Source organism: Parafilimonas terrae, assembly GCF_900115755.1.
Lineage (GTDB): Bacteria > Bacteroidota > Bacteroidia > Chitinophagales > Chitinophagaceae > Parafilimonas > Parafilimonas terrae.
Map to the genome: position 1 here is coordinate 288,357 of NZ_FOXQ01000004.1, position 57,671 is coordinate 346,027.

At 39.9% G+C, this 57,671-nt stretch carries 50 protein-coding genes and 1 other RNA gene (2 of these 51 cut by a window edge); 35 read left to right on the forward strand and 16 right to left on the reverse strand.

Going from position 1 to position 57,671, the window contains the following annotated elements:
• Window positions 1–70: the final stretch of a ribonuclease H-like YkuK family protein gene (locus BM015_RS09195; RefSeq protein WP_090657554.1), read on the forward strand. Its footprint begins 404 nt before the window's first position; the window shows 70 of its 474 coding nt (coding positions 405–474); its start codon lies beyond the left edge, outside the window; its stop codon occupies window positions 68–70.
• Window positions 71–273: 203 nt separating this feature from the next.
• Here BM015_RS09195 and BM015_RS09200 read toward each other — a convergent pair whose 3' ends face one another.
• On the reverse strand, window positions 274–1,701 hold the full coding sequence (locus BM015_RS09200) for an Ig-like domain-containing domain (RefSeq protein ID WP_090657557.1): 1,428 nt from the start codon (window positions 1,699–1,701) through the stop codon (window positions 274–276).
• A 181-nt stretch (window positions 1,702–1,882) separates the two neighbouring features.
• Here BM015_RS09200 and BM015_RS09205 point away from each other — a divergent pair, with 181 nt between their 5' ends.
• Window positions 1,883–5,107, forward strand: a complete 3,225-nt coding sequence (locus BM015_RS09205; RefSeq protein ID WP_090657559.1) for a UvrD-helicase domain-containing protein — start codon at window positions 1,883–1,885, stop codon at window positions 5,105–5,107.
• A 10-nt stretch (window positions 5,108–5,117) separates the two neighbouring features.
• Here BM015_RS09205 and BM015_RS09210 read toward each other — a convergent pair whose 3' ends face one another.
• Both BM015_RS09210 and BM015_RS09215 read right to left on the reverse strand, forming a co-directional pair.
• Window positions 5,118–5,417, reverse strand: coding sequence for a type II toxin-antitoxin system RelE/ParE family toxin (locus BM015_RS09210; RefSeq protein WP_090657561.1), 300 nt, complete (start codon window positions 5,415–5,417; stop codon window positions 5,118–5,120).
• Window positions 5,402–5,644 (reverse strand): hypothetical protein, encoded by a 243-nt coding sequence (locus BM015_RS09215; protein ID WP_090657563.1) that lies wholly within the window; start codon window positions 5,642–5,644, stop codon window positions 5,402–5,404. The genes BM015_RS09210 and BM015_RS09215 overlap by 16 nt, the downstream gene beginning before the upstream one ends.
• A 268-nt stretch (window positions 5,645–5,912) precedes the next feature.
• Between BM015_RS09215 and BM015_RS09220 the strand changes: the two genes are divergently transcribed.
• The 3 genes from BM015_RS09220 (at window position 5,913) to BM015_RS09230 (ending at window position 9,614) form a co-directional block, all read left to right on the forward strand.
• Entirely contained in the window at window positions 5,913–8,786 is a 2,874-nt protein-coding gene (locus tag BM015_RS09220; protein ID WP_090657565.1) for a PD-(D/E)XK nuclease family protein, read from the forward strand.
• Between the two features lie 311 nt (window positions 8,787–9,097).
• Window positions 9,098–9,316, forward strand: coding sequence for an addiction module protein (locus BM015_RS09225; RefSeq protein WP_090657567.1), 219 nt, complete (start codon window positions 9,098–9,100; stop codon window positions 9,314–9,316).
• On the forward strand, window positions 9,306–9,614 hold the full coding sequence (locus tag BM015_RS09230; protein WP_090657570.1) for a type II toxin-antitoxin system RelE/ParE family toxin: 309 nt from the start codon (window positions 9,306–9,308) through the stop codon (window positions 9,612–9,614). Before BM015_RS09225 ends, BM015_RS09230 begins: the two co-directional genes overlap by 11 nt.
• A gap of 176 nt (window positions 9,615–9,790) precedes the next feature.
• Here BM015_RS09230 and BM015_RS09235 read toward each other — a convergent pair whose 3' ends face one another.
• The 3 genes from BM015_RS09235 to BM015_RS21540 all read right to left on the reverse strand — a co-directional run bounded on the left by BM015_RS09235 (window position 9,791) and on the right by BM015_RS21540 (window position 11,101).
• A complete protein-coding gene (locus BM015_RS09235; protein ID WP_090657572.1) occupies window positions 9,791–10,105 on the reverse strand; it encodes a type II toxin-antitoxin system RelE/ParE family toxin in 315 nt (104 codons plus the stop codon).
• Complete coding sequence (locus tag BM015_RS09240) at window positions 10,093–10,284, reverse strand: hypothetical protein (protein WP_090657574.1); 192 nt, start codon at window positions 10,282–10,284, stop codon at window positions 10,093–10,095. Before BM015_RS09240 ends, BM015_RS09235 begins: the two co-directional genes overlap by 13 nt.
• Window positions 10,285–10,957: 673 nt before the next feature.
• Window positions 10,958–11,101, reverse strand: coding sequence for a hypothetical protein (locus tag BM015_RS21540; RefSeq protein WP_177191857.1), 144 nt, complete (start codon window positions 11,099–11,101; stop codon window positions 10,958–10,960).
• 57 nt (window positions 11,102–11,158) lie between these two features.
• On the opposite strand from BM015_RS21540, the gene BM015_RS09250 reads away from it, so the two are divergent.
• The gene (locus BM015_RS09250; RefSeq protein ID WP_090657577.1) at window positions 11,159–12,079 is read left to right on the forward strand and encodes a DUF2652 domain-containing protein; all 921 of its coding nucleotides are present in this window, start codon (window positions 11,159–11,161) and stop codon (window positions 12,077–12,079) included.
• Window positions 12,080–12,374: 295 nt separating this feature from the next.
• Here BM015_RS09250 and BM015_RS09255 read toward each other — a convergent pair whose 3' ends face one another.
• Entirely contained in the window at window positions 12,375–14,072 is a 1,698-nt protein-coding gene (locus BM015_RS09255; RefSeq protein WP_090657580.1) for a toll/interleukin-1 receptor domain-containing protein, read from the reverse strand.
• Window positions 14,073–14,367: 295 nt separating this feature from the next.
• Window positions 14,368–15,816, reverse strand: coding sequence for an RtcB family protein (locus BM015_RS09260; protein ID WP_090657686.1), 1,449 nt, complete (start codon window positions 15,814–15,816; stop codon window positions 14,368–14,370).
• 215 nt (window positions 15,817–16,031) lie between these two features.
• Here BM015_RS09260 and BM015_RS09265 point away from each other — a divergent pair, with 215 nt between their 5' ends.
• The 12 genes from BM015_RS09265 (at window position 16,032) to BM015_RS09320 (ending at window position 27,371) form a co-directional block, all read left to right on the forward strand.
• Complete coding sequence (locus BM015_RS09265) at window positions 16,032–16,268, forward strand: hypothetical protein (protein ID WP_090657582.1); 237 nt, start codon at window positions 16,032–16,034, stop codon at window positions 16,266–16,268.
• Window positions 16,258–16,560, forward strand: coding sequence for a type II toxin-antitoxin system RelE/ParE family toxin (locus BM015_RS09270; RefSeq protein WP_090657584.1), 303 nt, complete (start codon window positions 16,258–16,260; stop codon window positions 16,558–16,560). The genes BM015_RS09265 and BM015_RS09270 overlap by 11 nt, the downstream gene beginning before the upstream one ends.
• Window positions 16,561–17,034: 474 nt before the next feature.
• Window positions 17,035–17,220: a hypothetical protein gene (locus BM015_RS21710; RefSeq protein ID WP_218148464.1), complete on the forward strand. Its 186-nt coding sequence runs from the start codon at window positions 17,035–17,037 to the stop codon at window positions 17,218–17,220.
• Window positions 17,217–18,485 (forward strand): hypothetical protein, encoded by a 1,269-nt coding sequence (locus tag BM015_RS09280; RefSeq protein WP_218148465.1) that lies wholly within the window; start codon window positions 17,217–17,219, stop codon window positions 18,483–18,485. The genes BM015_RS21710 and BM015_RS09280 overlap by 4 nt, the downstream gene beginning before the upstream one ends.
• 108 nt (window positions 18,486–18,593) lie before the next feature.
• Window positions 18,594–18,911 (forward strand): nucleotidyl transferase AbiEii/AbiGii toxin family protein, encoded by a 318-nt coding sequence (locus BM015_RS09285; RefSeq protein WP_090657589.1) that lies wholly within the window; start codon window positions 18,594–18,596, stop codon window positions 18,909–18,911.
• Between the two features lie 185 nt (window positions 18,912–19,096).
• Window positions 19,097–20,017 (forward strand): RraA family protein, encoded by a 921-nt coding sequence (locus BM015_RS09290; RefSeq protein WP_090657591.1) that lies wholly within the window; start codon window positions 19,097–19,099, stop codon window positions 20,015–20,017.
• 265 nt (window positions 20,018–20,282) lie between these two features.
• A complete protein-coding gene (locus BM015_RS09295) occupies window positions 20,283–21,779 on the forward strand; it encodes a mandelate racemase/muconate lactonizing enzyme family protein (RefSeq protein WP_090657593.1) in 1,497 nt (498 codons plus the stop codon).
• 123 nt (window positions 21,780–21,902) lie between these two features.
• Complete coding sequence (locus tag BM015_RS09300; RefSeq protein WP_090657595.1) at window positions 21,903–23,147, forward strand: MFS transporter; 1,245 nt, start codon at window positions 21,903–21,905, stop codon at window positions 23,145–23,147.
• 121 nt (window positions 23,148–23,268) lie between these two features.
• A complete protein-coding gene (locus BM015_RS09305; protein WP_090657597.1) occupies window positions 23,269–23,673 on the forward strand; it encodes a hypothetical protein in 405 nt (134 codons plus the stop codon).
• 192 nt (window positions 23,674–23,865) lie between these two features.
• Entirely contained in the window at window positions 23,866–24,975 is a 1,110-nt protein-coding gene (locus BM015_RS09310; RefSeq protein ID WP_090657599.1) for a DUF2911 domain-containing protein, read from the forward strand.
• Window positions 24,976–25,130: 155 nt separating this feature from the next.
• On the forward strand, window positions 25,131–26,126 hold the full coding sequence (locus BM015_RS09315) for a serine hydrolase domain-containing protein (RefSeq protein ID WP_090657601.1): 996 nt from the start codon (window positions 25,131–25,133) through the stop codon (window positions 26,124–26,126).
• 81 nt (window positions 26,127–26,207) lie between these two features.
• Window positions 26,208–27,371, forward strand: coding sequence for a MalY/PatB family protein (locus BM015_RS09320; RefSeq protein ID WP_090657603.1), 1,164 nt, complete (start codon window positions 26,208–26,210; stop codon window positions 27,369–27,371).
• 58 nt (window positions 27,372–27,429) lie between these two features.
• Here the strand turns inward: BM015_RS09320 and BM015_RS09325 are convergent, their stop codons facing one another.
• The 5 genes from BM015_RS09325 to BM015_RS09345 all read right to left on the reverse strand — a co-directional run bounded on the left by BM015_RS09325 (window position 27,430) and on the right by BM015_RS09345 (window position 37,535).
• Window positions 27,430–28,053: a riboflavin synthase gene (locus BM015_RS09325; RefSeq protein ID WP_090657605.1), complete on the reverse strand. Its 624-nt coding sequence runs from the start codon at window positions 28,051–28,053 to the stop codon at window positions 27,430–27,432.
• A gap of 294 nt (window positions 28,054–28,347) precedes the next feature.
• Window positions 28,348–30,804: a penicillin-binding protein 1A gene (locus BM015_RS09330; RefSeq protein ID WP_245751334.1), complete on the reverse strand. Its 2,457-nt coding sequence runs from the start codon at window positions 30,802–30,804 to the stop codon at window positions 28,348–28,350.
• Window positions 30,805–30,812: 8 nt separating this feature from the next.
• Window positions 30,813–33,785, reverse strand: coding sequence for a type IX secretion system periplasmic lipoprotein PorW/SprE (porW, locus tag BM015_RS09335; protein WP_090657607.1), 2,973 nt, complete (start codon window positions 33,783–33,785; stop codon window positions 30,813–30,815).
• Window positions 33,786–33,901: 116 nt separating this feature from the next.
• Complete coding sequence (locus BM015_RS09340) at window positions 33,902–34,834, reverse strand: hydrogen peroxide-inducible genes activator (RefSeq protein WP_090657609.1); 933 nt, start codon at window positions 34,832–34,834, stop codon at window positions 33,902–33,904.
• Window positions 34,835–35,024: 190 nt separating this feature from the next.
• Window positions 35,025–37,535, reverse strand: coding sequence for a phosphocholine-specific phospholipase C (locus tag BM015_RS09345; protein WP_090657611.1), 2,511 nt, complete (start codon window positions 37,533–37,535; stop codon window positions 35,025–35,027).
• Between the two features lie 163 nt (window positions 37,536–37,698).
• Between BM015_RS09345 and BM015_RS09350 the strand changes: the two genes are divergently transcribed.
• From BM015_RS09350 to BM015_RS09410, 13 genes are all read left to right on the forward strand, one after another.
• A complete protein-coding gene (locus BM015_RS09350) occupies window positions 37,699–38,292 on the forward strand; it encodes a Crp/Fnr family transcriptional regulator (RefSeq protein ID WP_090657613.1) in 594 nt (197 codons plus the stop codon).
• 89 nt (window positions 38,293–38,381) lie between these two features.
• Window positions 38,382–40,013: an L-glutamate gamma-semialdehyde dehydrogenase gene (pruA, locus tag BM015_RS09355; protein WP_090657615.1), complete on the forward strand. Its 1,632-nt coding sequence runs from the start codon at window positions 38,382–38,384 to the stop codon at window positions 40,011–40,013.
• Between the two features lie 128 nt (window positions 40,014–40,141).
• Entirely contained in the window at window positions 40,142–41,464 is a 1,323-nt protein-coding gene (locus BM015_RS09360) for a GntP family permease (RefSeq protein WP_090657617.1), read from the forward strand.
• Between the two features lie 3 nt (window positions 41,465–41,467).
• The gene (locus BM015_RS09365; RefSeq protein WP_090657620.1) at window positions 41,468–42,616 is read left to right on the forward strand and encodes a glycerate kinase; all 1,149 of its coding nucleotides are present in this window, start codon (window positions 41,468–41,470) and stop codon (window positions 42,614–42,616) included.
• Between the two features lie 28 nt (window positions 42,617–42,644).
• Window positions 42,645–43,472 (forward strand): formyltetrahydrofolate deformylase, encoded by an 828-nt coding sequence (purU, locus tag BM015_RS09370; protein ID WP_090657622.1) that lies wholly within the window; start codon window positions 42,645–42,647, stop codon window positions 43,470–43,472.
• 55 nt (window positions 43,473–43,527) lie between these two features.
• Window positions 43,528–43,698, forward strand: a complete 171-nt coding sequence (locus BM015_RS21545) for a hypothetical protein (protein WP_177191858.1) — start codon at window positions 43,528–43,530, stop codon at window positions 43,696–43,698.
• Window positions 43,699–43,703: 5 nt separating this feature from the next.
• Entirely contained in the window at window positions 43,704–44,327 is a 624-nt protein-coding gene (locus tag BM015_RS09375) for a hypothetical protein (RefSeq protein WP_090657624.1), read from the forward strand.
• An 88-nt stretch (window positions 44,328–44,415) separates the two neighbouring features.
• Window positions 44,416–46,644 (forward strand): NAD-dependent DNA ligase LigA, encoded by a 2,229-nt coding sequence (gene ligA, locus BM015_RS21835; RefSeq protein ID WP_245751336.1) that lies wholly within the window; start codon window positions 44,416–44,418, stop codon window positions 46,642–46,644.
• A gap of 126 nt (window positions 46,645–46,770) precedes the next feature.
• A complete protein-coding gene (locus tag BM015_RS09390; protein WP_090657626.1) occupies window positions 46,771–47,049 on the forward strand; it encodes an OmpH/Skp family outer membrane protein in 279 nt (92 codons plus the stop codon).
• Window positions 47,050–47,182: 133 nt separating this feature from the next.
• Window positions 47,183–47,935, forward strand: a complete 753-nt coding sequence (locus BM015_RS09395; RefSeq protein ID WP_143075808.1) for an NUDIX hydrolase — start codon at window positions 47,183–47,185, stop codon at window positions 47,933–47,935.
• 11 nt (window positions 47,936–47,946) lie between these two features.
• Window positions 47,947–48,429: a hypothetical protein gene (locus tag BM015_RS09400; protein WP_090657628.1), complete on the forward strand. Its 483-nt coding sequence runs from the start codon at window positions 47,947–47,949 to the stop codon at window positions 48,427–48,429.
• A gap of 100 nt (window positions 48,430–48,529) precedes the next feature.
• Window positions 48,530–49,060, forward strand: a complete 531-nt coding sequence (locus BM015_RS09405; RefSeq protein ID WP_090657693.1) for a DinB family protein — start codon at window positions 48,530–48,532, stop codon at window positions 49,058–49,060.
• Window positions 49,061–49,253: 193 nt separating this feature from the next.
• Window positions 49,254–50,063 carry a response regulator transcription factor gene (locus BM015_RS09410; protein WP_090657630.1) on the forward strand — a complete coding sequence of 270 codons (810 nt, stop codon included), beginning with the start codon at window positions 49,254–49,256 and terminating at the stop codon, window positions 50,061–50,063.
• Between the two features lie 6 nt (window positions 50,064–50,069).
• Here BM015_RS09410 and BM015_RS09415 read toward each other — a convergent pair whose 3' ends face one another.
• Window positions 50,070–51,395 (reverse strand): 4Fe-4S dicluster domain-containing protein, encoded by a 1,326-nt coding sequence (locus tag BM015_RS09415; RefSeq protein WP_090657633.1) that lies wholly within the window; start codon window positions 51,393–51,395, stop codon window positions 50,070–50,072.
• Between the two features lie 72 nt (window positions 51,396–51,467).
• Here BM015_RS09415 and BM015_RS09420 point away from each other — a divergent pair, with 72 nt between their 5' ends.
• Window positions 51,468–51,995 (forward strand): phosphoribosyltransferase family protein, encoded by a 528-nt coding sequence (locus BM015_RS09420; protein ID WP_090657635.1) that lies wholly within the window; start codon window positions 51,468–51,470, stop codon window positions 51,993–51,995.
• A gap of 75 nt (window positions 51,996–52,070) precedes the next feature.
• Here the strand turns inward: BM015_RS09420 and BM015_RS09425 are convergent, their stop codons facing one another.
• Entirely contained in the window at window positions 52,071–53,876 is a 1,806-nt protein-coding gene (locus BM015_RS09425; protein WP_090657636.1) for a MutS-related protein, read from the reverse strand.
• A gap of 105 nt (window positions 53,877–53,981) precedes the next feature.
• Between BM015_RS09425 and ssrA the strand changes: the two genes are divergently transcribed.
• From ssrA to BM015_RS09435, 3 genes are all read left to right on the forward strand, one after another.
• Window positions 53,982–54,358: a transfer-messenger RNA gene (gene ssrA / locus BM015_RS09430) on the forward strand.
• A 48-nt stretch (window positions 54,359–54,406) separates the two neighbouring features.
• Window positions 54,407–54,709: a hypothetical protein gene (locus BM015_RS21385; RefSeq protein WP_143075809.1), complete on the forward strand. Its 303-nt coding sequence runs from the start codon at window positions 54,407–54,409 to the stop codon at window positions 54,707–54,709.
• The gene (locus BM015_RS09435; RefSeq protein ID WP_090657638.1) at window positions 54,697–54,924 is read left to right on the forward strand and encodes a DUF2283 domain-containing protein; all 228 of its coding nucleotides are present in this window, start codon (window positions 54,697–54,699) and stop codon (window positions 54,922–54,924) included. The genes BM015_RS21385 and BM015_RS09435 overlap by 13 nt, the downstream gene beginning before the upstream one ends.
• Window positions 54,925–55,313: 389 nt before the next feature.
• Here BM015_RS09435 and BM015_RS09440 read toward each other — a convergent pair whose 3' ends face one another.
• Window positions 55,314–57,671 carry the 3' portion of a glycoside hydrolase family 15 protein gene (locus BM015_RS09440; RefSeq protein ID WP_090657694.1) on the reverse strand. It continues 3 nt past the right edge of the window, so the window shows 2,358 of its 2,361 coding nt (coding positions 4–2,361); its start codon lies off the right edge, out of view; its stop codon occupies window positions 55,314–55,316.

The following is a 57,671-nucleotide window of genomic DNA, read 5'->3' on the forward strand; positions in this document are numbered from 1 at the left end:
GGGCTTCGCTTTTAAAGCAAAGCCTGAAGCATTTGCCAGTAGCTGCTGCGCAGATAAAGCCTGCAACTGATCATCTTTTCGTGCAATAAAGCACTGCAATAAATTACTTCACGTCTCCGGATGTTTTCCGGGGCTAATAATTCCTACGCCGCCAATTTCCTAAATCTATACAGCCTTATCCGCTTTCTTTATCAAATAATCACTGAATATTAAGCATTGATTATTGCTTGTTTAAAACAATTATACTTCGCCTGAAAAATACCGGATGTAACGCTATAAATTTATCTCACCTTCATTATCCCAGTTCTTCTTCACCGTTAATTTGCGCGGGAGGCGTATTACTATTTCAGGCTGGCGTTTAAGTTCAAAGCTGCCGGGCGTCCATGTAAGGTTTTTATCCTCATCATATAAAATGCGCAGTTCATAATCGCCGGGCTTGTATAGCTTGCGGTAAAACTCGGTGCTGGTTAATGCAGCCGAATCAACTACTTTATCATTTTGTGTAAACTGCAATACAGGGTTAAGGCTCAAATCAATTGTAGGGAAACGCAAACGCACACTTCCATATTCACTTTCTGCTGCAGTTTGAAATTTAATGGTATCTGTTTTGGCCAGCATTTTACCGCTGCTGTCAACAAAAGCATCCGGCTGAATTACCAGCCTGAAATACTCCCCTTCTTTCCACGGATATTCTACCGTGAATTTTTTAAATGAAGTATCTGCAACAATCCTGTAATTACTAAGCGGTTTAAAATTACTATCGGCCAAAATAATTTTAGACGAATCAAATGTAGCCAGCTTCTCCTGGAAATTTATATCAAGGTTGCTTAACAAATCCTGTCGCCCGTTTTCCATTGCCACAGCATATTTTAGGGTTGTATCATTTCCTTTTTTTCTTGGTGGCTGGTTAGTTGATTGCTGTTGCCCAAAACCTTCGTTTTCTTTACCGGGCCTGTATTCATTATAGGCATATAACATAACAGGCTCCGCTGAAGTAACGCTATCGATTGTAACCGGTTCATCCAAAAAAGCAAACAGTTTCGTGCTGTCATCGTAACGCTTGGTATAATCGTTGGGCAAAACATATACGGCATATTTGCCATAAGCCACATATTTAAAATTAAAACGGCCTGCACTATCGAGCGTGGTATAGTAATCAGGCCTGAGTTTTTTAACAGCAGAATCATTGAGGTTGCTATGCAGCACAACAATAAGCGTGGAATCAGATTTCCCTGTTTCAGCAAGCTGTACTTTGCCGCTTAACCGCCCATCTATAATATGATCACCGGTGGAAAAAACGTAAGTGAAATTTTTAGCAATATTGCCTTCGTTATTATCTTTTAAAGCCTTGCCAAAATTGATGGAATAAGTGGTGTTTGGCTTAAGCGAATCTTTCAGCCGTATATTAATATCCTTTAAATGCGCCATTATAATCGGCGCTATTTCTGGATTTGGCGATACTACCAGGCTCGTTTGCACCGCCTGGTTATCTAACTGAATATATTCATTAAACGTAAGCGTTATCCTGTTGTTTTTAAAATTAAGCGCTGAATCTTTAGGCGTTGCAGCAACCAATACCGGCGGCAATGAATCCCTTGGTCCGCCCGTTGGCGGAATAATGTTGGCACAGGATGTTAATGTCTGAACCTGGATTTGTAGGATGGATAAGATTATAAGGAAACTTAAAAAATTTCTTTTCATGTGATTGCTGAAAATACAAACATAGGATGTTTAAAATTGCAAGCTTCCTAATAATCCGATAAATTGTCTGAACCGGGATTAATGGGATTTAGGGATTAACCGGATTATAACGATGCTTTCATTGTAATCCTGCAAATCTTATAATTTATAAAAATCCCGGTTCAGACTATTTTTACACTTCATGCAAAAGCCACTTAAAATATTACAGGCGTCTGCAGGTTCCGGAAAAACCTTCAGCCTTGCCGCCCATTATCTTACCTTATTATTCAGCGGTGAAAATAAATACCGCGAACTGCTGGCGGTAACTTTTACAAACAAAGCCACCGGGGAAATGAAGACCCGCATACTGGAAGTGCTGGAAGGCCTCGCCAAAGGCGATGAAAGCGTGAACAGTTATCGCAGCATTATTTTAAAAACACATCCGCACCTGGCAGGCGAAACATTGAAAGAAAAAGCGGATAAAATATACAGGAAGATATTGCATGACTACAGCCGGTTTGCCGTAAGCACGATTGATGGTTTTGTGCAGAAAGTGATACGAGGTTTTGCATTTGAGCTTGGCTTGAGTTCTGATTATGCGCTGGAGATGAATTATGATAAAGTGAAAGATGAACTGGTGCAAAAAATGGATGCTTCGCTTGACAATAATAAGCAGTTGCTCGAATGGATAATTACGCTTGCGCTGGAACGCATCAGCGATAATAAAAACTGGGATTATAAATTTGAATTAGGCAGCCTTATTAACGAAATATTCAAAGAAAGCTTTGAAGTATTTGAGCAGGCCCTTGCCACTATCGGCACAGAAAATATTGATGCGCTTTTTAAACGTTATAATCAAATAACAAAACAGGAAATTGATGCGTATGAAAAACAACTTTCCGAATATGGAAAGCAGGCGGTGACTGTGTTTGAGCGGTATAATTTAGATAAAGCGCATTTTGTGCAAGGCAGCAGAAACTGGTTATTCAAGCTACAAGCATTCATCAATAACGACCAGGATAAATTTGCTAAAATATTTGCATTGATTGATAACCCGGATGCATGGTTTAAACCAGACAAGGGCGACGGCAGCATGTACCAGCAGCTAAATGCATTACTAAAAACCATACAATCATTTTACGAAGAAAAAGTTGGCTCGTATGAACTGGCCATAGCTTTTAAAAAGAATTTATATTATTTAAGGTTGATGCAGGAAGTGGTAACACTGTTATCAGCTTATCGCAATGAACACGACAACCTGCTGATAAGCGATGCGCAAAAACTCATTACCGGCATTACCGGCGATGCAGGCGGCAACCCTTCTTTTATATGGGAAAAAGTGGGCGCCCGCTACCGAAATTTTTTGTTTGATGAATTCCAGGATACTTCCGTTAATCAATGGAAAAGTTTCAGGATGTTACTCGCCAATGCATTGGCGTCAGCCGAAGGAAAATATATAGACAATTTAATTGTGGGCGATACCAAGCAAAGCATTTACCGCTGGCGTAATGGCGACTGGAATATATTGCACCAGCAGGCAAAAAAAGATATAGGTGAATTATATATTTTAGAAGAAAGCCTATCAGAAAATTACCGCAGCACTGCCAACATCATCGATTTTAATAACCATCTGTACCAACTGTTACCGGCATTATTGCAATCATATTTAAACAATACCGTGCAGGAACAACCGGCGGCTATTAATGAATGGTGGAACAGCAATGGTTTTAATGAAGTAATTACATCAGTATATGCAGGCGCAGCGCAATCCAAAGCGCTATCTACAAAACCCGGCGGTGCTATAAAAGTTAAACGCTTCAGCAAAGCTGAAGATGAAACAGCGCGTTATACCGAAACAGTTTTCCGGGAGCAGGCATTGAATGATGTGCTTGAAGAAATCAAGGTACTGATACACGAAAAAAATTATGCACGTAAAGACATAGCCATTTTAGTGCGTTCTAATTTTGAAGCAACAGCCTGTGTTGAAAAGCTTATGGAACATAACATCCCTGTTATAAGCGGCGATGCATTGCTCATTAGTAATAACCTTGCAGTTGATCTTATTATCAATACACTAAAAGTTATAACCGGCATTGATGAACAAACAGCTTTGTATAAAGCTAACTGCATTGCTTTATATCATGCGGTGCATCAAAACCAGGCAGGGCCCCACCTCTATTGCGACTTGAATGAAAAATCTTTATCACAATTAGATAATGTATTGCCCGCTTCCTTATGCAACAACTGGCAGCAATGGCTGCAATTGCCGCTGGCTGAATTAGCAGAGAATTTAATTACAAGTTACCAGCTTAATCATCTTCAGCAACACATTCCTTATTTGCTGGCCTTTCGCGATTTAATTGGCAACGCCACAAAGCCGGGCGAGAAAGGCATTGGCGCTTTTTTAGAATGGTGGGAAGAAGAGGGTTGCAAAAAATCATTGCCTTCTCCTGATGGTGCAGATGCAGTGCAGGTAATTACCATCCATAAATCAAAAGGGCTTGCATTCAGGGCGGTGTTTGTGCCATTTTGTATATGGGACAATGAAACAAAAGCCAACTCCGTATTCTGGGTTCCGGCACAGGATACCATGTATCATGAATTAGGTAATATGCCTTTGCGCTTCAGCAAAGCGCTTGCACGCACTTCGGTTGCCAAAGCCTATTTCAAAGAAGTGTTGTACAGCAATATGGACAGCCTGAATATGCTGTATGTAGCCACTACCCGTGCTAAAGATTTTTTATACCTCGCCACCATGTTTAAAAAAGAAGCGGATAAATTATCTAACATTGGCGATGCAATTAATACGGCAATGCAGCAGTTTAACCCGGAGTTTGCAAAAGATAATTTGTATGAAAAAGCAGAAGACATATTAACCGCGGCCGCACCACAGCAACGTTCATGTATTACATTGGAAGATTATCCCACTTCGCAAAGGCTTTCAGAACTGTATGTGGAAATAGAAGATAAACATATTGTTCATTTGCTGAACAGGGAAAAATCGGGTCGCAGAGGTTCACTCGCACATGATGTTTTAGCCAATGCGTCTAACGAAGATGAAACCAATGCTTATTTAGAAAAACTATTATCGGAAGGCGTGATTCAGGAAGAAGAATTGCAACCTTTAAAACAGGCTGTAATGGATGTGTTGCAGCATCCTGAACTGAGTAAGTTGTTGCATCAATCAGGCCACAGCATTATTGAGAGGAACATTATTGATATTAACGGCCGCATACAACGTCCCGACAGAATATTAATAAAAGACGACAGTGTGCTACTGCTGGATTATAAGTTCACATTAGAGCAAAGTGATAAACATGTTGAACAGATTTTAAAGTATAAAGATTTATTAAAGCAAATGGGTTATGTTAATGTGCAGCCTTATTTGTTTTATGCAGTGAGGAAGGAGCTGAAAAAAGTGGGGTGATTAGGAACCGTTACAAATAGATACTTTTCCTTGGGTGGCGCCTTGTATCGTACATGTTCAGCACTTCGATGGTATCGTCTTTAATCCGGTAATACAACCTGTTATGCTTCGTTATCAAAATGCTCCGTACAGGCTTAATTACAGAAGAAGGCGCACCGATATAAGGTTGTTTAGATAAAGTTTGAAGTCTTTTTTGTAGACGGATAATAAATTCATCAGCAACTTCTTCACCCCATGCTGATTTTAGATAGTCAAGCAGTTTAAAGAGCCTTTTCTGAAATCGTTTTTTGTAAATTATTTTGTACGCCATTGCCTGATTGCTTCATCCAGTTCCTGTTGGGAAATAGCATCAAATCCAAAAGGCTCGTTAACAAGGTTGATTAACTCCTCTTTGTCTTCTTCTGATAATTCATCAGTTACATCTTTGCCTTCGTTTTGTGTAAAAAATTCATAATCTGTTTTAAGTAACAGCAATAAATTTTGGTCTTCAGTAGAAGATATTTTATTAATAAGGTCTTGTTTTATATCGTTGGTCATAATTCTAATTTAAATTCTTATGAAAAGGGTAATTGTGGAAAATCAACCTTATCAAATTTATACCATTTTATTATTTAAATTAACAAGCTGCAGTCATGATTAACAAACTGTAATTTAGCCCGGCAGTAAGATTATTGCTGCACAATGATATGCAGTACAAGGGAGTGCCACAACCGTGACGCCACCTGTTCAATAGCTGGCAACCCAAATAAAAACAATCAATTTAAACTGCAGGTTTAAACAAAACTTATATTGATATTTTTATAGTATGAAGCCGTTTTTAAAAGAAGTAGCAGAAGATTTAATTAAAAAGTTTGGATTGAATATTCAGCATTGTGCCATTGTGTTTAATAATAAACGGCCGGCTGTGTACTTGCAAAAGTACCTGGCGGATATTATTCAAAAACCTCTCTTCAGTCCTTCTGTATTTACCATACAGGAATTTTTTGATGAAGCTGTGCAGGAAAAACCCGCCGATTTTTATATGCAGTTTTTTACGCTGCTGGATATTTATAACCAACTGCTGGCGGAAGAAGGTTTGCCCACCATAAAAAGCAGCCAGTTCTTTGGCCTTGCCAGGATTATACTCGCCGATTTTAACCAGGTGGATAGTGATCTCGTTGATGCAGACAAGCTTTATAAAGAACTGGAAGATATTGCTGCCATCAATCTTGAATTTGATTACCTAACGCCGGAACAATATGCATTCTTATCACAGTTTTGGCAATCATATTCTGAAGGAAAACATAAACGGCAGCAGGAATTGTTTATACAAATGTGGCGCAGGATGCCACAGCTTTATCATCGCTTTCATGCAGCGCTGGCAGCAAAAAAACATATTACGCATGGCGGCGCTTACCGCAGGCTGGCAGGCATGGACATAGCGGAAATGGGCTATTTAAAAAAGTTTGAAAAAGGCAAGGTCATATTTGTTGGCTTTAATGTATTAAGCCGTGCCGAAGCACAACTTTTTACCAAACTGCAACAAGCAGGTAAGGCTTTATTTTATTTTGATGCAGATGAATATTATTTGAACGATACATTGCAGGAAGCAGGTTTGTTTTTGCGCAGGAACATACATGAACTGCATTTAAAAAACGAGTTTGCAGCGCCGGTTAATTTAATGAAAACAGCAACGCATAATGTTGATGTATATAAAGTACAAGGCCAGGCGGCGCAGGCTAAAATACTTAATCATATTCTTGGCAATGACTACAAACAACAAACGGAAGTAGATGCCGTGGCCGTTGTATTAGCCGATGAAACTTTATTGTTGCCTGCGTTGCAAACCATTCCATCGCAGGCAGACGAAAAACCAATAAACCTGAATGTAACCATGGGATTTCCACTGGGCATTTCTTCGGTGTTTGGGCTGGCAGATTTATGGTTAAGCTGCCAGTTAGAAATGTTCAACAACACCAATATATTAAAGTCTTCATCAACGCATATTACCTACCAGCAGCTTGAGTCTTTCCTCACACACCCGCTTACGGGATTGAGTGAGAAAATGAAGAATAAAATAAGAAAGGCATTGATTGATGAGAACATTGTACATGTAGAACAAAACCGTTTGATACGGCAGGGCGGTATGCTGCAAAAATTCTTTACACATATACATCAACCCAAACAGTTAATAGCAGCCTTGCTGGATGTATTGAATTTTGTGCTGAATAATCTTTCGCAACAAAAGCAGTTAAAGAATATAGATGCAGAGTTGTTTGTAAAAACCATTCATGAGCTCAACCGGCTTAACGATAACATTAAAGATTACCTGGAAAATGAAGAGCTGCCTTTTGTAATAACGCTTATACAAAAAGCATTGCAAAACATTAATGTGCCGTTAAGCGGCGACCCCTTGCAGGGAATCCAGCTAATGGGTTTACTCGAAACGCGGAACCTTAATTTTAATAAAGTTGTATTCCTTGGTTTTAATGAAGGCATCATTCCAAAAACGTCTATTGGCAATAGTTTTATACCCGACAGTTTGCGCAGGGTTTATGGCCTGCCGGTGTTGGAAAACCTTGATGCCATTTCTTCCTACATGGTGTATCGTTTGTTGCAACGGGCCGAAGATATTTCCATCGTCTATAACAACCTTACTGATGAAACTACCAGCGGCGAACCCAGCCGTATTTTAAAACAACTGGAATATGAAAGTGGTTTCAACTTTAATTATTATGAACTGGATTTACCGGTGCAGACAGCGGAAAAACAAACAATAGAAATTGATAAAAAGAACCCGATGGTAAGGCAACGTTTGCAGCGCTATCTTAGCCAGGAAAAAACCTTGTCGCCTTCTGCCCTCACCACGTATATCGCTAACCCCATTGATTTCTTTTTTAGTTATGTGGCCAACATAAAAGAGCCGAAAGAAGTAACGCCTGTAGTGGAAGCCAATGAAATTGGTTCTATACTGCATGCGGCAATGGAAAATTTTTATCGCCCTATGTTAAAACAGGAAGTAACGAAAGAATGGATACAGGAACGCCTTCAACAAAAAGATGCACTTATAAAAAAAGCGTTTGCCAAAGTGCGCAATATGCCGGATGCAGATACGTATGAATTCTCCGGCATGCAGCAGGTGGTGCTGGCAATAGTGGATGCTTACATCAATATTATTACCGAACGCGATATGGAAGATGCGCCGTTTACCATTATGGCGCTGGAAGAAAAGATAAATGCAGCAATTCCTTTTCAGCTAAAAGGCAAAAAGGAAAGCATTAAAATATTTGGTATTGTTGACCGTATTGATGTTAAGAATGGCGTAACAAGAATTGTGGATTATAAAACCGGCAAAGATGAACTCAGTTTCAATGCCATTGATAAACTTTTTGATACGAATGATAAATACATTAACAAGGCGCTAATACAAACTATGATTTATGCTGATGCGTATGAGAAAAAATCACGCAGCCGGCATGTACAACCGGTATTGTATGTGGTGCGGACCATGAAAGAAAAAGGCATTGTTTTTTCATCGAACCGCAAACAACTGGAAGGGCCTTTTCTCGCCGAACTGAAACCTGCATTTCTTGCAGGGCTTGAAAACAAACTGGCGGAATTGTTTGATGAAGATATTCCTTTCAAAGCCAGCGAAGTGGCGGATAACTATATGTATTCTATTTATACAACGCTGTTTTAGGACATGCTTGCTTTCGTCACTCTATACAGCAAGATCAGTAACGGATGATACTTACTCAGGTTTATGTTTATTTTATTTGTGCTTGCGGAGCTCCTTCGCTTGTTTCAGCAGTTTTTTATTCGCCTTGATTGAGCTTTTGCAGTGCAGATTTTTTAAGCAGTTGAACACGATATTGCAAGAAGAAATAAAGTTCTTGCGCGTCATTTCGACGACAGGAGAATGCGTAGCTTCATTGATGCAATTAAAATAGTTATGAGCGAAGCGTGTAAACAATAAAGATTCAATTTTGTATCTTTGATAAAAAGATTAAAATGTCTTATAATAAAAAGGAATTAATGTCTTTGCCTGCAGATGAAAAACTTGAGCTTGCAGAAGAATTATGGAGCAGTGTGGAAGAAAGCCTAATGCCTATAACAAATGAGGAGCTTGCTTTTGCAGAAGAACGCCTGAAATTGCACGAAGCCAATCCCACTGAGGGTATGAGCCTTGAGCAACTTAAAAAATATTTTGCCGGCAAGTATGGTTTTTAAACTTATAATAAAACCAATTGCTTTTACTGATGCAGATGAAGCAGTTACTTATTATGAAAAAAAATTGAAAGGTTTAGGCAATCGTTTTTATAACAGCTTACTTGTATCCCTGGAAGAAATTCAAGCAAATCCTTTTTACTATTCATTTATTAAACAACCTGTAAGACGACATATTATTTCAAAATTTCCTTACAAAATTTATTACCTGGTTTCAGAAGAAATGATCTATATAATTGGTATTTCACATGCAAAAAGAAGTAATGCATTTGTGAAAAGAAGATTGAAATTATTGGAATAGGGCCAAAAGATTTGGTTTGTTTCAACACGAGCCAAGGCAAGGCTGCGGTTCCGGCTATCCGTTACAAATGCGATAGCATTCATCGAGATAATTGAAAAATATAGTGAAAGAGATAAGTCCTCACTACACTGCGTGCTTTCCACTTCGATTACGGCAGCCTTTGAGCGTATACAACCCTATTCATCTGATAAATCCCTGAAAGTGTCATTGTTCTCAAGCAAACGAGCTGAATGGTGCACAGTGATTATATAGATCTTATCATTTTCAATTCTGTAAATGATTCTGTATTTCTTAAAAAGTATTTGCTTGTAATTTGATTGAGGTAATTCACGAATCGTCCCACCAATTTCAGGAAAACGTTCAAGCTTAAGGGTCGCGTCAATTAATTTTCTTACAAATTGCTTTGCATAAAATTCAGAGTCTTTGCTGATGTACGAAGCAATGTTGTCAATATCATTTAAAGCGTTTTCCGTCCAGGTTATTGAAGCCATTTTGATAGCTTTTCTTTAGCTTCCTCTGTTGTATATGTTTTGCCTTCATCAATATTCTTTTCCCCAGCTTCAATTTTGTTCAACAACATAATACGTTCAAGCAACACATCAATATCCACAAACTCTTCTTCAGGCATCGCATTGATTGATTCTATTACCTTTTTTTTTGAAACTGCCATAGCTTATTTCTTTTTTCAAACTTACTAATTTGTTTTATTTAAAAATTATGCATTGTGACTTAATATAATGTAAATTATAACCAGTTCGCCATCCTTTCTGCGAAAGCAAGGATTTCATAATTGCGTTGCTTATAATAATTGTTCTGCTCTTTTTCTTGACAAAAAGAACCAAAAAGTTAAAAGAGATATTCAACGCTTTTTTTCATTCTATGATTGAGATTTTTTTGTGCAGATTTTTGAGCAGTTGAGCGTTGATATTGCATGAATTTTCTTACTTTCCTTTTAGGTACGGGGTTTTGAGCTGTAAGCATTGTACCGAAATAAAAAAATTTTATTTGGAATAATATCCATTCTTTTTAGTTTTTGGGTACATAGGAAAAGCTATATGTACCCGTTTTTGCACTTTTGGGTACATATCAAAGCGCTTATGTACCTGATCTTAATTTTTTTGCGCCAGTTGCTTGTTTAGTAATAGCTGCTATCAGCTCTACAGATGGGACGTTGGAACACCTTCATACTTACTTTATCATAAAATTTATTTACATCGAAAAAAGCGCAAGCCAAAAAATTACAATTGCCGAAATATTGTATTTCGATTCGCTGCGCTCTTTCAGCTTCACGCATAATTACATTGCCATCAAAACGCTCTCGCCATCTCTTGCTGTTGGATCCTTCAGTTCAATAAAAAAAGTGATTTACCATTTTTATTTTTAAGCGTTATATCAGCGCAACGCTCTTCCAATGATGTATAGGGATGAATGCGGTTTCCTAAACCTTTTTCTTTTATAAGTTCAGTAAAACAGTATTTAAAGTTCATTGCAGTTGCCGTTTAATAGCTAACCACCAAACTGTTTCATTTTTATAAAAAATTTGTATGGCTGATAAAGGCTTGCTTTTTATTCCCGACATAAGCGGCTTTACAAAATTTGTACACGAAAACGAAATTGAACATAGCCGCATCATAATTGAAGAACTGCTGGAAAACATCATCAACTCCAATCAAATGGGATTGAAAATTTCTGAAGTGGAAGGGGATGCAGTATTATTTTATCGTTTTGGCAACAGCCCGTCTTTTGAAGAGATATACGGCCAGGTTGAAAAAATGTTCTGCAATTTTCAAAAGCAATTAAAAAACTATGAGAAAACACGCTTGTGCATTTGCGCTGCCTGCAAAAGCGCCGTAAACCTGAGCCTGAAAATAATAACACATTATGGCGAATTCTCTTCTTACACCGTAAAAGATTTTAATAAGCTTATTGGGAAAGACGTGATTATTGCCCACCAGTTATTAAAAAATGATATAAACCTGCATGAGTACTGGCTTGATACCAATACTTCACCAGCCGGGCAGGAAAGCAACCAACTGTTTCCGGAGTGGATGCAATGGCAACATGGTATAAAACAAACAGAAAATGGCAATATTGATTTTACCTATTGCATGCTTACTAACCTGAAACAAAAAATAGAGGCCGATCCGCCGGAAGATAAAACAATAGGCAGGCAAAAGATAAAAGTGCTGAGGGCTGAAAAGACAATAGATGCAGGCCTGGTGACGGTTTTAAGCGTCATGGGGAATTTATCTTTGAGAAATAAATGGCAGGACGGCGTGATAAAAGTGGACAACATTAATCATCCTATTTATCATTTAGGCATCAAATTCAGAGTTGTTACAAGACAAGGCAGTACTGTTTTTTATTCAAGTTCTTTTGAAGATATGGGCGATGTTTTTTGTTTAAGTGAAACGGATGAGCGCAAAACACAAAGTTTGTTTATAACATTAAAATCAATCGCTTAAAATAAAACGCTGGTTGCATTTGATCTGTATCTGCGTGATAAGTTCATCAATCGTATTGTATTCCCTTTTTTGTTTAAAAAGAAGCTTGCCAATAGTTTTAATACTTCTTTAAATAATCTTGCAACATTGCTTGCAAGCGGGAAAATTGATAGTATATAAACCTTCGGAAAGTCAGGTTTTGAACATCCGTAATCTTTCAGCCGCTTGTTTAAAACAAAAACAAAACAATCACCGCTGGAATTTAGAAGCAGCTTTAGTTGAACACTTTTATCTCAGTTCCTTCAGCATAATTTACTTACTCAGTTGCCGCCTCATTATCAAACCGTTTAAGCTCTGTTACGCTGCCATCTATAAATGTGAGCTTTACAGCAATATATTTTGTTGAAGAAGGTGCTTCAATATAAATATGCTCCTGCATTTCCGGTATGCCGCCTTTCGTCCAGGGCTGAACCGGAAATGTTTGAGATAATGATTCGTTGTTTAGAGAATAATTAATTGCTTTAATCACATCCCTGTCGCTTAACAGCGAAGTAAAATAAACAAGCAGCTTGTTGTCATACTTTTGAAAGCTTACCCAATTCATTTGTGCAAGATTTTTCTTTACACTTATCATCCTTTCTTTCTGCGTGTCAAGCATAAAACTAAATGGCCCCTGCTCCTGCCCTTTCATGTCAATATATTTTACACTTACCGGGTATTGCCCGTTTTTTAAACGGCCAACAAACATATCCGGGTCTGGGACCTCTCTTCCTGAACGCTGATAACCGGCTAAGCCCGTGGCACGATAGCCGGTGTCGTTATTAAATTTATAATAGATCTTCGTTGCCGGTTCGCCAATGTTTGTGTATAAATGCCAGCCATCATTTGCCAGCATATAGATCATTTCAACCTGGTTTTTTAATGCTGCTGTTGTATAATCTGCCTGCTTTAATCTTGTAACAGCATCTTTAGTTTGTTGTACAGCAATTGCTTTATCTATATAATACTTTTGATTATCACCCAGCGAATCCAGGTGAAGAAATTCGGTTAAGTAAGTTCGCTCCAGCGATTTTTCTGTTAAAGATCTTTCCCCCAGTTTATCCTGCGAATATTCATTGCCTAACTCGTAAAATGCCGGTGCAAAATCAGGATATTGTTTTACCAGTTGCAGCAGGTTTTTAATGGCAATCTCCCTGTCAGCCAGCAAAGCATTTGCAAACGTTGTTACAGCCGTTGCATTTGTTGAAAGCAACGCTTTATATTCCTGGCGCGCTGCATTTATACCTTCCTGTGATTTAAGCATGGACTGGTAACTTAAATGCGGATCAATATAAGGCAGGTTGAATTTAAGGTATTGCTTATACGATTTTTGTGCGTTTGCAAAGTCTCCGCTTAATTCAAACATTTTAGCGCTGCTGTAATAGTCCTTTGGTGTTGAAGGATGCGTAATATTTCCATTTGAATTTTTTTTCCAGATACCAAAAGCTATAACCGCCGACAACACCAGCAATAGCGGCAATGCCAGTTTACGGTTAAAAACAAAAAGCTTTTTACGCAGGTTGATAGATTTGATCAGCCTTTCAACATCAAACTTCCATCGCGAATCTGTAATTTCTATTGCCTGCCATTTACATAAATCTTTTATATCATCGGGCAATGCACTGGCATCAGGCATGCGTGTGCCCTCAAGCAATACAGGAATTAATTTTACTTTTCTTTTAATGGCAAGGCTTATTTCTTTGCGCACAAAATCATCAGCATTTTCTAATCGCCTGTTGCCTGCACTGTCTTTACAATTAAGCCAGGTATTACCAATCAGTATAAGCAGGTAACGAGACTGGTCTAATGCCTGTGTAATTACTTCTGTGAAATCTGAACCGGTATTAATTTTCGTTACATCAATAAATATATTATCCTCTCCAAATTCTGATGCAAGCGCATCAGCTATCCGGCCTGCGTAGCCGCTTGTATCCTCCCGCCTGTAGTTAATAAATATTTTAGAGGAGTCTTTCATACTATTTAAACGAAAGCAATTTTATACGGTTATATTTTCCATAAAGCACAACAGCAATACGTGTGAAGCATAGGTTATACTTCAAAGGTAATTACACCGTAATAAACATAACTATAAACAATTAATTGTTTTTACTGCAGCGCATAATATCTACATCTGTAAGCTGCTGATCATTTGAATTATTGGGTTTTATGTTTGTCAGCTTACAGCCCAAAATGAAACCACGATTTTAACCTGATTATACTGATTGACTGATTAAAAATTATAATCAGCGCAATCAGACAAATCCTATAAATCATGGTTCTGAATTCTTCCTGGTACGGTTAGTTTCGGCGCCGCACATCTTTACAATCTTTGGCGTGAACTTGCCCACCACATCCACCAACGCTTTCTGATGTTGCATCACCACTTCAATATCCTTGTACGCAAATGGCGCTTCATCCAAACCGCCGCCGAGCAATTTTACATTGTGCCTGGCAAGCTCTTCTTTCAATGCATTATGCGTAATGTTTGCCATGGCTTGTGTGCGGCTCATCTTTCTGCCGGCGCCATGCGATGCGGAGTTGATGCTAGCTTCTTCGCCTTTGCCTTTTACAATAAAGCCGGGCGCTGTCATGCTGCCGGGAATAATACCCAACACATTTTTACCGGCAGGCGTGGCACCTTTACGATGCACAATCACTTCTTTGTTATCATACATTTCTTTCCATGCAAAGTTGTGGTGATTCTCCACCATCTTCATGGGCTTGCGACCTAACTGCTTCGCAATTTTTGCATGTATCACATGGTGACAAGCACTTGCATAATCACCCGCAAGGTTCATGGCCAGCCAATATTCCGTGCCTTCAGCTTCATCTAATGAAAGCCATGCAAGGTTTGCAGCTTCCTGCGGCAATCTTCTTTTCTGTTTTGCAATTTTTGTATAATGCTGCGCAATGTTTGCGCCCAATGCACGTGAACCACTGTGCGTTAAGAAACCGACATACATGCCTGCAGAAACATTCAGCGTGGCATCTGTTGCAGGCACCTCAATAATACCAAACTCTGCAAAGTGGTTACCGCTTCCTGATGAACCCAATTGTTTCCATGCACGGCCATGCAAATTTTTTAGCAACGGCATTTCATAAAACAATTTATTGTCCATCACTTCATGTTCTTCTGCACGTTGAAACTGTGCACCGCTGCCAAACAAAGTAGCTTCACCGAGTTCACGTGTAAAGAATGCTTCACGTTGCGTAAGGTCTTTTACATCAATATCAAAAATGCTTAAACACATGCGGCAGCCGATGTCAACACCAACGCCATACGGTATCACCGCATTCTCTGTTGCCAGCACACCACCGATGGGCAAACCATAACCATGATGCGCATCGGGCATTAATGCACCGGCAACTGCCACCGGCAATTTTGATGCGGCATACATTTGATGCATGGCACCTTCTTCAATTTCATCTCTTCCGAAAATATTGAAGTGAATGCCTTCTTTGTTTAAAGAGACCTCACCCCCAACCCCCTCTCCAAAGGGAGAGGGGGCTTTAGGCAGCAGCTTCTCTGCAATTGGTTGCAGTGTTTCATGCGTTGCATATTCTTTCGGAGATTGTAATACCGCTTTTAAAATATCAAACGCTTCTTCTTTTGTGTGATGTTTAAAATGTTTTTCCATCACGTTCATCGCTACCGGAATTACAGGGCTTTCGGGATAACCGAGAGCACGTAATTCTTTGGCGGATATTTTTAATTTCATGTTGTTTGTTTTTGCTGCCACGAAGGCACGGAGACACGAAGTCTTTGTGATGTTTTGAGCCTTTGTGACTTTGTGGTTTGCTTTTATCTATTGTAGTGATGCATTATGATTATATCACTCGCTGTACTACAGAACTTGAGTGACAATATCCGTACTAAAGTTTATCATGTATTTTGTAAATTGCATATACTATAAAGTTTAATTATTTTTTGATTATGATAAACTCTGAAATACGCGACCAAATTCATAAACTGATTGATAAAGCCAGCGACACTCAACTTGATGCTGTACTACAGATTCTTGAATCTTCATCTATTAATAATAAATATTCAAAAGAAGACCTTGATTCGTTTTATGAGCGCATACAAATGTTTGAAGACAGCAGCAGCAATGGATATTCAGTTGAAGAATCTCATGCAATGATTCGCAACAAACACAAACATGGCGCATAAACTTATAATCACTCCATTTGCGCACAACGATGAAGACGAAGCGTACGCATGGTATGAAAAACAATGCATCGGTCTCGGTGAAGAATTATTAAAAGAACTTGAAACTGCCTATCAAAAAATCGCTAACAATCCTGAACATTACAGCTTTATTGATGAAAGAAAAGAACTCAGAGATTTTTTAATTCATCGTTTTCCTTATCTCATTGTTTATCGAATTAAAGTTGATGTTATTGAAATCATTGCTGTTCATCATGCTAAAAAACATCCGTTGAAAAAGTATGGTGGTAAATAATTTGCAAAGTTGAATATTGGCGCCATACATCAAAACAAAACCTATTCATACTTCGCAAAAAATTATTGAAGAGCGCAAAGGCGGAATTGTTTTTGCATTGATGTTATACCCAACTTTGAACTGGAACGTGAGCTGATCGGTTTTGGCGAAGGTCTAAAAATTATATCACCAAATAGTTTCATGCGCCGCATCAGGAGAAAGGTTCGCCTGATGCATGAAGCGTATTTTGGAATACTTGAAGAATAATAAACCATTCAATACACAACGTTCTTTTTCCTGCTTTTCAATTGACAGCTTTTTAATGCAGCGATATGTAATTAAGTAAAGCATAGCGTCATTAATAAAGAAATCTGCAAAATGTAACCCGGCAGGTAAAAGTTTTCGCATTTTTGAGAAAGACATAATGCTAAACCTTCTGCACAGCAGTTGTGTTTCTTTTCACACCTAACTTTGCCGCTGAATATAAAAACATTCATGGCAACAACTCCTCCGCAAAGCAGTAACATAGGCACCAAGCAAAAAGCACTCGAAATAAATCTTGACCCGAAGATATATGGCACTTTTGCCGAAATAGGCGCCGGGCAGGATGTGGCAGCCAATTTCTTTAAAGCAGCGCATCATCGGGTACCATTGCCAAAACCATGTCGGCTTACGACATGATTTTTTCAGACGAAATCTACGGCGCCGATGCAAAAAAACGTTACGTAAGCGAGAGCAGGCTTATAAAGATGCTCGACAAAGAATATGAGCTGCTGATTGAGCGTCTTGAAAAACAACGTGGCCCTTCTTCCACTTTCTTTGCTTATGCCAATACGATTGCAGCGCTTAACTATCATAAAACAAATGTGGGCCATGGATGGATGGGCGTACGTTTTCAACTGGAACCCGGCGGCGCTTATAATGATGTGGTGCTGCATGTAAAACTTTTAGATAATGATAATAACCTGCAGCAGCAGGCCGTGGGTATATTGGGCGTGAACCTTATTTATGCCTGCTTCCGGTATTATCAAAACCCAACCTTGTTTTTGCTTTCATTAAGGGATGACCTCTCGAAAGACCGTATTCAGATTGATATGATCCGTTTTGAAGGCCCCGGCTTTATAAAGGTTGATAACCGGCTGATGAGCCTTCACCTCGTTAAGCTTGAGTTTTCCGATGCGGCTGTTTTTGGTCCCGATGGCAAAAACCTGCAGCCAAGCGAAGTGCTGTATAAAAAACATATAATGGTGGTACGTGGCCGTTTCAGGCCGGTTATTAATGTGCACATCGATATGCTTAAGACCGGCATAAAACAGCTTCTTGAAGAACCGGATGTTGACTCAAACAATGTGGTGGTAGTTACAGAACTCACCTTGCAGGCTTTACAAGAACGCAATTCAAATGAACTGGATGCCGATATTGATGAAAAGGATTTTCTTGACCGCGTTGATATTTTATGTTCACTTGGCCAAACGGTAATGATTTCCAATTTTCACGAATATTATAAGCTGGTATCATATCTCTCTACCATTACCAAATTGAAGATGGGCGTAGTGCTGGGCTATCCCAACCTCGAATATATTTTTTCCGAAGAACATTACACTGCCCTGCCGGGCGGAATCCTGGAATCGTTTGCAAGGTTATTCAGCCGTAATGTAAAGCTGTTTATTTATCCCACTATGCGCAACGGTGTTATTCAAACATGCCAGCAGTTTCAGCTTCCGCCACATTTAATAGATCTTTATCATTATCTCCTTGCCAACAATAAGATCGAAGACATTCCTGACTACAACAAAGACAACCTGAATGTTCAGCCGGATAAGGTGCTTGAGCTGATAAAAGCCGGCGCTTCCGGCTGGGAAGAATTTGTACCGGATGAAGTGGCTGCAATAATAAAAAGCCGCTGCCTGTTTGGCTATCCGTGTGAAGTGAAGACAGAAGCTTAAATGTTTACAGGTGCACAAGTTCACGGGCCCACTTGTTATAAAACATTTTTGTAAGTCAAATTAACTTGTAAACATGTAAACACATAAACTCACACAAATTTGGTTTAGGTGGCTGGCGGCACCAGCCTTGCTTTAGTATTAGGCCACAGAGTTTCAATAGATCTTGATTTCTTTACAAATACAGCTTTCGATATTTCACAGGTTTTTCAGGTTATTACCAAATCATTTCCATCAGCATCATTACTGTTCGAACAAAATCAAATGATGATGTTTAGCATCAATGCGATAAAAGTTGATTTTGTTTTATATCCTTTTACCTGGCTAAAACCTTTTTCAACAGTTGAAAATATAAAATTGATAAGTATTGAGGATATTATACCCATGAAGTTACAGGCTGTACGGTTATATACAAAAAGCCTGTTGTAGCAGCTAATGTTTGCAAACGTGCAAGACATTTATTTTCTGCTAAATAATCTCAATTATTATTCTTCAATATTAAGTTTTCTCCCCAATTTATGCAATCGGTTGATTTTTTTGGGCGAATTGCCCTTTTCTATTTAAAAATTCCTTTACTTTAAAGCCTATAAATATTTACTAACTAAAGCCATACGATGAAAAAAACGATTTGCCTTGCATTGCTTGCTGCTTTCATTTCTTACACGCATGCCCAACAAATTACACCAACGCCGGAACAGGTAAAAATGCTTACTTCAAAATGGACAGGTGAACGCTTTGCAGACGGCCGCCCCAAAACATCAGACCGCCTGCTGGAACGCCTAAAAAATGTGTCGCTCGAAGAAGCCTGGGGATACCTGCGCAACAAAGGCTACCAAAACCAGTTTGAAGGCGACTGGATGGTTATTCGCCCCGACAGTGTTATGACAGGCCGTGTTGTTACAGCCCAGTACATGCCGCTTCGCCCGGATTTTGACAGTTCCGTTAAAGCAAACGGCAAAGCCGAAGGCCGTATAGGAGCGCCCAATTCATGGCCGATTGATGTATTGCAAAACGGCGATGTTTATGTGGCCGACAGCTACGGAAAAATTGTTGACGGCACCTTAATTGGCGATAACCTTGGCAATGCCATTTATGCAAAATCGCACCGCGGTGTAATATTCTACGGCTCTGTACGCGATGTGGAAGGCCTCGAAGAAATACAGGGATTTAATGGCTGGATAAAAGGCTATGACCCTTCTTACATTCAGCAGATGATGCTGGCCGGCATTAATGTGCCCATCCGCATTGGCCGCGCCACCGTAATGCCCGGCGATGTAGTGCTGGCAAAGAAAGGCGGCATTGTATTTATACCGGCACAATACCTTGCAGACCTCGTATTGAACTCCGAATTTGTAATGCTGCGGGACGATTTCGGCCATCAGCGTTTGCGTGAAGGCAAATACACGCCGGGCCAAATAGACCAGCAATGGACAGATGATATTAAAAAAGATTTCCTGCAATGGCTGGGTACACAAAAAGACCTTCCAATGACGAAGAAAGAATTGGATGATTATATGAAGGAACGGAACTGGTGAGTAAACACTTACCGCTCAATCATTCACTATTTAATGTCTTTGCTAAGAAAAATACTCAATATTTCCCGCCTGACCGAATCAATCGGGCAGGAACAAAACAATACTCAATGTTCAATTGTAAACGCCAGCAAAATGATTATTGAATATTGAGCATTGATTATTGATTATTCAAGAATTAAATCTTAAGTAACCGGCATTAATTCATCACCATTCACAACAACACTACTCACAAATATTTGCTTACCATAAAACCACAATTACCAATATGACTCCTGCACAAAAAATTTTAACGAAGCTTGGTTTAAAAGAACCTGAAAGCAATGAAGCAGCTATTCAGAAAGAACTGCAGCAACATGAAAATTCACGCCGCTCTTTTTTTAAAAAGACAGCCATGAGCGGTATTGCCCTCGGCGGCGCTTTTATGCTCTCTCCGGTAGAAGACCTGGTAGCGCAAAGCACCCAGAAAGTAAACCGGAATTCAGCGCCATCTGACCTGAAAATAACCGATATGCGTTATTGCGTTACTACGGTTTTGGGCAGAACAGCTATCATCCGCATAGATACCAACCAGGGTATTTATGGTTTAGGCGAAGTGCGCGATGGCGCCGATGAACGCTATGCCCTCATGCTCAAAAGCCGCATACTCGGCATGAACCCGTGTAATGTGGAACAGATATTCAAATTCATTAAACAATTTGGCGGACAAAGCCGGCAGGCAGGCGGCGTTTGCGCAGTTGAAATGGCATTGTGGGATATAGTTGGTAAAGCCTATAACGTGCCCGCATGGCAATTGCTGGGCGGAAGGTATCGCGATAAAATCCGTTTGTACGCCGATACGCCGGAAGCAGGCTCGCCGGAAGAACAGAAAAAATTAATTGATTACAGGCTGCATGAACAAGGCTATACCTGGCTGAAGATGGATTTAAGCATTAACGAACTGAAAGGCGTTGAAGGCGCGGTGGTAAATAATAAATTCTGGGAGAACAGCCGGGGCGATTTACAACAGTGGGGCGATATGAGCAACCCGATGTCGTATGCCAATACAGCGCATCCTTTCACGCAAATACAAATAACAGATAAAGGCCTGGATGAACTGGCCAAACTGGTTGAAAATGTTCGTGCCATGGTGGGTTATGAAATTCCGTTATCAACAGACCATTATGGGCACTTTGATGTAAACAACGGCATACGTTTAGGCAAACGCATGGAAAAATACAGGCTGGCCTGGCTGGAAGATGTGATTTCCTGGGAATATACTGATCAGTGGAAATCTTTATCCGATGCACTGGAAATACCCTGCGCAACCGGTGAAGACATTTACCTGCTGAAAAGTTTTAAACCGCTGATAGATATTCATGCAGTTGATATCGTGCATCCTGACCTCGCTTCATCAGGTGGCCTGCTGGAAACAAAACGCATTGGTGATTATGCTGAAGAACATGGCGTTGCTATGGCGATGCACCAGGCCGGAACGCCTATCTCTTTTATGGCAAATGTGCATTGCGCCGCCGCCACGCAAAACTTTTTAGCGCTTGAACATCATTCCATTGATTTGCCCTGGTGGGAAAGCCTGGTTAAAACCACCGATGGAAGGCCGCTTATTACAAAAGGCTTTGCCAACCTGCCGCTTACAGCACCGGGCCTGGGTATTGAACTGAATGAAGAAGTAGTGAAACAGCATCTGCATCCAAAGGATAAAAGTTATTTTGAACCTACTCCGCAGTGGGATGATAAACGTTCGCACGACAGGATATTCAGTTAGGTTCAAATTTCCCCGCCGTTAAGGGAAAAGTTTGGTAAGGCCCGGAATATTTAAACTATAATTTAATTACAAAGCCTTCCTGCCCCTCTCTTTTGGAGAGGGGTTGGGGGGTGAGGTCAACACATGAACAATACAATTGCGCCATCACGATGGTACCGTTTAATTCCCGTAGCATTTATTACTTATAGCTTAGCATATTTAGACAGGGCTAATTTTGGTTTTGCAGCCGCCGGCGAAATGGCTCATGACCTGGGTATTACCGCAGCCACATCTTCTTTATTAGGTTCGCTTTTCTTTCTGGGTTATTTCTTTTTTCAAATTCCCGGAGCGCATTATGCAGCCAATAAAAGTGCAAAGAAATTAATATTCTGGTCGCTGATAGCCTGGGGCGCCCTCGCTGCCGCAACAGGTTTGGTAAGTAATGTTACCGTTCTCATCGTTATAAGGTTTATGCTCGGTGTTGTAGAAAGCGCTGTAATGCCGGCCATGATAATTTTATTAAGCCGCTGGTTTACCAAACAGGAGCGATCAAGGGCCAATACATTTTTAATACTGGGCAACCCTGTTACCGTTTTATGGATGTCGATTTTATCAGGTTATTTAATTCATTCGCTGGGCTGGCGCTGGATGTTTATACTGGAAGGATTGCCTGCCATTATCTGGGCTTTCTTCTGGTGGAAGCTGGTAAATGATAAGCCGGCTAATGCAAACTGGCTTACGGATGAAGAAAAACAGGCTGTTGAATCGGCCCTGCAAAAAGAACAGCAGGCTATAAAGCCTGTAAAAAATTACGCAGCTGCATTCAAATCGAAAGCTGTAATTCTATTAAGCCTGCAATACGCATTATGGAGCATTGGTGTATATGGTTTTGTAATATGGCTGCCTTCTATCATTAAAGCAGCACCGCACATGAGCATGATAGAAACCGGCTGGTTATCTTCATTGCCTTATGCTTTTGCCGTAATAGGCATGATAACAGTTTCTTATTTTTCTGATAAAACCCTCAACCGTAAAATATTTATATGGCCTTGTTTGCTTATAGCCTCGCTGGCTTTTTATGGTTCATATTTAATCGGCACCAGCAACTTCTGGATGTCATTCACCCTGCTGGTAATTGCCGGCATGATGATGTATGCGCCTTACGGCCCTTTCTTCGCTATCATAACTGAAATATTACCGGCTAATGTCACGGCGGGCGCCATTGCCTTAATCAACAGTTTTGGCGCTTTGGGTTCTTTTGTGGGTTCCTATATTGTTGGCTATCTCAACGGTACTACGGGCGGTTTTGGCGCATCATATATTTTTATGGCTGGTTCTTTATTTATATCTGCGATTGTTACAATTATTGCAATAAAAAAGAAAGAATAATTAAAGAAGTTATAATAACTATCAACCCGGAAAAGCCGGCCTGATGCGTGCCATTTTAAATGGCATCCCTCAAACCTTACTAGACATTGAAACAACTTGATAAATTGACACATCCATTCGTATGACGCAAAATGCAGATTTAGAAATTAAGGTTATCAAAAAATTCGTCGAGAAGGCAAAACAAGATCGTTATATTCAGTTTATTTCATCAGCTAAAAACCGACACAAATTTATCAGTGACCTTTCTCACTTCAATTTTTTCAAGTGGAACTTGTTTGACACAATCAAGAAGGATGAAGAATATGCAATATTTCAAGCACTCCTTAAAAACGGAATAGCTAACAAGACTTGCTACATTATTAGTGAAAACGCTAACATTGACACCAAGACATTAGATACTAAACAAGCAATCAGTGAAACAGTTGGTTACGGTATGGGAACAATTCTTGTTTTCGGTGATGCTGACATGATTTACTTTGAAAATGAGACGATGAACACAAGGTTTATCAGCAAAAAAATAAGTTAAGTACTGTGCATCGTTGGGTTGTGAAGTACAAGCATACAACAGGCGGAAATACATCTCTATTTCTTTATTCTATGGACAGACCATTGTCGCAGGCCGCCCAGATTTAACGTTATAATCAAATGGCTGCATTAATTGATTAGTGGTAACGCATATTAAGCGGAATCAATTTTCCTTTGCTTAAAATTTACTGCTATGAAAAAGCACTTATTAACTGCATCTTTTATTATCGCTACGCTTTATAATATCAATGGCCAGGCATTGCGCTTACCAGGCAATACCAATATTATTTGCCTTACCGGCAGAAAAGTTGGTGTTACAGAAATTGAAATTCATTACAGTGCCCCGGGCGTTAAAGGCCGTGAAGGAAAGATTTATGGTACCAATGTAGTGCCTTTCGGATATGAGGTGTTAGGCTACGGTTCAAACGTGGCTTCACCGTGGCGTGCCGGTGCTGATGAATGTACAACCATGTCTTTTTCAACAGATGTAAACATTAACGGGAAAACATTGCCCGCAGGTAAGTATGCTTTTTTTATTGATGTACAGGCCGACAGCAGCGAACTCATCTTTAATAAAAACACGAAAGAATGGGGCAGTTATTTTTACCGCAAAGACTTAGATGTGTTACATGCGCCTGCCATTCAGCAAAAAAATTTACCGGATTTGCAGGAAAGGCTTGTATATGATTTCAGCAATCAAACTGACAGCTCAATTGATATTAACCTGAAATGGGAAAGATGGAGTTTTCCTATACATGTATCAATTGACCTTAAGCACACCGTACTGGAAAATATTCGTGAACAGATGAGCGGTGCTATAGGCTTCGATCCCGCAAGCCTTGAAGCAGCAGCACAATGGTGCGTAATGAATGATACCAATTATGATGAAGCGCTTAACTGGATTAATACGGCCGTTGATCCAGATATGGGTGGGCGAAGTTCGTTCAACGCACTTTCTGTAAAAGCATCGCTATTAAAAAAATTGGGTAAGGAACAGGATGCGGCAGCAATTATGAAAACGGCTGTTGCCAATGCATCAGCTTTGGAATTACATTTTTACGGAAGGCAATTAATGAATGAGAAAAAACTGAAAGAAGCATTCGATATATTCCAACAAAATTATACAAAGCAAAAAGGCGCATGGCCAACCAACACAGGCATGATGCGTATTTATTCTGCTATGGGCGATTATAAAAAAGCACTGGAGTATGCAAAGGCGGCGCTGTTACAAGCGCCGGATGATGCCTCTAAAAAGTTCCTGGAAACAGCTATTCAAACTTTGCAGCAGGGAAAGCCGATCTGATCCTTGCATCAACAAAAAATTTAATTCCTGCAGTGTATTGGCTGATATGCGGTTCATATCGGAGGCTTTGACCTGATGCTTAATGCATATACATTTGCAACGCGAAAATCTTTGATTGCACAGGGGTTTTCTTTCATTACATCAATCCAATAACAATGAAAAAGATTGGTTTATTTTTTTTTATTTGCACTGTCTGTATAAAAAGTTTTGCGCAGCAACCGTTAGATACGCTCAGTTATCTTCAAAACAATAAAAATATTTACGGGTTAATAGTAAAGCAAAACAATACCGTTTTATACGATCAATATTTTAATCATTATAATAGTGATAGTTTATTTAATGATCAGTCGCTAACCAAAAATGTAATTGCTATTTTGATAGGTATTGCTATTGATAAAGGCTTTATTCCATCGGTTGATGAAAAGATTGCTGATTATCTTCCTGAACTTAAAAACGACAGTGATGCACGCAAACAAAATGTTACCATACATGATATAATGAACCAGGCTTCGGGCTTGTATCATGAAAACCTTGAACGCCTTGACCTGTTTTTAAAACTGCCTGATCCTTCTGCCTATACATTACAACAGCCGATGACGGCAAGCCCTGGAACGGAATGGCATTACAATAATGCAGCCACACATTTACTCTCGGTAATACTTACCAAGGCAACAGGAATGAACACCTATTCTTTTGCGCAGAAAATGTTGTTTCAACCGCTTGGCATAACCCATACTGACTGGATGAAAATGGCAGACGGTTATTATGATGGCAGCGGTTTATTAAGCATGCGTTTAAATACAAAAGCGCTTATTAAAATAGGCGAACTGTTGTTAAACAAAGGTGTGTATAATGGCAAACAAATTGTTGCGGAAAGCTGGGTGCAGCAATTATTAACGCCTCACAAAACATATAGAAGTTACTGGGGTTTTCCGCAATCGGATTATGCTTTAACCTTTTATCATTTCACGTACAACAACACAAAAATAATGTATGGCATGGGCTGGGGCGGTCAGTTTATCGTTATTATACCTTCACTCAATGCGGTTATCGCCATCAATCAAAATATTGCTGATGCCAATGCAATAAACCAGTCAATCGCATTTCAGCAAAAAATATTTCCTGCAATATTCAGTATGCTGAAAAAATAATAACAGCATATTGCAAAAGCTGATGACAAGCAGGCTTCACTTTACAATTCTCTATCTTCATCCGCAAATATTTGCACCAGTATGAATTATAATTTTGATGAGATCATTCCGCGCAATAATACCAGTTCTGTAAAATGGGATTTATCAACCATTGAAAACGTATTGCCTCTATGGGTGGCCGACATGGATTTTAAAACAGCGCCACCCATTATTGAAGCATTGAACAAACGCATACAGCATGGCATATTTGGATACACCATAACACCGCCTGCGTTTTATGAAGCCATATTGCAATGGTGGCAAACAAGCCATAATTTTCAATTGCAAAAAGACTGGATAATTCCGGTGCCCGGCATTATACCTGCTTTATCAGTTATTATAAGGGCATTTGCAAAGCATGGCGATAAAATAATCGTGCAATCGCCGGTGTATAATCATTTTTTTATTTCTATAAAAAACTGCGGCTGCGAAGCGCTTTGCAATAACCTCCTTTATGAAAATGGCGGATACAAAATTGATTTTAACGACCTCGAACAAAAGACTGCCGATCCATCTGCCAAACTCATGCTGTTGTGCAATCCGCATAACCCTGTGGGAAGAGTATGGAGTAAAGATGATCTTATAAAGATTCATGCAATTTGTAAAAAACATAATGTATTGGTCATATCAGATGAAATACATTCCGACCTTGTGTATGATGGCTTCACCCACACTCCATTCGCTTCCATTAATGAAGAAGCATTAATGCATTCCATCACCTGCGCATCGCCCAGCAAAACCTTTAACCTCGCCGGCGTACAGGTGGCGTATATGATAAGTGCAAATGAAAATATCCGCAAACAACTGGAAGCTGTATTAAACGAGCAGGATACAACATTCCTGAATGTTTTTGCATCAGAAGCTTTGGTGGCTGCTTATAATTATGGTAACGATTGGCTGCTGGAATTAAAGCAATATTTATACAACAATTATAAATACCTCGCTGCATTTATAAACAAGGAATTACCGCAGTTAAAAGTGTTACCATTACAGGCCACTTATCTGGTGTGGATTGATTGCACTGCATTGCGGCAATCTTCTGAAACCATAGCTGAAACCTTACTGAACAAACACCAGCTTTGGGTTAATGCCGGCACGATGTATGGCGCCAATGGCGAAGGCTTTATCCGCCTGAATATTGCTACGCCAAAAGTCTTGCTGGAAAAGGGTTTGAATAAACTGAAAGTATTTGCGGGGAGTTTGTAAAAGAATTGTAACAACAAGCATTATCAAATAAATAAACCCTGTTCATCTTCACATTAGCCTAAACAGCATTATTGTATCCAGGCGTGCCGGGTTTGCCAAAAACTTCCCTGAACCTTGCCAGGTATTTTCCTATTACATCAAATTCAATATTCACAACCGTTCCTTTCTTAACACGCTGAATGTTTGTATGCGCATAAGTATAGGGTATTATAGCTACTTTAAAGCTGTTGAATTTTATATCGAAGGCGGTTAAGCTTATTCCATTTAAACACACCGACCCTTTCTCAATTATAAGATGGGTGAACTCAGCAGGCACCTGGAAACGGTATTCCCAACTGCCATCTTTTTGTTCAACTTCAATGCAGGAAGCCGTTGCATCCACATGCCCCTGCACCAAATGGCCATCAATCCTGCCATTCATCTGCATACATCTTTCAATATTTACCTGCGTATTTTTTTGCCAGAACAGGAGATTGGTTTTAGACAGTGTTTCTTCAATAGCGGTTACGCGGTGCCTGTTGTTCTCAACGGCTTCCACTGTAAGGCAAACGCCGTCATGGCTAACGCTTTGATCAACTTTAAGCTCGTTTGAAACCGGCGATGCAATCCAGTAACTTACATTAGTGCCATTCTTTTCAATTGCTTCAATAGTGCCGGTTGCTTCAATAATTCCTGTAAACATGTTTGCAAATTTCTTTTTCTATTTAGCCCAAAAAATGTTTGTATGCACTTTATAGAAAGCATTCTTTATTAATTCGATTCTTTTCCTGAAAGACCCAATCCTTTTTCTCAATAATCCAATCCTTTTTCTGAAAGATCCAATCCTTTTTCTGAAAGATCCAATCCTTTTTCTGAAAGATCAAATCCTTTTTCCCAATAATTCAATCCTTTTTCTGAAAGATCAAATCCTTTTTCTCAATAATTCAATCCTTTTTCTGAAAGATCAAATCCTTTTTACCGATAATCCAATCCTGGTTTACTGCGGTTTTTTGGGCATTACCGCTTTTGGCCTTGCTGTATCGGCAGGTGGTTTGCTGGCCGGGTTTTTATTTTTACCGGTTGCCGGGTTTACGTTTTCACCGGTGGGCGATTTCTCATTATCATATAAATCCTGCGTATTGCTTTCGGGCGCAATATTTTCAGGGTTGGTATTATCGTAGCCCTGCTCGTAGTCAGACGACTGGCCGGTGCCCGTATTATCGCCCTGTGCGCCTAAATCCATCTGGCTGTTATTGATGTAATCATAACTTGGTTCGTTCAGGTTCACATCAGGTTTGGCAAATCCTGCCGTATCTGAATAAGGGAGCGTTTTATCTTTTTCCACTTTATTATAAAAATAACCCCAAACAGGTAAAGCCGCAGAAGCGCCCTGGCCGTTTGTCGTGCTGCTGAAACGGATAAACCTGTCGTCGCAACCCGACCAAACACCGCAAAGTAACTGTGGCGTATAACCAATAAACCAGGCATCACTGTTATCATTAGTGGTACCGGTTTTACCGGCGATAGCGCCTTTTACGCCATAACTCCACATCCTTCGCCCCGTACCTGCTTTTACCACGTTCTCCATCATGCTGATAACGAAATAAGCGGTAACATCGCTTATAACTTCTTTACGCTGCGAAGTGCGTGTTTCCAATACATTGCCGTTTTTATCTTCAATACGGGTAATATACATTGGCTGCACGTTAAAGCCTCTCCCGGGAAACATGCTGTATGCCTGCAGCATTTCATATAAAGAAATTTCGCAGGAGCCTAATGCAATGGACGGATAGGGCTCAATTTTAGCCTTTACATTACAGTTCTTTAAAAACGATACAAAACGCTGAGCGCCCTGGTTGTCTTTATCTCCGCCCAACTGTTTCATAATGTAAGCAGTGGCGCAGTTACGGCTCCAGGTGAGGGCCGACATCATCGGCATTGTATTGCCGGTACAGGAAGCCGCCGTTGCAGGCACCATGCCATACTGGCCAAAACTTTGCTGCTGGTCAACCACCATAGTATTAGGCGTAAAGCCTGCTTCTTCAATGGCCAGGCTGTACAGTAATGGCTTTATAGTTGAACCAACCTGCCTGCGCGTGTTGATGTTTACATGGTCGAATTTAAAATTCTTGAAATCAATACCGCCCACCCAGGCTTTAATATGGCCGCTTAACGGGTCCATCGACATGAAGCCGCATTCCAGCATCTGCCTTGAATATTTAATGGAATCATAAGGCGTCATCACGGTATCTTTTTCACGGTTATTGTTCCAGGCAAATACTTTCATGCTTGTTTTTTCCTGGAATGATTTGCGGATATCTGCTTCAGAAAGGCCGGCTTCCTTTGAATTTCTCCAGCGGTCGCTGGCTTTCATGGCTGCTTCCAGCACATTTTCATGCCCTTTCCACACCGATCCTGTTTTTATATCCCTCTGTGAATTGAGGATTTTCTGCATATACGCCATGTGCTTAGCCACGGCTTCCTCAGCATAGATTTGCATTTTGGGATTGATGGTTGTATATATTTTCAAACCATCGAGGTACAGGTTATAATTCTCGCCGTTAGGTTTTGTATGCGTTTTGCACCATCTCTTCATTTCCTCGCCCAGAATCATCCTGAAATAAGGCGCCAGGCCTGTATTTTCATTCAGCTTCCTATAATTAAGTACGATAGGTTTTGCCGTTAATGCATTGGCCTGCGTTTGTGTAATAAAATTACTGTTCACCATTTTATTAATGATGAAATCCCTTCTTTCTTTTGCCCTTGCCGGGTATAAACGCGGATTATAAGCAGTGGGTGCATTTACCATTCCTATTAAAGTGGCTGCTTCTTCAATGGTGAGCCTGTCGGGTTCTTTTTGAAAGAATGTTTTGGCCGCATTGCGGATACCATAAATATTATCGCTGAACGGAACGGTGTTGAGATATAAAGTAATAATTTCTTCTTTGGTGAAATTGCGCTCAAGCTTTATGGCAATAATACCTTCCTTTATTTTTTGCGGGATCCTGGTGAATATATTGCTGTTTTGCCAGTTACTGGTAAAAAGGTTTTTTGCGGTTTGCATGGTAATGGTGCTGCCGCCGCCCTGGCTGCCTAATAAAAAAACAGCACGCGCCACAGATTTGGGGTCAATGCCACTGTGCTCATAAAAACGTTCGTCTTCTGTTGCCACCAAGGCTTCTACCGCATATTTACTGATGTCGGCATATTTTACATTTATCCTGTCCTGTATTAAATATTTGCCCATCAGGGTACCATCATCTGCAAACACCTGGCTGGCAAGTGATGCCGAAGGGTTTTGCAATTCTTCAATTGATGGCATTTTGCCCAGCAGGCCAAAATCTGCCGCTACAATCAATAGCACACCTAATACGATGCCTATAAAAAATACCCTCCATAAAACTTTTACAGATGTTTTTATCCCTGATGTTTTCTTTTTTGCATTCCTGCCCATAACTGAAATTAAAATTTGCCCGGTAAAACTTTCTCCAGCATTTCCCTGTAACCGGTTAAATCTTTAGTGTCGTTTAAAATATCAAGATTAGACTGACTTATAATTGTAAAGCTATACTTTTCGGGTTTTAACCAGGGAATAATTGAAGCCGGCGCTTTAGGTTTAACTTTTTCTGAATAAATAAGCGCTTCTGCCGCATCACTGAAAGGCCCTAAAAGCACAATACTCAACGAATCACTGATTTTTGAAGAACTGATATTTATTTTCTGATTATAGAAATTTATCTGGTTATAACGGTTAAATGCATTGCGGGTTTCATTGGCATAAACCGGGTCAACCTTATTTAAAATAATACCTACAAACTGCTGATCTGAAGCGTTGAAAACATAAGAATTCACCGCAGCTTTCATTTCCTTTGCAGAGTCAACAATTGTTTTTGCAACCTGTCCTTGTTTTTCAATTACAGAATCTGCTTTCAGTTCCTTCTTCTCCTCCACCCTGTCCACTTTGTTTAAAGTTACAACACGGGATGGCTCATCTTCCGGTAAGCGGGTTACCTGCAGGTTAGTAAGATAATTCTCAATTTCCGGGCGCCTGCGCAAAACATCAATCATCGTTTCAGCCTTCTTTGCCAGTGGCGTGCTGCCAAACTGGGTAGTTAATGAAGTGAGCGTTTCAATGGCCGTGCTGTCTTCCCTTTTCGATATATAATAAATTGACTCTATAAAGAGCAGTTGGGGCGTCCAGTGGGAGTTGCCATACGAACTATCAGCAACGGCTTTTGCCGCTTTGGCTTCATCAAATTTGCCCTCTATAAAAAGATTATAAATCCGCTCATATTCTTCTGTGGCCGGGTCTTTTTCCGTTGCCCTTTTAGATTTTTTCAGGCTATTAAGAATAGCGGTAAACTTCCCGTCTTTATACTTTGTGCGCAGAACGGAGGCCACCGAATCAGCAGAGGCTTTCCTGCCCAGTTTATTGTAGCAATAATGCAGGTTAAGCAATGCTTCTTCAGTATGTGCATCGTCAGGGAAACGCGTAAGGAGGCTGTCGTAAGCATTAATAGCTGCATTATAATCTTCCAGGTCGTCCTGGAATTTTTTACCATTGTTGAAAAAGCCTTCCGCAATTTTGTTGTTTGATTCTTTCAGCTTTTCTTCTGTCAAAGGCAGGTAGGACATTAAAACATCATACGAAATCTGCCCGTTCATAATATTATCCTTAATAGATATTCCGGCATTAAGCATTGGATCGCCTAACGGTGAATCAACCATATCTGTATCATTGCCATCGGGATTGCCCTGGGAGGCAGCGGCAATTTGTTTTGATACGGCATCAATCCTTCTCCAGTTATCAACATCGGGCCGGTTGCCCCAGGCAGAACGGAAACCCGCATAGCCGCTGCTTTTTAAAGTATTATTATTAAAATACCAGTCGCCTTTGGCCGACGCCTGCGCCGCAAACAAATCATTTGCCGCTGTATTATTATTGTTGCCAGTGAGCTGAACCGCAGGGTTTATAAATACAGAACTATCTTCATCTTTCAATCCCTGCGCCCTTCTTAGCTGACGAACTGTTTTTTTAATTAAAGCAGCCCTTGCTGCTTCAGGCATACGCGCAACCGCCTGTAAGCTGTCCTCGGTATTAATAATCGTTACATTGGCGGCTATTACCTGCAAAGCAGCAAGCCTTGCGGTTAATCTTGCCTCGTCTTCGGCATTAGCAAGATTGCCTGCATCTACGCTGTCGTAAGCTGCTTTGGCAAGAAGGTAATCGGGACGTGCATATTCGAGATCGCCCAGCAACATAAAGCTGCGGCTGTGCTGCGTGGGATTATTTACATTGTATTTGATGCTTTTTTTGGCAAACTGGTATGCCTGCTCATAATTATTGTTTTGCATTAACACCTGCGCCGCAGTATAATAGATCAAGTCGCGGTAAGCCACATACCTGTCTTTTTTGGCAAGTTTCAGCAAACTTGTAATTTTTTTATCTGCTGCATCAGATGAATCTCCGGCGGCATTTATGGCATTCAGGCTTGCATAAACAGCCATGTAAGGATCAACGGTATGATCTGCGCTCCTGGTAAAATAATCTTCCGCTTCTTTCTTTAATCCTGCTGCCATGAATAATTGCGCTGTTAAATATTCACGCCTGGCTTTATCCGGCTTGCCATCGTCCATACTGGTTGCTTCGCTTAAGTGGTAGGCAGCGCTGTCATAAGCACCGGATTTATAAAAAAGATAACCGATTGTTTCATGCAGTAATGGCCGCAGGCGTTCGGGAAAATGCGGATCATACCGCAGCATTTCGAGGATGGCAGATGCCTCGTGCGGCTTGTCTTCTTCAATATAATTTTTCGCTATCCAAACAATATCTTCATTCCTTTTTGGCTGCGGGCTCAGCAGCTTTTTCTTTTCTTTTGTGGCGATAGAAAATTCAGTTCCTGTTTCGTTGCTTCCAACCGGGATGTCATAGCCTTCATCTTTTGGTGCAAAAGCATAGTTCAAATATGCAAAAACCCGTTCTGCCGAATCAAAATTTTTGCGTAGGTAATAAGCCCTGCCCATTAAAAGATAGAGGTCATCCACCCAATCATTCCGCAGGTCGTGCAGTAAAATACCGGCATTGCATTTATAAATTATTGTATCTATATCATTATCGGCAGCCGTTGCATCAAGAGAATAATTGTAATAAGGAAGAAGCTTTGTATAATCGTCTTTAAAACCCTGTTTTGCCCTTTCAACAATTTCATTTAAGCGCTCGTTGGCATTAAAAACATAGTTATAATGTGTAATGGTATTCTGGTAGAATTTTTTTACAGCGCCTATTTTACCATCCGTTGTTTTTTCAGAACCCAGCGTACGGCTTGCATACTTCTCAGGTTTCTTTAAATCCACAGTGGTGCCCGGTTGCGCATTTGCACTAAAATGCACATGCATTATCAAAACATATAATAATAAACAACGGGCAAATTGCATGCGGCAAATATTCTAATTATTAACTGAATAAAGGCTGAAATTATTTTAAAATTTACAGTATTCTTAGTAAACGTTTTGCAGCCGGGAAGATTGCTTTTGCTGCAATAACAATATCATTAAACAGGCACTACCATTACTTTCCTGTTCTTTTTTAATTTGTCGGGCACAGCCAGTAAAATTTCTTTTTTTAACTCATCAATGAGACGGCGTTTTGAATAGTCGCGGTGCGTGACAATACTTACTTCCCTCACCGGCACAGGCGCTTTAAAATAACGCAGGTGGTTTTTTTGGGCAGCCGTCATATCAAGTGTGGCCAGTTCAGGTAAAATAGTGATGCCGTCGTTCAGTTCAACCATGCGGCGCAGGGTTTCAAAACTGCCGGCTTCATATTCAAAATGCGAATGTGTTTTTGATTTTTGCAGTTCGCACAACTGCACCATCTGCGAACGAAAACAATGTCCTTCCTGCAACAATAATAATTTGTCGGGATCAATATCTTTCGGCAACAGATATGTCTTTTTATAAACAGCATTATTCTTTGAAACATAAGCCAGCATTTCTTCATAAAACAACACGTCTTCCTTAATGCCGGTTTCGTTTAAAGGCGTAACAAGAATGCCTGCATCAATTTTACCCTGGCGAAGGCTGGCGATGATATTGTTTGTTGTTAATTCATTTACCACCAGTTTTATCTGCTCATGTTTTTTGGTGAAGGATGGAATGAATAAAGGCAGCAGGTAAGGTGCCAGTGTTGGAATAATGCCCAGCTTTAATTCTCCTTTTACAAGATCTTTTTTAGCATTGATCATTTCATTCAATGCATCTCTTTCGGCTAAAATCTTTTTTGCGTGTTCAATTATTTCAACGCCCGGATCTGTAGGCAAAACCGGCTGTTTGCTGCGGTCGAAAATTTTCACGCCTAATTCTTCTTCCAGTTTCTGCACCTGCATGCTAAGTGTTGGCTGCGTGATAAAGCATTGTGCAGCAGCATCGGCAAAATGACGATGCGTATCTAAAGCAACTATATATTCAAGTTGGGTAAATGTCATTATAGTGAGTTGTGAGCAGTGAATAGTGAGTGAGCCAAAAGGTGTATAGCTGTTACTCTTAGCCGGCTGTCACAATTCACTGTTTAGTGCGACAGATTATAGATTCTGTCTATCAAAATGCAAAATTAATCAATTTATACAGGGCTGAATTGATTTGCAACAGATACACAGATATTAGTAACTAAATAATTTATACCACGCCGCCCATTAAAGGGTCGGTAATGCTGGCTTTGCCTGTTTCCACGTGGCCGGCATATCTTCTTTCAAAAATTTTATTGTCTTTTATTTTTATACTCACATCGTACCAATTGCTGCTTTTATTAAGATTGACAGGGATAGCTAAAATTGCATTTGGCGCAAGTGTTTGCGTAATAGCTGCTGCTTTATAAGCGTTATCAATAATTTCAATGACCTGTTTTTGTGCAGACATATTTTTTATGCCCAGTTCAATATTGCCGGTTAAACCACTTGCGTTTTTTTGATAACTGCACACCACTTCAATTAAAGTATTTGCCTTATCGCCAATAAATTCCCTGTAAAAACCATTAGGCCCGTTTACACGCAAATGATAATCGCCATCAGCATTTATATTCCATTCATCGGTGATTGTATCTCCCGGCAGCACAACATAATTACGTGGTGGCAGATCATTTAAAAGATTATACACAATAAAAGGTGCGCCGGTTGTTTTATCGCCAAACAAATCTTTTTTATTATCAAACTGAATATTGAACACAGTGTTGTTGAGTTTGCCTTCTGCATATAACTGGTATGGAATAGCGCAGGCAGGGCGTGTGCCCTTTTCCTGTTTTGGAATGAAGGGTGAAGCAACCGCATTTGCATTTAAGGTATCTATATCAGCACGCGACAATTTTTTATAGCCCGACGGCATTGCTTTAAACTGCGCTTTATGAATACCTTCCAGGAATGGAATCCTGTCAACAGGCGTTGGCAACGTAATGTTTTCGCCATTATATGGCCTGAAAACAGAAGTAAGATTGCCGCAAACAGCCCTTCTGAAACTATTTACTTCATTCGAATAAATTTTCCTGCCTGTTTTATGCGAAAGAAAATGTTCCATGAATTGAATAGGTGAAGTAAGGTCGAATACTTCTGAATTAACCCAGCCGCCTCGGCTCCAGGGCGATGCTATTACAAGCGGCACCCTGAAACCCAGCCCTACCGGGCCTTCCGCCTGTTCTTTCATGCGTTTTGCATCTTCTTTCATCCAGCTTTGCTGCTTGCTTACATATTCTTCTTTTGTATTAACGGAAGCAGAAGCTTTACCGCTATTTTCTTTATATGGATTGGGCGGAACAAACGGCGGCACATGATCGAAGTAGCCATCATTCTCATCATAGTTTAAAATGAAAATAGTCTTCTTCCACACTTCGGGGTTTTGTGTGAGTATATCAAACACTTCACTTAAATACCATGCACCATACCAGGGCGAACCGGGATGATCGGAGAAATTGGAAGGCGCCACAATCCATGATACAGTTGGCAACTGGCCATTCTTTACATCTTCTCTTAACTGGTACAACACATCGCCTTTTGGTATCTGCATGGTTCTTGTTGTGCCATTATCATCGTAAGTAATGGTTTCAAGGCTGCGGTAATCTGCATCGTTGCTGTTGTTGCAAAACGCTTTTTCATGCAGGTTTTTTTGCAGCGGAGAAAGCTTATCAAAGCTTTCAGCCGTGTATTTATTTATTGCATCTTTTACATAATTGTATTTGTGCTGCAGGTTTTCAAGTTTCTTCTTTAAATCAGCAAGAGATGCATCATCGGCAGGTAATTTGTTTATTGTATTCTGTAATGTTTTTATGTTTTCCGGAAGTGTATAAATGGCTTTTTGTAAATAGGCAATATGGCCTTTTGCAAAACGAATATTGAACTGTTTAAACCATTCAATAGGATTATCGGTAAAATTTGCCAGCCAGTCTTCTTCCTCACCTTCAAAACCCGTGTCTATGCTTACTTCGTTCTGGTATATTTTCCATGAAATATTGTTCTCTTCAAGATATTCGGGAAACGTTTTCCAGCCGGCCTCTTTGCCATAATCAACATCAGAATTATATACATTGGCAATTGCATTTTCATCGTGCTTTTCGCGAATGGTGCCTGTCCAGAAATGCAGGCGGTTGGGCGTGGTGCCGGTGAGCGATCCGCAGAAATGCTGATCGCATATAGTAAAAGCATCTGCCAGCGCATAATAAAAAGGAATGTCATCTCTTGTAAAATGCCCCATTGTTAAAGGCATGTTTTTACATTCCTTCCGCCCCGATCTTTTTGCATCAAGCCATTTATTATGATGCCCTTCATTTCTTGCCATCGCCATATCGTCCCAGCTATGCGGCAAAGAACCCAGCCAGGTTATTTTGCTGTCATTTATATCAAGGCGAAAAGGCGTATAGGTTTCACCTTCAGCATTGGTTTGCGCCCATACTTTATTTTTATCGGGGAGTGAAATGGCCCGCGGATCGTTGAAACCACGAACGCCTTGTAATGTGCCATAACAATGATCGAAAGAACGGTTTTCCTGCATGAGGAAAACGATATGTTCTGCATCAAGATAAGTGGAACCTGCATTTGGATTGATGGCAAATGCCCGCTGGATTGATGCCGGCAATTTGCCCGTTAAACTTATGCCGCCTGATAGCAGTGCAGCTTTTTTAAGAAACGCCCTTCTGTCTGTCATAGTTATAAATAATGGCAGTGTTTGTAACAAGCCAAACGTAAAAAATAAATGACAAAAACAAGATATACTTAATAATTAAATAACAAAAAGCCCTTATTGTGATTTAGCGAAATAGTTTTCTAAAATTATATTTTGTTCATCATCTTCGGGTTAGCTTTAAACTATGAATCATTTTCCTTTCTCAACATACTTAACCACTAATACCGGGCTTGAAGCAGAAGCAGTAAATGATATTATAGCTAATCAAAAAAAGCAGCACGTTGAAAAAGGCAAATTTCTTTTGCGGGAAGGCGAAATATGCAGCCAATCTTTTTATGTTGAAAAAGGTTTGCTGCGCTATTATTCAATAGATAATAAGGGCAAAGAGCATATTATACAGTTTGCCCCGGAAGGCTGGTTTGTTGGCGACAGGGAAAGCCAGTTTTTTAACAGGCCATCGCAATTTTTCATACAGGCGCTTGAAGACAGTGATGTAGCGATGATTGATGAGCAACTGATCTGCACCATTTCAAATGCAGATGAAGCATTTGGCTTATTCACCAACCATTTGCTGCATAACCATATACGCCAGTTGCAGCACAGGATAAATATGCTGCTCGGTGCAACAGCAGAAGAACGTTATCTTGATTTCATAAAAATTTACCCCGATATATTACTGCGGGTGCCGCAAATACTGGTGGCTTCTTATCTTGGCATTACACCCGAAAGTTTAAGCAGGGTACGTAAAGACCTTGCCGCTAAAAATTTTAAAATATAATATTATCCGGATCAATTTTTAACAGCAGTGCAAACGATAGCGTTAAATAAAGCAAGCCGCTTGCTTTACCTTTGCGCAAATTTTTTACTATGAGTCTTGGATATTTTGCCTACCCTATGCCGGTAAATGAACCGGTTTATGGATACGCTGCCGGTTCAGCAGAAAGAAAGCAGTTGAAAAAAGTTGTAGCAGAATTAAAAAAAGCGGAAGCTGATATCCCGATGTATATAGGTGCGGAAGAAGTGCGCACCGGAAATAAAGTTGCCCTGCACCCACCACATGAAACTGCGCATACGCTGGGTTATTTTCATGAAGGCAATGAAAGCCATGTTAAGCAAGCCATTAATGCGGCGCTCGCTGCGAAAGAAAACTGGGCAGCTATGCCATGGGAAGACAGGGCGCATATATTTCTTAAGGCTGCTGATTTGCTTGCCGGCAAATACCGTTACCAGATAAACGGCGCCACCATGCTCGGGCAAAGCAAGAATGCTTTCCAGGCAGAAATTGACAGTGCCTGCGAGCTCATAGATTTTTTACGGTTTAATGTTCACTTTTTAAGCGAAATATATAAACAACAGCCTAATTCGGCGCCGGGCATGCATAACCGTATGGAATGGCGCCCGCTCGAAGGTTTTGTGCTGGCGGTAACGCCTTTTAATTTCACGGCTATTGCCGGCAATTTGCCAACAAGCGCTGCTATGTGCGGCAATGTTATAGTATGGAAACCTGCGCACACGCAAATCTTCGCAGCGCAAGTGTTCATGCGTGTTTTAAAGGAAGCAGGTTTGCCCGATGGCGTTATTAATTTAATTTATGTTGATGGCCCTGTGCTGGGCAATGTATGTTTCTCACATCCTGATTTTGCCGGCGTGCATTTTACAGGCAGCACAGGCGTGTTTAATCAAATGTGGAAGACGATTGGTGAGAATGTTGGCAATTACAAAGTTTATCCACGTATTGTTGGTGAAACAGGCGGTAAAGATTTTGTATTGGTGCATAAATCTGCAGATGTTGATGCTACCGTTACAGCGTTGGTAAGAGGCGCTTTTGAATTCCAGGGGCAGAAATGTTCTGCTGCATCAAGGGCATATCTTCCATCTAATATTGCACAAGCAATCAAGGATAAGCTTGTTGCAGAACTTAAAACGATGAAGATGGGCAGTGTTGAAGATTTCACCAATTTTATGAATGCTGTTATAGATGAAAAAGCATTTGACCGTATTGCAAAATATATTGATGCGGCAAAGCAAAGCAGTGATGCTACAATTATAGCAGGAGGTAACTACGATAAAAGCAAAGGCTATTTTATTGAGCCAACAGTTATAGAAACTTCAAACTCGAAGTATGTTGCTTTATGTGAAGAAATATTCGGGCCGGTGCTTACTGTTTATGTGTATGATGAAAATAAGTTTGAAGAAACAATAGAACTGGTTAATACAACTTCGCCTTATGCGCTTACGGGCAGCATTATTGCACAAGACAGGGATGCAATTGTATTAGCAACAGAAAAATTGAGAAATGCGGCAGGCAATTTTTACATCAACGATAAGCCAACCGGCGCTGTTGTTGGCCAGCAGCCTTTTGGCGGCGCAAGGGCAAGCGGCACCAACGATAAAGCAGGCAGCATGCTTAACCTTTACCGCTGGCTGAGTGCAAGAACCATCAAGGAAACTTTTAATCCGCCAACTGATTATCGTTATCCTTTTTTACAGGCTGATTAAGTTTAAGAACATATAAAAAAGCCCGGCGATTTTTTGGTTCGCCGGGCTTTTCATTTTATAAACCAGTGTTTACTTCAACCATGCAGCAATCAATTTAGCCTTATATTGTAAAAATTTTTTACCCGGGCATGGCAGCAGGTTTTACTCAATTAATTATTTGGTTGGTTGCAGGCATCGTTGTTATCGTTTTGCTTACAGCAAAATATCACATACATGCTTTCTTCGCTTTATTGATTGCCTGCTTTGTTGTTGGCCTTGGCGTGCAAATGCCTTTTGAAGATATATTGAACGCAGTTAAAGATGGTTTTGGCAACATCATGCGTTCGCTGGCATTGATTATCGTTTTAGGTACAACGCTTGGCGTATTGCTTGAACATACAGGCAGCACCAAAGTAATGGCCAATTTTATATTAAAGATGGTTGGTGAGAAAAATGCTTCGCTTGCATTAAGCCTCACAGGTTTTATTGTTGGCATGCCTATATTCTGTGATTCAGGTTTTATTGTATTAAGCGGCATTAATAAATCTGTTGCAAAGCGTGCCGGCATTTCTGTTGTTATAACCAGCGTTGCTTTATCTACGGGTTTATATGCTGTGCATTGTTTAATGCCGCCGCACCCCGGTGCTGCAAGCGCTGCAGGTATTATTAATGTTGATTTTGGCAAGCTGATATTAACCGGCATTATTGCTGCATTGCCCGCTATGATTATTGGAAATATATGGGCGAGGTTCGCTGGCAAGAAAACAAATTTTATTGAAGCCGAAGAAGAGATTGTTACGGCGGCGGCAAAACCGCCATCGGTTATGCAGGCATTTTTACCGGTTGTTATTCCCATAGTGCTGATAGCATTAAAATCTTTCTTTGCATTGGAAGGAGATGAAACAAACATTGCACAAATCTTTTCCATTTTGGGCGAACCTGCAATAGCGCTTGCAGCAGGCGTATTGCTTGCATTTAATTGCAGCCGCGCATGGACGAAAACCATTGTAAGCAAACAATTACAGGAAGCTGCTGAAAAAGCAGGCGGCATTCTTGTTATAATAGGTGCAGGCGGCGCTTTTGGTGCAGTGCTGGCAGCAACAAAGATTGGCGAACATTTCAGTAGCGTGCTGCCATTAGGTTCGCTTGGCATTTTATTTCCTTTTTTAATTACGTTCATTCTTAAAACGGCGCAGGGTTCATCAACTGTTGCTATTATAACGGCTGCTTCAATCGTGCAGCCTTTATTACCCGCACTCGGTTTGCAAAGTGATACAGACAGGTTGCTTTGTGTATTATCAATGGGCGCAGGTTCTATGATGATCTCACATGCCAACGACGCCTATTTTTGGGTAATCGCCAAATTCAGTGGCATTGAAATGAAATCTATGCTGAAAGTATATTCCATCGCCACAGCATTTATGGGTTTAATAACCTTGCTCACAATTTATTTATTGTCATTTATTATCTGAAAAATGAATATTCTTATTGCACCAAACGCTTTTAAAAACAGCCTCAATGCAACTGCTGCCGCAAAAGCTATTGGTGAAGGTTTGCTGCAAAGCAAACTTCCATGCAGTATTGAATATTTTCCTGTTGGCGATGGTGGCGATGGAACGGCAGAACTCATCATTCAAAAACAAAATGGCAAAACCATTAATGTTGAAACGCATGATGCTTTGGGCAGAAAAATAAAGTCTTCCTATGGCCTGATTGATGATGAAAGAACGGCTGTGGTAGAACTGGCCAATGCATCGGGTATAAAATTGCTGAAGACAGATGAACTGAACCCTTTGCATGCAACAACATTTGGAACAGGTGAATTAATTAAACATGCTTTGGATAAAAAAGTGCGCAAAATAATCCTGTGTATTGGCGGCAGTGCAACTGTGGATGGCGGCATTGGTATTTTGCGGGCGCTTGGCATAAAATTTTTGAATGATAAAAACAAATTAATTGAAATCATTCCAAAAGCGTTACCGGCATTAAGTTTCATTGATACAAGCGAATTTGATAAAAGGGTGCTATCCTGTGAACTGGTTATTCTTTGTGATGTTGAAAATACTTTGCTTGGCAACAATGGCGCTGCAAAAATATTCGGGCCGCAAAAAGGTGCATCGGAAGATGACATTATAAAACTGGAGGCAGCGCTTACCGTATTTAATGCTGTCACTTTAAAGCAAACAGGCATTGATATGTCAGCCATAAAACACGGCGGCGCGGCAGGTGGCGTTGCTGCCGGATTAGCTGCTTACTGTAATGCAAAACTGGTTAACGGAATTGAATATTTTCTTTCCATAACCGGGTTTGAAAAAGCTTTGCAAAAAGCAGATATTGTTATAACCGGTGAAGGGAAAATTGATGCGCAAACCTTGCAGGGAAAAGGGCCCTACGGCGTAGCAGTAAAGGCAAAAGAAAAGAATATTCCGGTTATAGGTGCGGCAGGCAATGTTCCGCTTGAAAATAATAAAGAATTGCAGCAGTATTTTGATGTATTGTTTTCAATTAATAATGAAGCAACTGATATAAATACCGCTATGCAGCACACGAAAGCTAACTTAATAAGAACCGGGGCTATCATTGGAAAATTGATAAGTATATCACAAAAAATTAAAGCTGTTTAATGCAATTTATCTTTGACAATTTTCAATCATGATTATCGTAATTCAGTGTAAAGACAGGGTTGGTTTGGTAGCGGCAATCTCTGGTGTATTATCTGCCAATAACATCAATATAGTAGCGATGCGTGAACATGTTGATACTGCCGAAAACCGCTTTTTTATGCGGCTCGAAACAACGCACTATGAAGAAGCAGATAAACTTCAGCAGGAGTTATTACAGGTGTTGCCGCAAGATGCAAACGTGCACGTAAACCCTTTACCGGAAAAGAAAATAATTGTATTGGTAACGAAAGAATATCATTGTCTTGCAGATATTCTTATCCGCAATTATTTTAAAACGCTTGGCGCAACCGTGCAATGCGTTATTGGCAACCATACAACGCTTGAAAATATATGCAGCCGCTTTGACGTGCCTTTTCATTTTGTATCCCATCTTGATAAGGATAAAGAAACATTTGAATCAGCTATCAAAAATATAATTGATGGTTACGATTGCGATTATCTTGTTTTGGCTAAGTTCATGCGCATATTGTCGCCGGGATTTGTAAAGCATTATGCTATGCACATCATCAATATTCATCATTCATTTTTGCCCGCATTCATCGGTGCTAATCCTTATAAAAAAGCGTTTGAACGCGGCGTAAAACTCATTGGCGCCACAGCGCATTTTGTAACAAATGATTTGGATGAAGGCCCTATCATTGCACAACAAATTATTCCGGTAGATCACTCTTTTACAGCCCAGGCCATGATGCACGCCGGCAAAGAAATTGAAACGGCTGTGCTGGCAAAAGCATTACAGCTCGTTTTAAACGACAGGGTTTTTGTTTATAAGAATAAAACAATTGTGTTTGAATGATATTTGCATTTAACGATATGCTGTCTTTTTAAAAAACAAAACTTAACTTTGTTATATGTCAACAATAACTTTAAAAACAATGAAAAGGGCTACTACTGTTCCCCGCTCAAAGATCCGCAAAGCTGTAGAAGCCGCCTATGCAAAGCCCTTGAGTGCAGTAAAAGCACCTGCTGTTGTAAAAATTACAAAGAACACCTCCCGGAAAACCAATACCGTTAAAGATTAACTGCTATGGCCTTGAACCCGGGCTATAACGATCATGTATTTATAAATTGCCCCTTCGATGAAGATTATGCGCCGCTATTGCAGGCTATTGTTTTCACTGTGTACAGGTGTGGTTTTGTACCGGTAAGTGCGCTTATTGAGGAAGACAGCAGCTATAACAGGCTGGATAAAATTATAAGCTGGATAAAAAAATGCCGCTATGCCATTCACGATATATCAAGAATAGAAACGGGAAAGAAAGGCTATCCCCGCTTTAATATGCCGTTTGAGCTTGGCATTTTCTTTGGCGCAAAACGTTTTGGCAACGATCGCCAAAAGTCTAAAGTGGCTTTAATATTTGAACGTGATAAATTTAGTTACCAGCAATATATTTCTGATTTGAACGGTGTTGATATAAAAGCCCATAATAAAAACCCTTTGCAAATTATTCGGGGCATACGAAACTGGTTACGTTCAGCTTCCCGACGTACAACTATTCCCGGGGATATTATACTGGTAAACGAATATCAAGAATTTATTGCCCGGTTGCCGGAAATTGTTGCGAATGCAGGGTTTAGCATCAGCAGTATCCCTTTCAACGATTTTTGCCAGATAGTAGAAGAAGCCATCCGTGAAAAAATAAAAAAATAACCTTACCTTTTTTCTACGCATGATATGAGTTTTGGCAGCGGCATTCAATAATAAAAACAACTTCTTAATTTGCCGCAAACTTTCAATCATGTATTCTACAGCGCAGGTTCAGCATCTTGAAAAAATATCAAAAGCATTTCTTAAACAACCCGCATCGGCAAAAGATATTGATGCACTTAGAAAAGCATTGCGTTTTCATGAATATCGTTATTATGTTATGAACGATCCGCTGGTTTCCGATACGGAATACGACCAGTTGTATAAACAGCTTGAAGCGATAGAGAAAGCACATCCCGATCTTATTACCAATAATTCGCCTACGCAGCGCGTGGGTAGCAGTTTAATTTTAAATACGGCTTTTCCTACCGTTCAGCATCTTGTGCCCATGCTTAGCCTCGACAATAGTTATAATGAAGCGGACCTTATTGATTTTGACCGCAAGGCAAGAGAGAATACAGGGCTTGATATAATTGAATATTGCGTGGAGCCAAAGTTTGATGGCGCCAGTATTTCGCTTATTTATGAAGATGATGAGCTAAGCCGCGGTGTTACACGCGGCAATGGTGTTGAAGGTGAAGAAATAACCACCAATATTAAACAGGTTCGTTCTATTCCTTTATCAGCGGCATTTTCTGAATATAACATTCAAACGGCTGAAATACGTGGCGAGGTATTGATGAGCAAAAAATCTTTTGCAAAATATAATGAGCAAATGGAAGAAGAAGGCCTGCCTGTGCTGGCTAATCCGCGCAACGCAGCCAGCGGCAGTTTGCGCATTAAAGACCCCAGGCTCGTTGCCAAAAGAAACCTCGAAGCATTTTTGTATCATGTGAGTTATTATACCACGCTGGAAGGAAAAAAAGTTTCAGATGAAATGAGCCATGAACAGGTATATGAAGATTATGATAAAACTGCTAATGGCGAATTCGATGCGGCAAATAAAAAAAACAAAAAAAATCCGGATCAAAAAGATCATTCCAAAGAAAATATTTCTGAAGAAGAAGCGCCTTTTATAACGCATAGTGAATCGCTGAAAATGCTGTGGGACCTGGGTTTCCGCAGCCCTGAAAAAGAGAAAAAGGTAGTTAAGGGAATTGATGCAGTAATAAAATATTGCCGGGAGTTTGAGGTTAAACGCGATGAACTTCCGTATGAAATTGATGGCATGGTAATAAAGGTGAACGACCTTGCCCTGCAGGATAAACTGGGCATGACATCGCATCATCCGCGGTGGGCAATTGCTTTTAAATTTAAGGCGCGGCAAGGCACAACAAAATTGATTGGTGTGGAATTTAATGTGGGCAGAACCGGCGCTGTAACACCGGTAGCCAAACTTGAACCCGTGTTTATCGGCGGCGTTACAGTGTCAAGCATTTCCATGCATAACGAAGAATACATCAAAGAAAAAGATTTACGCATTGGCGATATGGTACTGGTGGAACGTGCAGGCGATGTAATTCCACAGATTGTAAAATCGTTGCCGGAAGTAAGAACAGGCAAAGAAACAATTATCAATTATCCTGCTGAATGCCCGGTTTGTAAAAGCAAATTATTTAAAGAAGAAGGGGAAGCCGTATGGCGTTGCATTAACATAGAGTGCCCGGCACAGGTGGTTGAAAAGATCATACATTTTGTGAGCAAGGATGCTATGGATATAAAACATTTTGGGGCAGCCAATGTGCTGAAGTTTTTTGAACTGGGTTTATTAAAAGATATTCCCGGTATTTATACACTGGATTTTGAAGCCATCGGCAAACTGGAAGGTTTTGGTAAAAAGTCAATTGATAATTTACAATCGGCTATTGAAGATTCTAAAAAACAGCCATTGCACCGTTTGATTTATGCTTTGGGTATTCGTTATGCTGGTGAAACAACTGCCAAAACTTTAGCCAATGCTGTTAAGGAAATATATGATTTTGAGAAAATGAGCATTGAAGATTTGCAGCAACTGGAAGACATCGGTATTAAAGTGGCAACAAGCATTTATGGCTTTTTTCATAATGATGATAACCTGCAGATATTACATCGTTTGCAGGATTTGGGTTTAAATATGAAGAACACCAAAAAGCAATCATCTGAAGAAAGCAATACTTTGAGCGAACAAACATTTTTATTTACAGGCACATTAAACAAACTTAAACGCAGCGATGCAGAAGAACTGGTTGAGAAACATGGCGGCAAAATCGTTAGCGGTGTTAGCAGCAAACTTAATTACCTTGTTGTGGGCGAAGATGCCGGCAGTAAACTGGAGAAAGCAAAAAAGATCAACACCATAAAAATCATCAGTGAAGATGAGTTTCTTGCATTGATTAAATAACCATCGCTTCGTTATTTTTCTTTATGAAAAGTAATATTAAGAATACTTACAATTGTTAGTTTTATAACATTTTCTTAGGCCCATTTTGGCTGATAAAAAAGTAATATTGCGGTATAACCTTGCATAATGAAAAAAATATTTATTACGCTAATAATTGCATCTTTTTCAGTGATGTGTTTTGCCGGCCCCGCACAGAAAACAGGAACTGCAAATGATTCTGTTGTGATTGACACTATGCAGGCAGACAGGCTCGCAAAGCTTGAGAAGGAAGTAAAAGAATTGAAGGCCTCTAACGAAATTCTGCAAAAGCAAATGGCAGAATTGAAAGCGCAGCTTCAGGTTAAAAAGAAGAAGCTCACTGTTTCCCGAACAGGCAGCAAGCAGCCTGCCTGGATTGAAGAATAGTTATAAAAGAAGCGGTTATTAATAGCCGCTTTTTTTTATAATCGGTAGCCGGCTAAATTAACCGGATGGTTTTGACAGGTAAATTCTGTTGTGTTACTTTTACACTTCTATTGCGAATTATAAATTACTTGCCATGTCTTCAGCAGAAGCTATCTCCGGTATAAAAAAACAAGAAGATACAAACAATGCCCTGGAACAGGTTCAGCAACTGGTTGAAACTTATCCGCGTGTGCCCATAACAGTTGACTGTGTGATTTTTGGTTTTGATAATAATGAACTTAAAGTGCTGCTTATACGAAGTGACCTTGAAATGTTTGATGGAAAATGGACGCTGCTTGGAGATTTTGCACATGATGATGAAGAGCTTGATGATGCCGCTTACCGCGTTTTGCGTGAAAGAACGGGCATGCGGGATGTTTACCTTGAACAGGTTAAAACATTCAGCAAACCACACCGCCATCCCGGTGGCCGCGTAATTACGGTGGCCTATTGTTCTTTGCTGAATACAGAACATCATGCGCTTAATATTCTTGATAATGAATTGCATTGGCATACAGTAAAAACGGCCTGCAATATGGCTTTCGATCATAAGGAAATACTGGATGTTTGTTATAAATGGCTGCAAAAAAGAATGCTGGAACACCCATTGGGCCTAAACCTTCTGCCCGAAAAATTTTCCTTGCGTGAACTGCAGAATTTATATGAAGCCATCCTCGACATAAAGCTTGACCGCCGCAACTTTCGCAAGAAATTCTTTTCTATGGACTTTTTGATTGATACCGGCGAATATGAAGATGATGTACATCACCGCCCCGGCAGGTTATACCGTTTTGATTTTGATAAATACAGCCAGAATAAAAAGAAATGGACAGGGATTGAGTTTTAAATAACAATAACATGCAGGCTAAGGCTTCCCGCACAAAAACAATTTTCCTTGCAGGTTTTATCGCCGGCACATTAGATGCTTCAGGCGGTGTAATTGTGTATTGCCTGCTGATGAAAGTTGTAACAGTTACGCAGTTATTTCACGGCATTGCTGCAGGCTTGTTTGGCGATACAATTATTGGCAGTGAAAATGTGATGGCTGTTATTGGATTGCTGCTGCATTATTTTATTGCTTTTTGTTTTGCAACCGGATATTTTTTTGTTTATCCGCATTTACGGTTTTTGCAAAAAAATGCATTCATAAGCGGCCTTTTGTATGGCCTTATTGTTTGGGTAATAATGAACCTCATCGTAATTCCTTTGTCCCAGGCACATCACTCACCGCCAACATGGCCCGGCTTTCTTCGAGGCGCGGTCATTTTAATGATATGCATTGGCTTGCCCATTAGTTTTATAACAGCATCGTTTTATAAAAAGAAAATAAAAGTTCAGTAATAATTATTCAGGCCTAAGTATTTAAAAATTGCCTTTCAAATAAATAATTGCCGCTTTCTTGCATTACTTCAATATGTTTATTGTACTTAAAAAATGCATAATGAAATACACCTTAATTCTCGTGTTTTTTTGTATTGCTTATACATCAAAAGCGCAAAACGACTCATCCGTTACATTAAAATCAATATTGCTGGAGCAACTTAAAACAACGCATAATATGAAGGATTGGTTTGTGCCGCCAACCATTGCTGTTGCAGGCTTAACGCCGGAACAGGCTAACTGGAAAGACAGCTCCGGCAACCATTCCATAGCGCAGCTCACCACACATTTAATTTTCTGGAATAAAAGGGTATTGAATAATTTAAGGGGCATAAAACAAGATCCTTTTAACGCTGATAATAAAGAAACCTTTTCCCCGGTTGACGAAAAATCGTGGCCGGCAACTATTAAAGAATTAGATAACGTATTAACGGGGATTGAAGATGCCGTACAAAATGCCGATGATGCAACACTGGCAAAAATAGCTTCGACTATTGCGCATATTGGTACGCACAATGCTTATCATACCGGGCAAATTGTTTATATAAGAAAAATGAAAGGCTGGTGGGATGATAACAATGGTGTGAAATAGCTTTTGCCTTGCCGGATAAATAATTGGCTCAGCTTTTAAAAGCAAAATGTTGCATGTAAAAATTTACATGCAACATTTTGACAGGTTAATTTTTTTATAGGTCAACACTTAAATAGGAGTTCAATGTATGTTGAAATTGTGTTGTAAAAAATAGGGATTTATCCTTAGTTTAGCATACCTCTATAAGTGCACTATGGAAAAAACTAAAACATTGCTTCTTGATGTTATTGACCCTGCTGAATTTACCCCCGCTTTGGGCGGAAATAAAATAGCTGCCGGGCAAATAATACCGGAAGATGTTTTTGCTGCTTCTTTAAGTTATTACAATAAGTTCGCTGTTGGGCGCTATTTCTGGTTTATAGCCGATACTACTACCGGCACAACAAAAAAAACCGGGGGTAAGGTGGAAGAAATGATGTTTTTTTCAGAGAATGAGATTATTGATGTTTCCTCGCAAATACTTTTTCGAAATACACATCCTGAAGACCTGCCAAAAATGTTTGCTTTTAGCAGTTATTGGTATTCTTTTCTGTCAAAACTCCCTATAGAACAAAAAGAAAATTTCAGAACAACTATTTATTTGCGGTTATTAAATCCCCAGCAAACATATTATTGGGTTATGGTACAATTTGCCGATCATATTTTCGATAAAGATGGTATGGTAATTTATGGGCTTACGGTTATTACAGACATATCTCATATAAAAACAAATGGCGTTGCCATGATGACTGTATTTGATGCAAAAAACCAAAGCTGCCAGCATCTGTATTGCAAAAAAGATAATAGCCTGACAAAGAAAACCGCAAAAAATTTAAAAATTACCCACAGGCAATTGCAGGTATTGAAACTGATATCGGCCGGTTACAGCAGTAAACAAATTGCTTCAGAATTAAGCTTATCTGTAAAAACAATAGGTAATCACAGGCAAAATCTTCTTAGCAGAATGTCTGCGGCATCCACCGCTGAATTGGTAGCCAACTCTATAAAAACAGGGCTTATATAATAGCCCCTAGCTATTCATGTCGGTCGCCCAGCGGTCGCGTTCATCCGGCGAAAATTTCCAGGGCGCAAAATTGTTTTCAATATTGCTGAACATAGCATTCCATTCCTGCGGCGCATTGCTTTCTTCCATCACCAAATATCTTCTCAATTGTACAATAATATCCAAAGGATTAATACTTACCGGGCATTCTTCAACACAGGCCTGGCAGGTGGTGCAGGCACGTAATTCTTCAGGCGTTATATAATCATGCAATAATGATTTATTGTCTTCTGTAAAAGATTTGTTTTGATTAATGTTTCTGCCAACTTCCTCGGCGCGGTCGCGGGTTTTCATCATGATTAAACGAGGGCTTAAAACTTTGCCGGTAATATTCGCCGGACAGGCTGCAGTGCAACGCCCGCATTCGGTGCAGCTATAGGCATCCAGCAAATTTTTCCAGCTTAAATCAAAAATATCTTTCGCACCAAATTTTTTATGATCCGGCGCAGTTGCTGCAGGCGCCAGTTCGGGTTGCATGGCATATAAAACTTCCTGCTGAATTTCGGGCATATTATCCAGCTTTCCTTTTGATTGAAGCCTGCCATAATAAGCGTTCGGGAAAGCAAATAAAATATGTAAATGTTTGGAATAAGGAAGATAATTTAAGAATGCAAATATGCCAACAATATGCAACCACCAGCAGGTTCTTTCCAGCATCATTAATGCATTATCGCTCATGCCTGCAAACAATGGCTGTAAAAACTGGGAGAAGGCGAAATTGCCTGTAACGTGTTGCGCATATTCGCCGTAGCCACGGGTTTGTAAAGCCGTATCGGCAGCGTTCATTGTAAGAAAAAAACTCATCAATAAAATCTCCGTGATAAGAATATAATTGGCATCGCTTTTAGGCCAGCCATCCAGTTCTTTCATCCACAGGCGTTTTACATGCAGTATATTTCTTCTTATTAAAAAAATAACACAAACTGTAAATACACCAACCGCTAAAAATTCAAATGCATTAATAAGCCAGGAATATAAACCGCCCAGCGGTTTTGCGAAAATTCTGTGTGTGCCAAAAATGCCATCTATAATTATTTCAAGCACTTCAAGGTTTATGATGATGAAGCCTGCATAAATTATAAAATGCATTACGGCCACCAGCGGGTTGCGAAACATTTTCTTTTGCCCGAAAGCAAGCAGCAAAACATTTTTCCAGCGCTGCGGCTTATTATCGTTAATTGTTTCATCACGGCCAAGTAAAATATTCCTTCTTACCTGGCCTGTTTTTCTTGTAAAAAGAAAGATAGCCGCGGCAGCAATTACAATAAATATTACCTGTAAAATAATATGCATAGAATTATGTATAACGAAGATAAAGTTCGCGCAAATGCCTCATTATAAAAACTCTTATCTTATTTTTATAGCATGCAAAACAAAACGATATTAACGCCGGAAGTATCTGAAGAGAAGTTTCACCGCATGGCGCTTGAAGTGGCTGAAAATTTAAGCGAAGACAATACTGAACTGATTATAATTGGCATTGAAGGCGCCGGTAAATTTGGTATAGAAGGTGCAGGCAATCTCATTGCCGCCAAAGTTGCAACACACTTAAAGAAATATATATCCATACCTGTAAAAACAATTTCGCTTCATCTTGATAAGCAAAAGCCTGCTGTTATTACTTTAAGTGAAGAAATAAATTTTGATGATAAAAATGTTTTGCTGGTAGATGATGTAAGCAATAGCGGAAAAACTTTAATGTATGCCTTAAAACCTTTTATGCAATATCATCCGAAACGCATTCAAACACTCGTGCTGGTGGAACGCATGCATAAACAGTTTCCTATAAAACCCGATTATGTTGGCTATTCCATAGCTACAGCGCCGGACGATTATGTGCAGGTAGAAGAAGTGAATGGCAATGTTTCTGCTTCCATCGCTTCAGGGGAATGAAGCTGTTAGTTTAAAGCTACAAGCCGCAAGCTTCAAGCGCTTACATTCACATTTCACGATTGACGATTTACGTAATCACATTTCAATACCTATTTGTTTCATCAATAAAGAAGCATTCATGCTCGTGCAAATGCCTTGTTTTAGCTTATAATCAAAGAATAATTTTTCATCATTCACCGCAACATCAAAATGGTAATTGTTAATTGACTGCGGAAAATCATTTACGAGCCCTGATAATTCAATATCGTGCGTTGCAATTACAGCCACAGCATTCTTCCTGATGAGTTGCTGTATCAATGCTTTTGAACCGGTATGCCTGTCCAATGAATTGGTGCCGCGTAAAATTTCATCCAGCAGAATAAAGCATTTGATATTTGCATTAACTGCATCAATGATAGTTTTTAGTTTCTTCAGCTCCGCATAAAATGTAGAAGTGTTTTCAGCAAGATTATCTTCAATGCGCATGCTGCTCATAACGGTTGCCACCGATGTTGTAAAGCTTTTTGCGCAAACGGCAGAACCTGCATAGGCAAGGATCATATTAACGCCTATGCTTCTTAAAAAAGTGCTTTTACCGGCCATATTGCTGCCGGTTATTAAATCAACTTTTGCAATGCCCTTTAAATTGAAATTATTGGTGACGTTTTGATTTTTTGGAATCAAAGGATGACCAATAGCTTCGCCTGATAAAGTGAAATGCTCATCGGCAATTGCAGGGAAACACCATTCAGGATTATTAAAACTGAGTGTTGCAAAACTGCCGGCCACTTCAAGCTGTGCAATTACATTAAACCAGTTTGATGCTAATGGTTTGTTTTGTTTTTTCCATTCTTTCAAAGCCAGTATTTGCCACAAATCCCATAAACAAAATGTGTTTAAGATAATAAAAGCAAAAGCATTTAAGCGAACATCAAACCGGTTAAGGATTTTTTGAAGATGACTGATAGATGCTGATGCTGTTTTATCAGTTGAATTACCCAAGCTTTTTTGAAGCGTTGTTAAAAATGCGCTGTCGAATTTTTCGTTCTCAAAACTTTGCAATTGATTTTTTAAAGTAGCAACAACAGGTTCCAGCCGCGACAGCAAAACATATACATCCTGAACTTTGCGGCTGATAGCGATGCTTATTAAAAAAAAGATAAGAACACATAGAGAAAACAATGGAGATGGTAAAACATCATCAAGATAGAGATACACGCAAAGCAATGTAATAAAAGGATAGATGCGCGCCAGCATTTTCCATCCTTTGCTTGTATAAACTTCATTGTTTAGCTGAAGCCAGTTGTTGATTCTTTTCTCTGCATCCCTGGTTATTTTTTCATGTATGCCAAAAGCCCGGAATTGCTGCCACCAGTTTATTTTATTGCTTATTTCTTTTACTGCCTGCTGTTGCTGCAATATATTTTCTTTGCTTAAAGGATTTAATAATCTTGTTGCCAGCAGTTCAATTGCCTGTTCAGCCTTACAACGGTTGATGTATTGAAATAAAGATGTTTTTCCAAATACATCAAGGTCTTTTGCATAAGCATGGTTTGAAGGTTGCAGGTCTTTACCATCGTACTGATGATGAAAATTATGCTTGAGGAAATCAATTTCATCTTTATTGATGGATAACAGCGTTTCAGCATTTTTGATAGCTGCTTTATTGTTTGCATCTTTTGATATAGCAACAAGAAACAGTACGATGCCAATAATAATTCCCAGGGTAATTGCCGGCCAACCGGCAGGCCACAAAAAATAAACCGCAACACAGGCAAATACAAAAATGGCAAAACGTAGCCAGGCAATTTTGCTTCTTGTATTATATAAAACTTTTAACTGTTGTTCAAGTGCTGCAATTTTCGCTTTATAAAATTCCTGCGGATTATTTTCTGCCTTCATACAGGCGAAGATGCGTTTTAAATATTTTTTGCAAAAAACATTTGTAAATTTGCTGTTCGCTCTTTGAAATGATGTTAACCGTTAATGGTTGACAGTTAACCGAATGGGGCTGTATTGGTTTTGACAGCATCCGTTTGTGGTAAGTGTAAGCATGCCGTGCGTTGTACCGTTTGCACGCTAATCCGAAAGTTCAAACTACAAATGGCGAATCTAACTTCGCTATGGCTGCCTAATCAGTGATTAGTTAGTCATTAGGGCCGCGTTGAGCCGGTTGTTCTGTTACCACGCTCCGCCGCCGACTCAAAAACAAATACAGAATGCTGCAACAGAATGCTGTGACTGTTGCAAAAGATTATTCAGCTAAGCGAATAATTGGTTGGTTTGTTCCCGCTTATTTGCCGACAATTAATAATAAACTAAGCATGTAGAAAGCTTATGGCAAAGATGTTTGGACAGGGGTTCGAGTCCCCTCAGCTCCACAAAATAAAGAGGTACTAATTACCGGTGCTTTTAATAATACCTTTATTATTGTGAATACTACAAAAAGCATTACCGGAAAAACGATCCGACTAACTGATGAGCGTTGGTTACTCATGGTAGAGGGGCATCCTGAAATGGCAGGTCACCTGCATGACGTATTACTTACCGTTGCTGCTCCTGATATAGTTTTGCAAGGCAGCGCAGATGAGCTATTAGCCGCTACATATAACAGAGCTGATAAATTGCTTGTTGTAGTGTATAAAGAAACTGAGTGTGACGGATTTATCCTTACCGCGTATTTTACAAAACGTATTGATAAAATACTTAAAAGAAAAATAGTATGGCAGAAATAATCATTCCTGAAATGATGCAGGCATTGAAAGCAGTGCGTCAGAGTAATGCTAATGATGTTCATATACGCTATGACAGGGAAGCTGATGTTATGTATGTGAATATAGGTGCGCCCGGGCCCGCCGACGATAGCGAATTGGGGGATGATGATATTCTTTACAGATATGCCAACGGCAAAGTAATTGGCTTTACCATAACCCATTTTAGTAAGCGTTAGTTTGTTCAACAAAGTATTTAAAAGCTGTATTCCCGGTAAAAGGCCTGCAAAAATTTACAGGCCTTTTTATTAGCCACAAGTGCACGCATTTTTATCTGTGGCTGATACGTATGTTAATGTGAGTTCTGGATAAACATATGTGAGGGGTTATGCTATGAAATTGAAAACTGATTACAAAATACAGACATCTTCGAACGTCATTTCGACGATAGGAGAATTGCGAAGCAATCATCGAGACCTAAAAGATAAATATGAAAGAGATAAATCTCTTAGCTTTCAACCAGTCTGAATTTCAGGAGATGCCTCGTTTCCCCGACATGACGATACAAATCCCTGCTCAATTCGCAAACATCTTCATCATTGAAATGCTTATCCGGAACTCTGGTATGTTATATAACAGTAACAGAAAAATTCTTTCCTTCCCAGTGGTTGGCATCAATCCAGAAAAAAGTAAAATCCAGTTTTTTAGTTTCAACAGCATGGATATTTATATCAACATAAAACAATCCAAGAGTGGTGTTATTGGTTGGTATAACATTCACTGTTTTCCAGTTATCAAACGTCCAGCTAACATTGGCTGCTGCAAGCAATTCAATCCTTAATATTTTTTCTTTTTTAAGCTGTGCGATTTGATTAGAGAACTTCCAAACTGTTATTAAAGAAGTTGTTTTTTGTTTGATATAACGTTCCTGTGTTGCCTGCGGCATATCAAACACCTTCCTGTTTTTTAATGAAGCGCTTAGCTTTATGTATTCAGCATGTGCCCATGTAAGCGGAATGGCAGAGCCTGTATGTTTGCCAAAATAAAGGTCTTTATCCGGTATGCTTTCTGTGTCCCATATTTGTTCAGATAATAAACTATGATCTGCAAATTTTTCCATCGCCTCTATTAGCTCTTTTGCATAAGCAAAATTGCCAGCAGCAATTTCATAATGCGCCCGCTCTCCCGTAAGCAGCGGCCAGGCCCTGCCAATGCCTGTTATATTATAAGCATTGCCTGCGGCATCTTCCCCATAGCCATCATTTACATAACGATGCCAGCTATCACCATAAGGTGTGGTCACCTTCAGCATGGCATCAATCAATTTTATAGTATTCAGAATTTTGGGATCGTTGGGTGCACGCAATCCAAAGCGCACCAATGCCAGCACATCAACACATATCAGCTCATTTAATAAAATTTTACCGTTGCCATCTATGTGATTTTTCAGTTCAATCGTTTTATCACCTAATTCATTCGCTCCAATATTATAAGGGTTAATGCGTATGTAATATCCATCTATATTGTATTGCTTTGCAAGCGGTGTATTGGTTACGTATGTCCAGTATTCAATGCTATCGTTCCAGTAATCTGCAGTTTCGAGACAATAGGTTGCCAATGCAGGTTCATTGTTTTCTTCGGCGAGTTTTGCAGCGGCAAGCAATGCTGCAATCTGTGTTGCCAGCGTAAAAGGCGTATAGCCCTTTTCTTCTTCCCACCTGTCTTGCTGCGTGTATGGCCCGTTAAGTATAATAAACTTAATTGCTTCTTTTATGCCGGGCCAGTAACGCCCCATCCTTTCTTTACTGATGGCATTATGCACATTGCATTTATCAATGAGAAGAATGGGCAGCGCCGTTTGATCCATCTGTATGCCTTTCCAATATGGTATTCCCGGCAGCCACATATTCTGAGGCCAGCTTCCGTCGGCTTGTTGCGTGCTCATTAAATAGTTTAATACACGCAATGCATCTCCATGCACTTTTAATGCAATAAAACCGTTAGCCGTTTCGCAAAGATCCCGTGGCCATACCACATGATATCCGCCTCTGTGCGAATCATCTTTTGACGACCCCCAGGGTATAGAAAGGCTTGCAATAATACCGCCGGGAAAAGCTTTTGCTTCATGCATTCTTAACACAGCCGCGCTTTCACGATAAATTTTTCCTTTCAGATTATGCAAGCCCTGCAGCCATTGCTGCCACGATTGTACATACATCTTTTTGGCCGATTCAAAACCTTCCAGTATGCTGCCCCATGCATGCAATGCCGCTTCTGCTGTATTTATTCCGAAGCCCATTGCCAGTACGAAATCCGAACCTTCCGATAAATCTATTTCACCAATTAACGCGGTATTGCCATTTGCTGCGTAATCATATTCCCATGTGATTGTTTTATGTTCATTCAAATCTGTCCAGCCATCGGAAACGCCTACGTAACCTGCAGAACATTTTAACCATTTTGCAGAACAGGCAACAGCTAATGCCAAACCTTTATGTTCGGCAAACAGCATTTTAATCCCTTTGTATTCGCCAATCCAGGCGTTGTTGTTATTGCCTTCATTATTTAAATGTGGCGCTACCAACGCGTATAATTGTAATGATGTATTTTTTGCCTGCTTAAACTGCACATGCTGAAGCACCGTGTTTCTTAAAGGGTCGCAGATAATCTCTTTTTTTAGCTGGTATTTTTTTTGAATGCAGGTATTGATGATTTGATAGCAGGGAACGCCCGGCTTTATCGTTTTTGTTACATGTTTTGTATGACGCTTTTCTTCCGAGAAGAAATCTTTTCCATCGGCTACAAGAAATTCCATATCGCGGATGCAGGCAATGTCTTCTCTTGGAAAATATATTTCATTTAACACGCCATGACTTAATGTAAACGTTACTGAAGAAGAAGTGTCGATTGCTTTGCCAATACCAGATTTGGCGCCAGAAGTCCATTTGGCTGTAACACCTGGTGCGCCCGGTGCGTGTTGTTGCTG

Excerpts from the sequence above, each read along its gene's own strand:
- BM015_RS09205 (WP_090657559.1), top strand. The coding sequence starts at position 1,883 with ATGCAAAAGCCACTTAAAATATTACAGGCGTCTGCAGGTTCCGGAAAA.
- BM015_RS09290 (WP_090657591.1), top strand. The coding sequence starts at position 19,097 with ATGAAAAAAACGATTTGCCTTGCATTGCTTGCTGCTTTCATTTCTTAC.
- BM015_RS09345 (WP_090657611.1), bottom strand. The coding sequence starts at position 37,535 with ATGACAGACAGAAGGGCGTTTCTTAAAAAAGCTGCACTGCTATCAGGC.
- BM015_RS09405 (WP_090657693.1), top strand. The coding sequence starts at position 48,530 with ATGAAATACACCTTAATTCTCGTGTTTTTTTGTATTGCTTATACATCA.
- BM015_RS09210 (WP_090657561.1), bottom strand. The coding sequence starts at position 5,417 with ATGGCGTACAAAATAATTTACAAAAAACGATTTCAGAAAAGGCTCTTT.
- BM015_RS21545 (WP_177191858.1), top strand. The coding sequence starts at position 43,528 with ATGTCAACAATAACTTTAAAAACAATGAAAAGGGCTACTACTGTTCCC.
- BM015_RS09235 (WP_090657572.1), bottom strand. The coding sequence starts at position 10,105 with ATGGCTTCAATAACCTGGACGGAAAACGCTTTAAATGATATTGACAAC.
- BM015_RS09325 (WP_090657605.1), bottom strand. The coding sequence starts at position 28,053 with ATGTTTACAGGAATTATTGAAGCAACCGGCACTATTGAAGCAATTGAA.
- BM015_RS09240 (WP_090657574.1), bottom strand. The coding sequence starts at position 10,284 with ATGGCAGTTTCAAAAAAAAAGGTAATAGAATCAATCAATGCGATGCCT.
- BM015_RS09360 (WP_090657617.1), top strand. The coding sequence starts at position 40,142 with ATGGCAGCAGGTTTTACTCAATTAATTATTTGGTTGGTTGCAGGCATC.
- BM015_RS09320 (WP_090657603.1), top strand. The coding sequence starts at position 26,208 with ATGAATTATAATTTTGATGAGATCATTCCGCGCAATAATACCAGTTCT.
- BM015_RS21540 (WP_177191857.1), bottom strand. The coding sequence starts at position 11,101 with ATGAACTTTAAATACTGTTTTACTGAACTTATAAAAGAAAAAGGTTTA.
- BM015_RS09270 (WP_090657584.1), top strand. The coding sequence starts at position 16,258 with ATGGCGCATAAACTTATAATCACTCCATTTGCGCACAACGATGAAGAC.
- BM015_RS09225 (WP_090657567.1), top strand. The coding sequence starts at position 9,098 with ATGTCTTATAATAAAAAGGAATTAATGTCTTTGCCTGCAGATGAAAAA.
- BM015_RS09255 (WP_090657580.1), bottom strand. The coding sequence starts at position 14,072 with ATGAAAGACTCCTCTAAAATATTTATTAACTACAGGCGGGAGGATACA.
- ligA (WP_245751336.1), top strand. The coding sequence starts at position 44,416 with ATGTATTCTACAGCGCAGGTTCAGCATCTTGAAAAAATATCAAAAGCA.
- BM015_RS09250 (WP_090657577.1), top strand. The coding sequence starts at position 11,159 with ATGGCTGATAAAGGCTTGCTTTTTATTCCCGACATAAGCGGCTTTACA.
- BM015_RS09330 (WP_245751334.1), bottom strand. The coding sequence starts at position 30,804 with ATGGGCAGGAATGCAAAAAAGAAAACATCAGGGATAAAAACATCTGTA.
- BM015_RS09415 (WP_090657633.1), bottom strand. The coding sequence starts at position 51,395 with ATGCATATTATTTTACAGGTAATATTTATTGTAATTGCTGCCGCGGCT.
- BM015_RS09220 (WP_090657565.1), top strand. The coding sequence starts at position 5,913 with ATGAAGCCGTTTTTAAAAGAAGTAGCAGAAGATTTAATTAAAAAGTTT.
- BM015_RS09300 (WP_090657595.1), top strand. The coding sequence starts at position 21,903 with ATGAACAATACAATTGCGCCATCACGATGGTACCGTTTAATTCCCGTA.
- BM015_RS09395 (WP_143075808.1), top strand. The coding sequence starts at position 47,183 with ATGTCTTCAGCAGAAGCTATCTCCGGTATAAAAAAACAAGAAGATACA.
- purU (WP_090657622.1), top strand. The coding sequence starts at position 42,645 with ATGATTATCGTAATTCAGTGTAAAGACAGGGTTGGTTTGGTAGCGGCA.
- BM015_RS09305 (WP_090657597.1), top strand. The coding sequence starts at position 23,269 with ATGACGCAAAATGCAGATTTAGAAATTAAGGTTATCAAAAAATTCGTC.
- BM015_RS09390 (WP_090657626.1), top strand. The coding sequence starts at position 46,771 with ATGAAAAAAATATTTATTACGCTAATAATTGCATCTTTTTCAGTGATG.
- BM015_RS09215 (WP_090657563.1), bottom strand. The coding sequence starts at position 5,644 with ATGACCAACGATATAAAACAAGACCTTATTAATAAAATATCTTCTACT.
- BM015_RS09420 (WP_090657635.1), top strand. The coding sequence starts at position 51,468 with ATGCAAAACAAAACGATATTAACGCCGGAAGTATCTGAAGAGAAGTTT.
- BM015_RS09265 (WP_090657582.1), top strand. The coding sequence starts at position 16,032 with ATGATAAACTCTGAAATACGCGACCAAATTCATAAACTGATTGATAAA.
- BM015_RS09435 (WP_090657638.1), top strand. The coding sequence starts at position 54,697 with ATGGCAGAAATAATCATTCCTGAAATGATGCAGGCATTGAAAGCAGTG.
- BM015_RS09365 (WP_090657620.1), top strand. The coding sequence starts at position 41,468 with ATGAATATTCTTATTGCACCAAACGCTTTTAAAAACAGCCTCAATGCA.
- BM015_RS09400 (WP_090657628.1), top strand. The coding sequence starts at position 47,947 with ATGCAGGCTAAGGCTTCCCGCACAAAAACAATTTTCCTTGCAGGTTTT.
- BM015_RS09260 (WP_090657686.1), bottom strand. The coding sequence starts at position 15,816 with ATGAAATTAAAAATATCCGCCAAAGAATTACGTGCTCTCGGTTATCCC.
- BM015_RS09295 (WP_090657593.1), top strand. The coding sequence starts at position 20,283 with ATGACTCCTGCACAAAAAATTTTAACGAAGCTTGGTTTAAAAGAACCT.
- BM015_RS09315 (WP_090657601.1), top strand. The coding sequence starts at position 25,131 with ATGAAAAAGATTGGTTTATTTTTTTTTATTTGCACTGTCTGTATAAAA.
- BM015_RS09230 (WP_090657570.1), top strand. The coding sequence starts at position 9,306 with ATGGTTTTTAAACTTATAATAAAACCAATTGCTTTTACTGATGCAGAT.
- BM015_RS09200 (WP_090657557.1), bottom strand. The coding sequence starts at position 1,701 with ATGAAAAGAAATTTTTTAAGTTTCCTTATAATCTTATCCATCCTACAA.
- BM015_RS09310 (WP_090657599.1), top strand. The coding sequence starts at position 23,866 with ATGAAAAAGCACTTATTAACTGCATCTTTTATTATCGCTACGCTTTAT.
- BM015_RS09350 (WP_090657613.1), top strand. The coding sequence starts at position 37,699 with ATGAATCATTTTCCTTTCTCAACATACTTAACCACTAATACCGGGCTT.
- BM015_RS09280 (WP_218148465.1), top strand. The coding sequence starts at position 17,217 with ATGATTTTTTCAGACGAAATCTACGGCGCCGATGCAAAAAAACGTTAC.
- BM015_RS21710 (WP_218148464.1), top strand. The coding sequence starts at position 17,035 with ATGGCAACAACTCCTCCGCAAAGCAGTAACATAGGCACCAAGCAAAAA.
- BM015_RS09410 (WP_090657630.1), top strand. The coding sequence starts at position 49,254 with ATGGAAAAAACTAAAACATTGCTTCTTGATGTTATTGACCCTGCTGAA.
- BM015_RS09340 (WP_090657609.1), bottom strand. The coding sequence starts at position 34,834 with ATGACATTTACCCAACTTGAATATATAGTTGCTTTAGATACGCATCGT.
- BM015_RS09375 (WP_090657624.1), top strand. The coding sequence starts at position 43,704 with ATGGCCTTGAACCCGGGCTATAACGATCATGTATTTATAAATTGCCCC.
- pruA (WP_090657615.1), top strand. The coding sequence starts at position 38,382 with ATGAGTCTTGGATATTTTGCCTACCCTATGCCGGTAAATGAACCGGTT.
- porW (WP_090657607.1), bottom strand. The coding sequence starts at position 33,785 with ATGCAATTTGCCCGTTGTTTATTATTATATGTTTTGATAATGCATGTG.
- BM015_RS09425 (WP_090657636.1), bottom strand. The coding sequence starts at position 53,876 with ATGAAGGCAGAAAATAATCCGCAGGAATTTTATAAAGCGAAAATTGCA.